General features: G+C 62.6%; 47 protein-coding genes (2 of these 47 only partly in view). 28 read left to right on the top strand and 19 right to left on the bottom strand.

Annotated features, from left to right (window positions below):
* The 3 genes in view from K9B37_RS13075 to K9B37_RS13065 are tightly spaced (at most 13 nt apart) and all read left to right on the top strand, a layout consistent with a single transcriptional unit that may run on beyond the window.
* On the top strand, window positions 1-477 hold the 3' portion of the coding sequence (locus tag K9B37_RS13075) for an SDR family NAD(P)-dependent oxidoreductase (RefSeq protein ID WP_224313513.1). It extends 285 nt beyond the left edge of the window; 477 of the gene's 762 nt are visible here — the last part of the coding sequence; the start codon falls outside the window, past its left edge; it ends in the stop codon at window positions 475-477.
* Window positions 478-485: 8 nt separating this feature from the next.
* Entirely contained in the window at window positions 486-1,904 is a 1,419-nt protein-coding gene (locus tag K9B37_RS13070; RefSeq protein WP_224313512.1) for an FAD-binding oxidoreductase, read from the top strand.
* A 13-nt stretch (window positions 1,905-1,917) separates the two neighbouring features.
* The gene (locus K9B37_RS13065; protein ID WP_224313511.1) at window positions 1,918-2,799 is read left to right on the top strand and encodes an aldose 1-epimerase family protein; all 882 of its coding nucleotides are present in this window, start codon (window positions 1,918-1,920) and stop codon (window positions 2,797-2,799) included.
* Window positions 2,800-2,889: 90 nt separating this feature from the next.
* Here the strand turns inward: K9B37_RS13065 and K9B37_RS13060 are convergent, their stop codons facing one another.
* From K9B37_RS13060 to K9B37_RS13045, 4 genes are all read right to left on the bottom strand, one after another.
* Window positions 2,890-3,846 carry an ATP-grasp domain-containing protein gene (locus tag K9B37_RS13060; RefSeq protein WP_224313510.1) on the bottom strand — a complete coding sequence of 319 codons (957 nt, stop codon included), beginning with the start codon at window positions 3,844-3,846 and terminating at the stop codon, window positions 2,890-2,892.
* A gap of 152 nt (window positions 3,847-3,998) precedes the next feature.
* Window positions 3,999-5,435: an aldehyde dehydrogenase family protein gene (locus tag K9B37_RS13055; RefSeq protein ID WP_224313509.1), complete on the bottom strand. Its 1,437-nt coding sequence runs from the start codon at window positions 5,433-5,435 to the stop codon at window positions 3,999-4,001.
* A gap of 19 nt (window positions 5,436-5,454) precedes the next feature.
* Window positions 5,455-6,798, bottom strand: coding sequence for an omega-aminotransferase AptA (gene aptA / locus K9B37_RS13050; protein WP_224313508.1), 1,344 nt, complete (start codon window positions 6,796-6,798; stop codon window positions 5,455-5,457).
* Window positions 6,799-6,867: 69 nt separating this feature from the next.
* Entirely contained in the window at window positions 6,868-7,755 is an 888-nt protein-coding gene (locus K9B37_RS13045; protein WP_224313507.1) for a GntR family transcriptional regulator, read from the bottom strand.
* Window positions 7,756-7,840: 85 nt separating this feature from the next.
* Here K9B37_RS13045 and K9B37_RS13040 point away from each other — a divergent pair, with 85 nt between their 5' ends.
* Together K9B37_RS13040 and K9B37_RS13035 are read left to right on the top strand one after the other, a co-directional pair.
* Window positions 7,841-9,019 (top strand): C45 family autoproteolytic acyltransferase/hydrolase, encoded by a 1,179-nt coding sequence (locus K9B37_RS13040; RefSeq protein WP_224313506.1) that lies wholly within the window; start codon window positions 7,841-7,843, stop codon window positions 9,017-9,019.
* 62 nt (window positions 9,020-9,081) lie between these two features.
* Window positions 9,082-10,653, top strand: coding sequence for an ABC transporter substrate-binding protein (locus K9B37_RS13035; RefSeq protein ID WP_369414302.1), 1,572 nt, complete (start codon window positions 9,082-9,084; stop codon window positions 10,651-10,653).
* 24 nt (window positions 10,654-10,677) lie between these two features.
* On the opposite strand, the gene K9B37_RS13030 is transcribed toward K9B37_RS13035, so the two are convergent.
* A complete protein-coding gene (locus tag K9B37_RS13030) occupies window positions 10,678-11,343 on the bottom strand; it encodes a GntR family transcriptional regulator (RefSeq protein ID WP_224313505.1) in 666 nt (221 codons plus the stop codon).
* A gap of 205 nt (window positions 11,344-11,548) precedes the next feature.
* On the opposite strand from K9B37_RS13030, the gene K9B37_RS13025 reads away from it, so the two are divergent.
* From K9B37_RS13025 to K9B37_RS13005, 5 genes are read left to right on the top strand one after another with little or no spacing between them, the layout of a single operon-like run.
* A complete protein-coding gene (locus K9B37_RS13025; RefSeq protein ID WP_224313504.1) occupies window positions 11,549-12,418 on the top strand; it encodes an alpha/beta hydrolase family protein in 870 nt (289 codons plus the stop codon).
* Between the two features lie 16 nt (window positions 12,419-12,434).
* On the top strand, window positions 12,435-13,982 hold the full coding sequence (locus K9B37_RS13020; RefSeq protein ID WP_224313503.1) for an ABC transporter substrate-binding protein: 1,548 nt from the start codon (window positions 12,435-12,437) through the stop codon (window positions 13,980-13,982).
* Window positions 13,983-14,006: 24 nt separating this feature from the next.
* Complete coding sequence (locus tag K9B37_RS13015) at window positions 14,007-14,951, top strand: ABC transporter permease (RefSeq protein ID WP_224313502.1); 945 nt, start codon at window positions 14,007-14,009, stop codon at window positions 14,949-14,951.
* On the top strand, window positions 14,948-15,763 hold the full coding sequence (locus tag K9B37_RS13010; protein WP_224313501.1) for an ABC transporter permease: 816 nt from the start codon (window positions 14,948-14,950) through the stop codon (window positions 15,761-15,763). The genes K9B37_RS13015 and K9B37_RS13010 overlap by 4 nt, the downstream gene beginning before the upstream one ends.
* A gap of 1 nt (window position 15,764) precedes the next feature.
* A complete protein-coding gene (locus K9B37_RS13005) occupies window positions 15,765-17,432 on the top strand; it encodes an ABC transporter ATP-binding protein (protein WP_224313500.1) in 1,668 nt (555 codons plus the stop codon).
* Between the two features lie 54 nt (window positions 17,433-17,486).
* Here K9B37_RS13005 and K9B37_RS13000 read toward each other — a convergent pair whose 3' ends face one another.
* The 3 genes from K9B37_RS13000 to K9B37_RS12990 all read right to left on the bottom strand — a co-directional run bounded on the left by K9B37_RS13000 (window position 17,487) and on the right by K9B37_RS12990 (window position 24,162).
* Window positions 17,487-18,812, bottom strand: a complete 1,326-nt coding sequence (locus tag K9B37_RS13000) for a GTP-binding protein (RefSeq protein WP_224313499.1) — start codon at window positions 18,810-18,812, stop codon at window positions 17,487-17,489.
* A 9-nt stretch (window positions 18,813-18,821) separates the two neighbouring features.
* Complete coding sequence (locus K9B37_RS12995; protein WP_255616567.1) at window positions 18,822-23,324, bottom strand: DUF4082 domain-containing protein; 4,503 nt, start codon at window positions 23,322-23,324, stop codon at window positions 18,822-18,824.
* A gap of 406 nt (window positions 23,325-23,730) precedes the next feature.
* A complete protein-coding gene (locus K9B37_RS12990) occupies window positions 23,731-24,162 on the bottom strand; it encodes a VOC family protein (protein WP_224313498.1) in 432 nt (143 codons plus the stop codon).
* A 57-nt stretch (window positions 24,163-24,219) separates the two neighbouring features.
* Here K9B37_RS12990 and K9B37_RS12985 point away from each other — a divergent pair, with 57 nt between their 5' ends.
* From K9B37_RS12985 to K9B37_RS12950, 7 genes are all read left to right on the top strand, one after another.
* Window positions 24,220-24,924 carry a winged helix-turn-helix transcriptional regulator gene (locus K9B37_RS12985; protein WP_224313497.1) on the top strand — a complete coding sequence of 235 codons (705 nt, stop codon included), beginning with the start codon at window positions 24,220-24,222 and terminating at the stop codon, window positions 24,922-24,924.
* Window positions 24,925-24,995: 71 nt separating this feature from the next.
* Window positions 24,996-26,213 (top strand): adenylate/guanylate cyclase domain-containing protein, encoded by a 1,218-nt coding sequence (locus K9B37_RS12980; RefSeq protein ID WP_224313496.1) that lies wholly within the window; start codon window positions 24,996-24,998, stop codon window positions 26,211-26,213.
* Window positions 26,214-26,364: 151 nt separating this feature from the next.
* Window positions 26,365-27,207: a universal stress protein gene (locus tag K9B37_RS12975; protein WP_224313495.1), complete on the top strand. Its 843-nt coding sequence runs from the start codon at window positions 26,365-26,367 to the stop codon at window positions 27,205-27,207.
* Between the two features lie 116 nt (window positions 27,208-27,323).
* Window positions 27,324-28,742 (top strand): NAD-dependent succinate-semialdehyde dehydrogenase, encoded by a 1,419-nt coding sequence (locus K9B37_RS12970; RefSeq protein WP_224313494.1) that lies wholly within the window; start codon window positions 27,324-27,326, stop codon window positions 28,740-28,742.
* Between the two features lie 112 nt (window positions 28,743-28,854).
* Window positions 28,855-29,175, top strand: coding sequence for a hypothetical protein (locus K9B37_RS12965; RefSeq protein WP_224313493.1), 321 nt, complete (start codon window positions 28,855-28,857; stop codon window positions 29,173-29,175).
* Window positions 29,176-29,335: 160 nt separating this feature from the next.
* Window positions 29,336-32,575 (top strand): autotransporter serine protease, encoded by a 3,240-nt coding sequence (locus K9B37_RS24815; RefSeq protein WP_305072159.1) that lies wholly within the window; start codon window positions 29,336-29,338, stop codon window positions 32,573-32,575.
* A 221-nt stretch (window positions 32,576-32,796) separates the two neighbouring features.
* On the top strand, window positions 32,797-34,527 hold the full coding sequence (locus tag K9B37_RS12950; protein WP_305072158.1) for a catalase: 1,731 nt from the start codon (window positions 32,797-32,799) through the stop codon (window positions 34,525-34,527).
* A gap of 80 nt (window positions 34,528-34,607) precedes the next feature.
* Here K9B37_RS12950 and K9B37_RS12945 read toward each other — a convergent pair whose 3' ends face one another.
* Both K9B37_RS12945 and K9B37_RS12940 read right to left on the bottom strand, forming a co-directional pair.
* Complete coding sequence (locus K9B37_RS12945) at window positions 34,608-37,052, bottom strand: putative bifunctional diguanylate cyclase/phosphodiesterase (protein ID WP_224313492.1); 2,445 nt, start codon at window positions 37,050-37,052, stop codon at window positions 34,608-34,610.
* Between the two features lie 21 nt (window positions 37,053-37,073).
* Window positions 37,074-37,598, bottom strand: coding sequence for a putative pterin-binding protein (locus K9B37_RS12940; RefSeq protein ID WP_224313491.1), 525 nt, complete (start codon window positions 37,596-37,598; stop codon window positions 37,074-37,076).
* A gap of 201 nt (window positions 37,599-37,799) precedes the next feature.
* On the opposite strand from K9B37_RS12940, the gene folE reads away from it, so the two are divergent.
* Window positions 37,800-38,474: a GTP cyclohydrolase I gene (gene folE / locus K9B37_RS12935; protein ID WP_224313490.1), complete on the top strand. Its 675-nt coding sequence runs from the start codon at window positions 37,800-37,802 to the stop codon at window positions 38,472-38,474.
* A gap of 32 nt (window positions 38,475-38,506) precedes the next feature.
* On the top strand, window positions 38,507-39,010 hold the full coding sequence (locus tag K9B37_RS12930) for a 6-pyruvoyl trahydropterin synthase family protein (protein WP_224313489.1): 504 nt from the start codon (window positions 38,507-38,509) through the stop codon (window positions 39,008-39,010).
* Between the two features lie 60 nt (window positions 39,011-39,070).
* On the opposite strand, the gene K9B37_RS12925 is transcribed toward K9B37_RS12930, so the two are convergent.
* A complete protein-coding gene (locus tag K9B37_RS12925) occupies window positions 39,071-39,889 on the bottom strand; it encodes a MipA/OmpV family protein (protein ID WP_224313488.1) in 819 nt (272 codons plus the stop codon).
* Between the two features lie 236 nt (window positions 39,890-40,125).
* Between K9B37_RS12925 and K9B37_RS12920 the strand changes: the two genes are divergently transcribed.
* A complete protein-coding gene (locus K9B37_RS12920) occupies window positions 40,126-42,090 on the top strand; it encodes a heavy metal translocating P-type ATPase (protein WP_224313487.1) in 1,965 nt (654 codons plus the stop codon).
* A gap of 29 nt (window positions 42,091-42,119) precedes the next feature.
* Window positions 42,120-43,022, top strand: coding sequence for a Gfo/Idh/MocA family protein (locus K9B37_RS12915; protein WP_224313486.1), 903 nt, complete (start codon window positions 42,120-42,122; stop codon window positions 43,020-43,022).
* 12 nt (window positions 43,023-43,034) lie between these two features.
* On the opposite strand, the gene K9B37_RS12910 is transcribed toward K9B37_RS12915, so the two are convergent.
* The 3 genes from K9B37_RS12910 to K9B37_RS12900 all read right to left on the bottom strand — a co-directional run bounded on the left by K9B37_RS12910 (window position 43,035) and on the right by K9B37_RS12900 (window position 45,959).
* Window positions 43,035-43,388, bottom strand: a complete 354-nt coding sequence (locus tag K9B37_RS12910) for a hypothetical protein (RefSeq protein WP_224313485.1) — start codon at window positions 43,386-43,388, stop codon at window positions 43,035-43,037.
* Complete coding sequence (locus K9B37_RS12905) at window positions 43,385-44,935, bottom strand: serine hydrolase (RefSeq protein ID WP_224313484.1); 1,551 nt, start codon at window positions 44,933-44,935, stop codon at window positions 43,385-43,387. Before K9B37_RS12905 ends, K9B37_RS12910 begins: the two co-directional genes overlap by 4 nt.
* Window positions 44,936-45,038: 103 nt before the next feature.
* Window positions 45,039-45,959, bottom strand: coding sequence for a LysR substrate-binding domain-containing protein (locus K9B37_RS12900; protein WP_224313483.1), 921 nt, complete (start codon window positions 45,957-45,959; stop codon window positions 45,039-45,041).
* A gap of 101 nt (window positions 45,960-46,060) precedes the next feature.
* Between K9B37_RS12900 and K9B37_RS12895 the strand changes: the two genes are divergently transcribed.
* Window positions 46,061-46,954 carry a DMT family transporter gene (locus K9B37_RS12895; RefSeq protein WP_224313482.1) on the top strand — a complete coding sequence of 298 codons (894 nt, stop codon included), beginning with the start codon at window positions 46,061-46,063 and terminating at the stop codon, window positions 46,952-46,954.
* Window positions 46,955-46,987: 33 nt separating this feature from the next.
* Here K9B37_RS12895 and K9B37_RS12890 read toward each other — a convergent pair whose 3' ends face one another.
* The 4 genes from K9B37_RS12890 to K9B37_RS12875 all read right to left on the bottom strand — a co-directional run bounded on the left by K9B37_RS12890 (window position 46,988) and on the right by K9B37_RS12875 (window position 51,161).
* Window positions 46,988-47,929, bottom strand: coding sequence for a ring-cleaving dioxygenase (locus tag K9B37_RS12890; protein ID WP_224313481.1), 942 nt, complete (start codon window positions 47,927-47,929; stop codon window positions 46,988-46,990).
* A 110-nt stretch (window positions 47,930-48,039) separates the two neighbouring features.
* Window positions 48,040-49,044, bottom strand: a complete 1,005-nt coding sequence (locus tag K9B37_RS12885) for a D-cysteine desulfhydrase family protein (protein ID WP_224313480.1) — start codon at window positions 49,042-49,044, stop codon at window positions 48,040-48,042.
* A 47-nt stretch (window positions 49,045-49,091) separates the two neighbouring features.
* A complete protein-coding gene (locus K9B37_RS12880; protein WP_224313479.1) occupies window positions 49,092-50,528 on the bottom strand; it encodes a M20 family metallopeptidase in 1,437 nt (478 codons plus the stop codon).
* Window positions 50,529-50,558: 30 nt separating this feature from the next.
* On the bottom strand, window positions 50,559-51,161 hold the full coding sequence (locus K9B37_RS12875; protein ID WP_224313478.1) for a histidine phosphatase family protein: 603 nt from the start codon (window positions 51,159-51,161) through the stop codon (window positions 50,559-50,561).
* Between the two features lie 118 nt (window positions 51,162-51,279).
* Here K9B37_RS12875 and K9B37_RS12870 point away from each other — a divergent pair, with 118 nt between their 5' ends.
* Complete coding sequence (locus tag K9B37_RS12870) at window positions 51,280-52,410, top strand: anhydro-N-acetylmuramic acid kinase (protein ID WP_224313477.1); 1,131 nt, start codon at window positions 51,280-51,282, stop codon at window positions 52,408-52,410.
* Window positions 52,411-52,415: 5 nt separating this feature from the next.
* Here K9B37_RS12870 and K9B37_RS12865 read toward each other — a convergent pair whose 3' ends face one another.
* A complete protein-coding gene (locus K9B37_RS12865; protein ID WP_224313476.1) occupies window positions 52,416-53,975 on the bottom strand; it encodes a helicase HerA domain-containing protein in 1,560 nt (519 codons plus the stop codon).
* Between the two features lie 197 nt (window positions 53,976-54,172).
* On the opposite strand from K9B37_RS12865, the gene K9B37_RS12860 reads away from it, so the two are divergent.
* The 5 genes from K9B37_RS12860 to K9B37_RS12840 form a co-directional block, all read left to right on the top strand.
* Window positions 54,173-54,418: a hypothetical protein gene (locus K9B37_RS12860; protein ID WP_224313475.1), complete on the top strand. Its 246-nt coding sequence runs from the start codon at window positions 54,173-54,175 to the stop codon at window positions 54,416-54,418.
* Window positions 54,419-54,512: 94 nt separating this feature from the next.
* A complete protein-coding gene (locus K9B37_RS12855; protein ID WP_224313474.1) occupies window positions 54,513-55,157 on the top strand; it encodes a TetR/AcrR family transcriptional regulator in 645 nt (214 codons plus the stop codon).
* Window positions 55,154-56,146: an HlyD family secretion protein gene (locus K9B37_RS12850; RefSeq protein ID WP_224313473.1), complete on the top strand. Its 993-nt coding sequence runs from the start codon at window positions 55,154-55,156 to the stop codon at window positions 56,144-56,146. The genes K9B37_RS12855 and K9B37_RS12850 overlap by 4 nt, the downstream gene beginning before the upstream one ends.
* Entirely contained in the window at window positions 56,143-57,099 is a 957-nt protein-coding gene (locus K9B37_RS12845; protein WP_224313472.1) for an ABC transporter ATP-binding protein, read from the top strand. Before K9B37_RS12850 ends, K9B37_RS12845 begins: the two co-directional genes overlap by 4 nt.
* Window positions 57,096-57,671 carry the start of an ABC transporter permease gene (locus tag K9B37_RS12840; protein WP_224313471.1) on the top strand. 609 nt of this gene lie beyond the right edge of the window, so 576 of the gene's 1,185 nt are visible here — the first part of the coding sequence; its start codon is at window positions 57,096-57,098; its stop codon lies off the right edge, out of view. Before K9B37_RS12845 ends, K9B37_RS12840 begins: the two co-directional genes overlap by 4 nt.

The raw sequence follows: 57,671 nt of genomic DNA, 5'->3' as shown, positions 1-57,671 counted from the left end.
GCAGGTCACGACGAGCGTCATCGCTTCGACGAGGTGAACGAAGCCTATTGGGATGACCGCTTCGCGGTGAATCTGCGGCCGATGATGTTCGTGAGCCAAGCCGTCGTTTCCGGCATGCGATCCTTGGGAGGCGGATCGATCATCAACCTGGGGTCGACTTCCTGGATGCAGGGAGCAGCAGGCCTCATTGCCTATACGACGGCGAAATCGGCCGTCCTCGGCTTCACACGGTCCCTTGCCCGAGAACTCGGACCCGATGGCATCCGCGTGAACTGCGTGACACCCGGTTGGGTGATGACGGAGCGCCAGCGCAAAACATGGCGGACTCCGGAGAAATGGGAGGCAGCCCAGGCGCGGCAGTCGATCAAGGGCGAGATCCTGCCCGAGGACGTAGCCGCGATGGTTCTCTTCCTCTCGTCCGACGCTGCCCGGCGGTGCACAGGTCAGAACTATATCGTCGACGCTGGTGTCGTCTGAGCGCTCTCATGCATCCGCTTGCCACCATCCTGAATAGCTCCAGCGTCGTGACCGACCCTGATGGCATGGCACCCTACCTCTCGGATTGGCGGGGCTTAGCAAAAGGAACAGCACAGGCGGTCGTGAAGCCACAAACGACGGAAGATGTCGCCCGCGTGCTGCAATGGGCTTCACAGACCGGTACTCCGGTCGTTCCACAGGGAGGCAATACCGGACTTTCTGGCGGTGCGACACCAGATCGGTCTGGCCGCGCCATTGTGTTATCGTTGGAACGTCTCAACCGCATCCTGTCTATCGACCCTGTCGGCAATACACTTGTTGCTCAGGCTGGCTGCATTCTTGCAAACGTGCAGCAGGCAGCTGCCGATGTAGGGCGGCTCTTTCCAGTGAGCCTCGGGAGCGAGGGCTCCTGCCAGATCGGCGGTATTCTCGCCACGAATGCGGGCGGGATCAATGTCATCCGATATGGGATGACGCGCGATCTGGTGCTTGGCCTCGAATATGTCACGGCCGCAGGCGAGATCGTTCGCGGACCGCGGAAGCTGCACAAGAACAACACAGGCTACGACCTGCGTCATCTCCTGATCGGATCGGAGGGCAGTCTCGCCGTCATCACGGCCGCTGCGCTGAAGATCGTTCAGCCGCCGCCGGCGCGAATAAGCGCGCTTGCTGCTGTTGGGACACCGGATGCAGCCTTGTCGCTCTTGCGTCTTATCCGAGAAACGGTCGGCGAGAATATCCTTGCTTTCGAATTAATGTGCGGCAACGAGATGAACCTCGTTCGTGCCCGCTTTCCTTCTCAGCGCTATCCGTTTGCAGACAACCATCCCTGGTATGTTTTCGTCGAAATCGGCGGCGAGCGTGATGAGGTTGTCTCCGAACGAACTGAAGCGGCCTTAAGCCATGCGCTGGACAAGAGCATCGTCACGGACGCAGTGCTCGCCACAAGCGAGGCACAAAGCAAGGAAATCTGGCATCTCCGCTTCGCCGTCTCGGAAGCCAATCGCCTTGCAGGACCGACAGTTTCGCATGACGTCAGCGTCGCCACTCAAGACGTCCCAACGTTGATAGCGAACGTATCACGCCGGATTGCGGATTTCCCCGAGGCACTTCCGCTCCTTGTCGGGCATATCGGGGACGGCAACATTCACGTTAACATCCTCCTTCCGCATCAAATCCTTACCGATCAAAAGAATTTCCGGGCGATCTCGCGCCAGGTGAACGATATGATCTATGATATCGTCGGTGAGCTCGATGGAAGCATCTCAGCGGAGCATGGCATCGGCCGCTTCAAGCGGGAGGCCTTCTCTCATAGAGCTGACCCTGTAGAGCTCCGTTTGATGACGGCGATCAAGCATTCCTTCGATCCAGCCGGCATTCTCAATCCCGGCGTGATGTTAAGCGCCAGCCAATCGCTCCGCCCCTAAGGTACCATACCATATGATCACCATCGCGAATGACTCTCTTACCGTCGATGTCTCGCCGCTCGGCGCGGAACTGCAAGCAATCCGGGATGCAGGCGGCCGCTCCTGGCTCTGGCATGGCGATTCAACCTTCTGGGCAGGGCGTGCACCGCTTCTGTTCCCGGTCATCGGAAAGAGTTTTGACGGCAAGGCCATGATCGAGGGCACGCTCCGTCCCATGGCGCCACATGGCTTTGCGCGTACGAGTCGCTTCGAAGCGAAAGAAGTTTCGGAGTCCCATTGCGTGCTGCGCTTGGAAGATAGCGAAGAAACACGCAAGTGTTTCCCCTTCCGCTTCACGCTCGACATCTCTTTCCATCTTGATGGGTCATCGCTGGAAATCGAGACGCGGATCTTCAACCGCGACAAAAGGCCGATGCCGTTCTGCTTCGGCTATCATCCTGCTTTCCCATGGCCCCTCCCAGGGGCCAAGGATGAGGAAAGCCATGAGGTGCACCTCGGAACGCGACGCGCGCCAAAACTTCTAAGGATCGATGCCAACGGCCTTCTGAAAGATCAGCGGCTGCCTTCTCCTTTCGTCAATGGCGTCCTGACGCTGAAACCAGATCTTTTTGTCGAAGACGCAATGATCTTTGATGACCCCGATATCAAAACCGTTTGGTATGGGGCGCCGGGCCACCCTGGCGTGCATGTCGCATTCCCGAACATGCCGCATCTCGGCATCTGGACGAAGCCGGGCGCTTCTTTCCTGTGCATCGAACCTTGGCATGGCCTGCCCGCACCCGTAGGCAAACAGGAGCCGCTCGAAGAACGGGCTGGCGCCATTATCCTTCAACCTGAGGAAGAAGCACGACTTCCGATGGTATTGAGCTTTGGTGTCGAGGACCACGCCAGCTGAAACTCATCCGCGCGAAAGATATGCGCTCTTCAGAGTGTAGCATTGAGCCTCGCACGCTCATCTGAGCAGATGAACGTGCAGAGCGAGACGTCAAGCTGCCTGGGCGGCAAACTCACGGTCGAGAAGTGAGCGGAGATGCCGGGCGATCGTCCGCATCCCGAAGAGCCCCGCGCGCGCTTCTGCATCGGGATTGTAGTTCGTGTTGGTGTTCACATCGTAGGTATAGGTAACACCATTCTGGTCGGTGATGATCTCGATGCCGGCGATTCCAATCCCATTGGCAGCGATGAAGCTTTCATATTTCGGAATTGCCGGGTTCTCATATCCCTTAAGAATTTGGAACTTCTCGGATGGAGCAACCGCAGGGCAGGCTGCCGAACCGATGGCGCTGTTGTCGACTTGGCAGGCATCGGCCGGGCAAAGCTGGAAGCCTTCGCTCGTATCGACCCGCACCGCATAGAGGAATCGTCCACCGATGAACTCAAGGCGCGTGATAAACGGTTCGGGCGCCTGGATATAGCGCTGAACCAGCGTAATCCCGTCCACGGGTTCTTCGAACTCATCCGATTCGAGATGCTGTTCAAGAGCCGCGGCGCTCAGGAAGAGACGCACGCCCAAGCCTTTGCCGCCACGATTGTGCTTCAGGATAAGAGGAAAGCCGAGCGTCGCCGCAGCGGCCGTGATGTTGCTCTTGCCAACGACCGCAAGCGTCTCCGGTGTCCGCAGCCCAAATTTTGTGAGGGCTTCGTACTGAGCCACCTTGCTGATCTCAAGGCGTAGCGCGCGGCTGTCGTTCACAATGGTCCCGCCGTGTCGCTCCAGCCATGCGAGGACGGCACCGGTGTACTCGGCGGCAAAGCGATGATCCCGCGTGTGAGACGAAGCGCTCATCCGGTTGTAGAAAACACCCGCTGGCGGTGGGGAGCGGAGATCGAGCACGCCCTGGTCGAGAAACCACTCTTCGTAGGGCGTGCCATCCTGGGCAAAAGCCGCCCGCAGCGGTTCCACCCAGGCACTGTTCTCATGGATGACGAACACCTTCGACATGACGCTTCCTCGCTCCTGAAGATGTCAGGAGGATTCCGGCGAAACGATCTTTTCGTCAACCGGAATGTTCTTTTAAAAGAACATTCCTTCGGATTGAAATTCTTCTCCGAGTGGAACCTTGGGGAGAAGAAAATTCTTCTTCTGTCCCTGTGTCAGGCCTGGGCTTCCGAATATCCGAATACGGACTTCGTTTCGAGGAACTCCTCGAAGCCGAACCGACCCCATTCGCGACCATTCCCCGACTGCTTGTAGCCGCCAAAAGGCGCCGCATTGTCCCCGCGAGCGCCATTCAGATGGACCATACCGGCTCGGATCCGGCGAGCGACGCCTCTGGCTCGTTCGATATCGCCCGATGTGACGTAGCTGGACAGGCCGTAGACCGTGTCGTTTGCGATCCGAATTGCCTCTTCCTCGTCACGATAGGGCAGAATGCTCACGACAGGCCCGAAGATTTCCTCGCGGGCGATCTTCATGTCGTTGCGCACATTCGCGAACACCGTGGGCTGCACGTAGTAGCCCCGATTGAGGCCCGCAGGACGTCCTAGACCACCGGCCACCAGAGTAGCTCCTTCCTGGATGCCGGCCTCGATCAGGGCCTGAATGCGCTCGAATTGAATTCGGCTGACGACAGGGCCAATGGTCGTCGTGGGCGATGTCGGATCTCCCGCGACTGTCTCCGCTGCAATGTGCCGGGCGATCTCGATCACATCGTTCTGCCTGTCAGCCGGGACAAGCAACCGGGTCGGTGCGTTACAGGATTGTCCGCTGTTGGCAAAGCAAGCCCGCGTCCCATGCGTGATCGCAGCTTCGAAATCGGCATCGTCCAGGATGATGTTGGGCGATTTTCCACCCAGCTCCTGATGCACTCGCTTCACGGTATCCGCGGCGGCTTTCGCCACGAGGATTCCGGCGCGGGTCGAGCCCGTGAAGGAGACCATGTCGATGTCAGGATGGCTCGAAAGGGTTTGTCCGACACCTGGACCGTCACCATTGACCAGATTGAACACGCCTGCCGGAACACCGGCCTCCTCAAGGATCTCCGCAAAGACCAAGGCCGACAGAGGCGCAACCTCGCTGGGCTTGAGGACCATCGTGCAACCCGCCGCCAAGGCTGGACCGACCTTGCAGGCAATCTGATTCAGGGGCCAGTTCCAGGGAGTGATCAGGCCCACGACGCCAATGGGCTCGCGGGCGATGAGCGTCGAGCCGATCCGCTCATCGAAGGAATAGGCCTTCAAGACCTCGATGATCCGCTGGAGATGCCCCAATCCGGCCGGCACATGTCGCTCCCGTGCGAAGGCCAGCGGCGCACCCATCTCGGACGAAACAGCTTCGGCAAGATCCTGGGCACGGCGCTGATAGACCTTCACGATCTCCGTCAACAGAGCAAGGCGCTCATCGCGGCTCGTCTGCGCGAAGGAATCAAAAGCCCGCCGTGCAGCTGCAACAGCCTTGTCAACGTCCGCTGCTTGTCCGATTGCAATCGACGTCACCGGCTCTTCGGTCGCCGGATTGATCACGTCGAGATGGCGCTCTTCAACCGGCGCGATCCACTGCCCGTCGACATAAAATTGATGATGATGCGACACGAATCGATCTCCTAGACGTTCAGTTCATCTGTCTCACGGCGGAGCGGATGCTGTCCACGATCTGTGCGATCTGCTCCTCGTCGATGATCAGCGGCGGCGACAGGACGATGAGATCGCCCGACGCGCGCACGAGCACGCCGTTGTCGTAGCAGCTCTGGGCACAGGAGGCTCCCCTTGCACCCGGCTCGCCCTTTCGAGCCGCGAGTTCGACCACGCCGAGAAGACCAATGTTGCGGATGTCTGCGATATGAGGCTCGTCCCTCAGACTGTGAAGGGCCTCTTGCCAAGTCGTCGCAATGACCGCCGTTCGCTCGAACAGCCGGAGTTCCTCGTAAACATCGAGGGCCGCAAGCCCCGCTGCGCAAGCCAGGGGATGGCCGGAATAAGTGTAACCGTGGAACAGCTCGATCGCCTCCGGCGGGCCCGCCATGAAGGCGTCGAAGATGAAGTCCCGGATGAGGACTCCTCCCATGGGAACGGCGCCGTTGGTCATGCCCTTGGCGCAGGTGATGAGATCCGGTGTGACGCGGAGAGCCTGCGCCGCGAAGGCTGTGCCAAGGCGACCGAAACCGGTGATGACCTCGTCAAAGATCAACAAGATGCCGTGACGGCTGCAGATGGAGCGCAGGCGTTCAAGATATTCCTTCGGCGGCGGATAAACGCCGCCGGAGCCGATCACCGGCTCGACGATGACGGCTGCGACGGTTGCGGGATCATTGATCTGAAGCAGGCTTTCCAGTTCGTCCGCATAATGCGCCCCCGCATCGGGCTGGCCGCGCGAGAAGCCCATCGAGGCTCGGTCGTAGGGCAATGAGAGATGCGCAACATCCGGCAGCAGGGGGCCGAAATCTCGCTTGTGACGGCCAATGCCACCGACCGAGAGGCCACCGAACCCCATGCCGTGATAACCCTTGGCTCGTCCGATGAACTTGGTACGGCCGGCATCGCCGCGCGCGCGATGGTAGCCCCGGGCGATTTTGAGCGCGCTGTCGACAGCTTCGGAGCCTGAATTGGTGAAGAACACACGCCCGAAGCCCTCGGGAGCAATCCCGGCAAGACGCCCAGCGAGCTCGAATGTGGCGGGATGCGTCATCTTGAATGAGGACACGAAATCGAGCCGCCCAGCGGCTTCTCGAATGGCCTCGACGATGCGGGGTTGCCCGTGGCCGGCATTGACGCACCAAAGACCCGCCATGCCGTCGAGGATCCGCCGTCCATCCGCAGATGTGTAGTGCATGCCTTCCGCCGCCAAGAACATCATCGGGTTCGAGCGGAACTGGCGCATGGCCGTGAAGGGAAGCCAATGGGCGTCGCCGATATCGTTGGCCATCGCGCGAGAGGCGAGAGACGGCGCGGCTGTCATGAGGATCTCCTGGTGAAGGCAAGGGAATGGGAATATTTGAACTTTGTTGATAAGAAATACAGTATCAACTTACCCGGGATCCGGATCGGTCCTGGATCTGACCTGGCTCGCGCGCTCCAGATGGCGGCGCATCAGCAGGGAGGCGATCTCACGCTCATCGCGCGCGAGATAATCGAGCATCTCCATATGTTCGCGGCAGTTCACGACCACCCGCTCGAAACCGAACTTCCAGTCATATTGCGAGAAGCGCCTGAGCTGATTCTGGTGCCGGATGGCGGTATGGACGAACCGATTGCCCGATGCCGCCGCAAGACCCTCATGGAAAGCCGCATTCATCTCGAAGAAGGCGACGCTGGACGATTCCTGCCATGGGCGCTCCAAAGTCTCCGCATGGAGGCGCCGCATGTTCTCGATCCATGAGGACTCCAGGCGAAATCCCGGTTCCAGGATCCCCATCGGCTCGATCATGAGGCGGAATCGATAACTCTCGTCGTGGGTCGCCGTGTCACGCGTGCCGGTCAGGAAGCGCCAGCCGTAGCCCGGCTTTCGCTCGACCATCTCAAGATCGGCCAGCCGTGACAGGACGCGCTGTACCGTCGGCCGATTCAGGCCGTAGCGACGCATGATCTCGACTTCCGAGATGTCCTGAGGCAGCCCGGCTGTTCGATGGTCCCGCGCAATGCGGACCAGCCAATCCTCGTCCGCATCAGCGGTCGGAGCGGTGATCGACTCCGCCCGTGGGATCGCGATCAGCTCGACCCCGCGATTCGGGCGGCGGGCGACGATTCCTAAACGTTCGAGATGTTGAAGCGCCCCACGGACAGGCGTGCGCGAGACCTCGAGCCGCCGCGCCAGACTGTTCTCATTGAGCAGGTCTCCGACAGCGAGACCATCCTCATTCACCAGCTGGACGATGCGTTCGGCGAGATCCTGCTGCAATCGGGTCGGTTGCTGCACGCCAAATTTCCTCTTGCTTGTATTCTGTCATGATGAAATACAATGTACTGACGAAAAACACCAGCCCTCCGAGAAAGGCGTCCCGATGACAACACCCTGCCCGCTCATTGAAGTATCCGGCCTGCCCCGCGAGAGAGGCCGGCAATATGGCGAGCAGGCCGCAGATCGGGTCCGCCTTGGTATCGAACACTATTCCGAACAGCTTGGCAGCAACAACCTCACGGCAGAGGGCATCAAAGCGCTCGTGAAGCGCTTCGAGCCAACGATCGACCGCTTCGATCCCACTTATCTCGAGGAAATGCGCGGCATTTCCGAGGGAGCGGGCGTCGCGTTCGAGTCGGTCGTCCTCCTCAATGCCCGCACGGAGATCCTGAAGCTCGCGCAACGCCCGGCCGACGAGCGCAATGTTCCCGACGACGATCCGGACGGCTGCACCGGTGTCGTGGCTCTGCCGGAAGTCACCAAAGACGGACGCCTGATCCATGCCCAGAATTGGGACTGGAAAGTGGAATGCGCCGATACGGCAGTGGTGCTCAAGATTCGCCGGGAAGACGGGCCGGACATCCTGACTTTCACGGAGGCCGGCGCGCTGGCGCGTTCGGGTTTTAATGCTGCGGGAATCGCGATCACTGCGAATTATCTGGAAACAGATCGGGACTATCGCCGTCTCGGTGTTCCGCTGGCGCTCATCCGCCGCAAGGTTCTCGAACAGCGGCAGGTGGCGGCCTCCATGCGGGCTGTTTACGTGACGCCGAAATCCGCCGCCAACAATATGATTGTCAGCCAGGCGAACGGCATCGCGATCGATTTCGAATGCGCTCCCGATGAAACTTTCCAGGTGCATGCGGAGCGAGGACTCATCGTTCACGCCAATCATTTTCAAAGCCCGGTCGCACTGTCGAAGCTCAAGGATACGGGAATCGAGAATACCCCCGACAGCCTCTATCGCGATCTGCGGGTCCGGGCATTGATCGAGCCTCATCTCGGCCATGTCACACGGGACACGGTGAAGAATGCGCTCTTCGATGATTTCGAGACGCCGTGGTCGGTCTGCCGCCCGCCGCGCAAGAACTTGAGCAACAACCTCAGCGCCACGGTCGCGATGATCGTGATGGAGCCGATGCTCGGGCTCATGGAGGTCGCCATGCTGCCTGCCCTCAACCGCAACTTCACGACCTACAAGCTCGACATGGATATCCAAACGCCCACCAACCAGAGCGAAGCTGGATCGCCACAGGTCACATCATTCGTGAAGACCGCCTAAGCAGCGATCAACGGCTGCAGGCAATCATAACAGAGCAGGAATCAAAGGACTTCTGGAGGACCATGATGAAACTGAAGGCGAAACTCCTTCTTGCCGGATGCGCATCGGCCTTATTGGCTGTCTCAGCGTTTCCGGCATTTGCGCAGCAATCTTTGCTGCGCATCGCCCTCAATGCCGACATTCGCGGCACCAATCCCGGCGTCAACCGGGACGACAATACGGACGCGGTGGTTCTGCACGTCGTCGAGGGTCTCGTCGCCTATGGTGAGAACGCCAGCATCCAGCCTCTCCTGGCGGAATCCTACGCGATCTCCGAGGACGGGCGCTCCTACACCTTCAAGCTGCGCAAAGGCGTCAAGTTTCACAATGGCGCCGAGCTGACGGCCGAAGACGTCGTCTGGAACTGGAAGCGTTACACCGACCCGAAGACCGAATGGCGTTGCCTCTCCGAATTCGATGGCCGCGGTCGTTCGCAGGTGGAAGCGGTCGAAACACCGGATCCGCAAACGGTTGTCTTCCGGCTGACGAAGCCCGATGCGCTCTTTCTGGCGACACTTGCCCGCACCGATTGCGCCATGACCGGCATCGTGCACAAAGATTCCGTCAAGGCCGACGGAACCTGGGACAAGCCGATCGGCACCGGGCCCTTCAAGCTGAAGGAATGGCGGCGCGGCGAGTTCGTCAAGCTTTCGAAGTTCGACAGCTATGCGAATCGCAGCGAGAGCAAGCCTGATGGCTATTCGGGGTCAAAGCGCCCGCTCGTCGACGAGGTCCGTTTCCTGGTGATTCCGGACAATGCCGCCGCAAAGGCCGCCCTGCTTCGCGGCGATGTGGACGTCGTGCCGGACATTGCCAATGCGGATGTGAAGGAAATCAAGGGCAATGCCAATCTCGGCCTCTCGATTGCCCAGAACATGGGATTGAGCACGCTTCTGATCCAGACGCGCGATCCGCTCCTGTCGAGCGTCAAATTGCGGCAAGCCATCGCGGCAGCGCTCGATACGCCGCAGATCGCCCAGGCCGTCACCGAAGGTTTAGCAAAGCATAACAACTCCATCGTGCCACTGAGCTCCTCCTATCACACGGCAGCGCACGATCAGGGCTACAAGTACGACCCCGAAGTTGCAAAAAAGCTGCTACAGGAAGCGGGATACAAGGGTGAGCCGGTCACGATCCTGACCAACAAGCGCTATCCGCAGACCTTCGCATCCTCCGTCATCATTCAAGCCATGCTGCAGGCCGTCGGGATCAACGCCAATCTCGAGGTTCTGGAATGGGGAACCCAGCTCGATCGCTACAACAAGGGCAACTATCAGATGATGGCGTTCCCCTACTCCGCGCGGCTCGATCCCTCTCTCAGCTTCGAATCGGTAATGGGTCCGAAGGACAAGCAACCACGCAAGGTCTGGGACAGCCCGGAAGCACAGGCTCTCCTCGAAAAGTCGATGATCGCCTCGAAAACGGATGAGCGTCAGAAGATCTTCGACGAGTTGCATGGCCGGTTCCTGACCGAGGTCCCATTCGTCATGCTCTATAACGGCGTCGAAGCCAGCGCCTTCCGGAAGAACGTTCAGGGATATACCGCATCGGTACTCTCCAAGCCGCGCGCTTGGGAGGTCCGGATCGCGAACTGACTTCGTTCTCCGGTCAAATTAGATTCAGCCGCTCTTCCGCTCGAGCGGCTGAATCACCGAAGCCTCCTCAAGACCGCTCTGCCGGATGTGAGCGGCGAGGACGCGCCTGAGAGCGACGGCATCGCGGGCCGCCAGGGCATCGATCATCATGAAGTGTTCGCGACCTGACTGCTCGATGCGGGCCCGTGTCTTCCATTGGGTCGCGGGTGCCGACGGGCCACGACCGCGCAGTTCCATGACTATGTTCACGAGTTCCTGGTTGGAGCAGAGCTTCAGGAGACGCACGTGAAACGCGATGTTGGCGTCATATTGCTCAAGAATTGTGCCGGTCAGGATCAGCTCGTCGAATCGCGCTGCCAGACGGCGAAGATCGTCCAGGTCGGCGTCGTTGACGTTCCCGACCATGTTCTCGGCAGCGGCCGTCTCGAGGATGATTCGAACGTCGCGGATGTCGTTGGCCTGCCGACCGTCCAGGGCATGGACATGATAGCCGCGATTGGGGACATGCCGAACCAGCCTCTTCAGCGCCAGTTGGTCAAGCGCGCGGCGCACATCCATGCGTGTCGCGCCATAGCGGTTCTCGAGGTCGATCTGCTTGAGCCACGTGCCTGGCGTGAAGACCCCGGCCTGAATATCCCGTGCCATCACGTCGACGAGGCGTTCAGGAGTGGAAGCGGTTTTGACGGTCATGGGCGCAAAGGAACCTTGGTGGCATGGCTCGATGCCTCTCATACGACATCGTGCGCTATGGGCAATCCGTCTTCGGGCGTGGCCCGCGGGCGCAACGATATTTCCCCAAACGCGGCCTTTGGAAATTTCAAAATCCTATATTGCCAACCTTCGTCATAGATGCAAACATTTTGGCGCCAATTATTGAACCAATCGAGCTTGCAGAATGAATCTAGCCGTTGCCCCACCTGAAACGCCGGAAAAGGATCGAGGACGCCAGATCTATGATCTCGGCCATACGACGGTCTTTGCGAGCAAGCAGGATCCACGCTTTTCTTATTGCCTCTACGTTCCTCCGACCCTCGGCCAGGATGATGCGCCGGAACTCGTCGTCGCCATGCACGGCACGGGACGCGCCTTCATGGAATACCGCGATGCTTTTGCGGAGTTCGGTCGCTGGAACAACTGCATCATTCTCTGCCCGCTTTTTCCTGTCGGAGTCTTAGGCGACGGAAACCGGGACGGCTTCAAGTACATGGCGGAAGCGGGGATCCGATATGACGAGGTTCTTCTGTCGATCGTCGGGGAGGTCCGTGAACGCTATGGCCTCCTGGAAGATCGCTTTGCCCTCTTCGGCTTCTCGGGCGGCGGACACTTCACGCATCGCTTCCTCATGCTCCATCCGCAGCGGCTATGGGCGGCCGCCATCGGCGCTCCGGGCTCCGTAACGCTACTCGACCCGACCCGTGACTGGTGGGTGGGCATCCGTGACGTGAAGGAGCGCTTCGGCCGCACAATCGATATCGATGCGATGCGTCGCGTGCCGGTCCAGATGATCGTCGGAGCCGCCGATCTCGAAACCTGGGAAATCACTCACCGCGAGGGCGGCAAGAACTGGATGCCAGGTGCCAACGATGCCGGGCGCACCCGCCCCGAACGCCTCGATAGCCTGCGCCGCTCCTTCGAAGCGGAGGGCATCCAGGTCCGCTTCGACCTCGTCCCCAATGTGCCGCATGACGGCATGCGGGTCGTCGAGCATGTGCAGAACTTCTTCGCCGGCGTTCTGAGGAACCGGCGCCTCAACGAAAAAAACTAAGCCAAGGGATCAAACAATGAAGATATCGACCGCATCCGCTCTTGGAGCCATGCTCATCGCGGCGACGCCAGCCGCAGCCCAAACCGTGACCGTGGCATTGAACGCGGACATTCGCAGCACGAATCCGGGCGTCAATCGCGACGACAACACCGACGCCGTGGTGCTGCACATGGTGGAAGGTCTCGTCGGCTATCGGGAAAACGGGACGGTTGCGCCCCTGCTGGCAGAATCCATCCAGCTCTCTCCCGACGGGAAAACCTACACTTTCCGCCTGCGCAAGGGCGTCAAGTTTCACAACGGCGCGGAGCTGACCTCGGCGGACGTGCTGTGGAGCTGGAACCGCTACATGGATCCCAAGACCGATTGGCGCTGCCGCTCCGACTTCGACGGCCATGCCGGTCTGAAGGTCGAGAAAGTCGAGGCTCCGGACGCCAACACGGTGACGATGACCCTCGATCACCCGAGCGCTCTCTTTCTCGACTCTCTCGCTCGCACTGATTGCGGGGTGACGGCCGTCCTGCACAAGAGCTCGGTCAAGGAGGACGGCAGCTGGGACAAGCCGGTCGGAACCGGTCCATTCAAATTCGGTGATTGGCGACGCGGCGAATATGTCACCCTCACGCGGTTCGAGGATTATCAGTCGCCTCCCGGCGACAAGCCGGACGGTCTTGTCGGCGCCAAGAAGACCGTTCTGCCCGAGGTGAAGTTCCTCGTCGTGCCGGACGCCTCGACTGTGAAGGCCGCCCTCGTCTCCGGCGCCGTCGACGTCGCTCAGGTCCTGGATTCGGATGTTCCGGAACTCTCCAAGGCCAAGAGCGTGGCGGTCGGCCTCTACCCTTCTGCCACCAAGCACACGTTCCTGTTCCAGACGCGTGATCCGCTTCTGAGCAACGTGAAGCTCCGTCAGGCGATCGCGGCCGCCATCGACACACCGCAACTCGTGGCAGCGGTCTCGAACGGCAACGGCAAGCCCAACAATTCGGCCGTCGCGCTGACCTCGGCTTACTACGACGACGTCCAACGGCAGGGATATGCCTACGATCCCGCCAAGGCGCAGAAGCTGCTGAAGGAAGCAGGGTACAAGGGCGAGCCGATCAAGATCATCGCCAACAAGCGCGTCCACGTGCCGAGCTTCAACGCAGCGGTGATTGCGCAAGCCATGATGCAGGCCGTCGGCATCAATGCAGAGATCGAGGTGCTCGAATGGGCGACGCAGCTTGATCGCTACAACAAGGGCAACTACCAGATGATGTCCTTCTCCTATTCGGCACGGCTCGACCCTGCGCTCAGCTATGAGCAGTTTGCCGGTCCGAAGGACAAGCAGCCGCGCAAGGTCTGGGATGAGGCGAAGGCTCAGGAGCTGATCGAGAAGGCCTCGACCATTTCGGACGAAGCCGAACGCCGGAAAATCTTCGACGAGCTCCACAAGCTCCAGATGGAGACCACGCCGCTGATCATCTTCGCCAATGGCCAGGAAGCCTGGGCCCATACGAAGCGCGTCGAAGGCGCCGATCCGTGGGAAGGCAAGCCGCGCGTGTGGGGCGCGCGGGTCGTGACGAACTAACGAACCCACGAGAAAGGGGCGGCCATGCTGCGTTTCGCACTCAGACGGATCCTCATGGCCGTCCCGACTCTGCTGATCATGGCGGTTTCAGTCTTTGTCCTGATCCGCCTTATCCCGGGAGATCCGGCCTCGCTCATGCTCGGCGACCTCGCGGACCCCGCGAGCCTCGCCGATCTGCAAAAGCGACTGGGGCTCGACCAGAGCCTCCCGGTGCAGTTCTTCATCTGGTTCGGGAACGTGCTCCATGGCGACCTCGGGAATTCCATCACGTCGGGCCAACCGGTCCTGCCGCTGGTTTTCGATCGTTTCTGGATCAGCGCACGGATCGTGCTCGTCGCCGTCTTCATCGCAAGCCTCATCGCAGTTCCGGCCGGCGTGATTGCCGCCTGGCGGCAGAACAGCGCCCTCGATCTCGCTCTCGTGGGCTCGGCGACGGTGCTGCTGTCGATTCCGACCTTCTGGCTCGGGCTTCTGCTTCTCCTGTTCTTCGGACTGAAGCTCGAATGGCTTCCGGTCGTCGGCTACGTGTCCTTCAGGGACAATCCAACGGCGGCGCTCCTCTATATCATCATGCCGGTCATGACCCTGTTCCTTCATGAGATGGGTGTCCTGATCCGCATGGCGCGGGCGAGCACGCTCGAAGTGCTGCGGCTCGACTACATCACCCATGCCCGTGCCAAGGGTCTTTCTGAAAGCGCTGTCCTGTGGCGGCACGCCTTCAAGAATGCATTCGGCCCCACATGGACTTTGATCGGCCTGGTTCTGGGCAATCTGCTCGGCGGCATCGCGGTCGTCGAGACCGTGTTCACGATTCCGGGCTTAGGGCGTCTCCTCGTCGATTCGATCTTCGCGCGTGACTATCCGGTCATCCAGGGCTGCCTGCTCTTCGTGGCCTTCGTCTATGTGGTCGTGAACCTCATCGTCGATCTCCTCTATCCCGTCTTCGATCCAAGGGTGACTGCGGAATGAGACTACCGGCTCCCAACGCCATCCTTGGCGGTGCGATCATCGGCATCGTTGTCGTCTGCGCATTATTCGGTGCGGTCTGGACACCCTTCGATCCGCTCAAGATCAATTTCGCGGCACGCCTGCAGCCGCCTGGCCCCATCTACTGGCTCGGCACGGACGAGTTCGGTCGCGACGTGCTGAGCCGCCTGATGGCGGCTGCAGCCACGAGCGTCTGGATCAGTCTTCTGACGGTCACGGCGGCCGTCACCGCCGGGACGGCCATCGGCGTCCTGACAGGCTATCTTCGGGGCTGGACGGACCGGGTCCTCATGGCGTTCAACGACGCGCTCCTGGCATTCCCCGGCATCCTGCTGGCGCTCGGCCTGCTGGCCGTGATCGGCGCGAACAAATACGGCATCATCCTGGCCCTAGGGCTCGCCTACACGCCGTCGGTCGCGCGCGTCGTGCGCGGCACGGTTCTGTCTCTGCGCGAACGGGAATTCGTCGAAGCTTCCCGCGTGATGGGCAATTCCGAGCTCTTCACGATGGCGCGGCACATTCTTCCCAACTGCGTTGCACCGCTCACCGTCCTGGCAACCTCCATGTTCGGTTGGGTGCTTCTCTCCGAGAGTGCCCTGAGCTTCCTCGGGCTCGGCGTTCCCCCACCTGCTCCGACCTGGGGCAATATGCTGGCCAGCAGCCGCGCCTTCATCGCTCAGGCCGTGTGGCTCGGCATTTTCCCCGGCTTGTGCATTTCGCTGACGCTTCTCGGCATCAACCTTTTGGGCGACGCCCTTCGGGACAAGCTCGACCCGCGCATGCGAGGAGTCTGACATGACCGATACGAAACTGCTCAGCGTCGAGGGTTTGCGGCTCGTGGTCGCCCACAGCGGCCTGGAGGTCGTCAAGGGCGTCAGCTTTTCGGTCGCACCCGGCGAGATCGTGGGAATCGTCGGGGAATCCGGCAGCGGCAAGACGCTTGCCGCCAAGGCCATCATGAGCCTTGAGCCGCCTTCGATCCGTAGAACCGCAGGGACCATCCATTTCGAAGGCAGGGACATTGCGCAGCTCTCGCCTGCGGAGCTGAGGGAGCTGAGGGGTGCGCGGATCGGCATGGTGTTCCAAGAGCCGATGACCTCTCTCAACCCGTCGATGCTGATCGGCCGGCAGCTCGACGAGGGATTGGCGCTGCATCGCAATCTCAGCGCCGAAGAGCGCCGCGCGCTCGTTCTCGACATGCTTCGCCGTGTCGGAATCAAGGATCCTGAGGGCGCCCTCACTTCCTATCCACATCAGTTCTCCGGCGGCATGCGCCAACGCATCATGCTGGCATCGGTCATGCTCCTGCAGCCGGCCCTTCTGGTGGCGGACGAGCCCACGACGGCCCTGGATGCGGTCGTGCAGCGCGACGTTCTGGAACTCATGGTCGAGCTGACACGGGCGCGCGGCACCGCCGTGCTCATGATCAGTCACGATCTCTCGATGGTCGCCCGATACACGGACCGGATCATCGTCATGTGCCGGGGCGAGATCGTGGAGGAAGGCGCGACGGAAGAACTTCTGCGCGATCCTCGACACCCCTATACCCGCAAACTCCTCGCCGCGATGCCGCGGCGTCTGCCGACCCGGGACATTCCGCCGGCCACGACACCGATCGTGGAGGTGCGCGACCTGGTGGTCGACTACGGTGGAAAGCAGGGTTTCTTTCGCAAGGAGCCCGGCAAGCGCGCTCTGCACGGCATCAATCTGGCAATCAAGCCGCGCGAGGTCGTCGCGCTCGTCGGAGGATCGGGGTCAGGCAAAACGACATTGGGCCGTGCCATCGCCGGACTTCTGAAGCCGAGCGGCGGAGAGATCCGCTATGCCGGTCGCTCGATCGTGCCAGGCAGCGAGGGATGGAACGACTATCGCTTCAACTGCCAGATGGTCTTCCAGGATCCCTATTCTTCATTGGACCCGCGGATGACCATTGGATCGCTCGTGCTGGAGGCGCTGCGTCAAGTGCCGAACATGAGCGCACGCGACAAGATCGCGCGTGTCCACGAGGTACTTGGCGAGGTGGGTCTCGGCGAGACCTATGCGGATCGCTATCCCCACGAGCTTTCCGGGGGCCAACGCCAGCGCGTGGCCATCGCCCGGGCGATCGTGCGTCGACCCGCCTTTGTCATCGCCGATGAGCCAGTCTCGGCTCTCGACGTGACCGTGCGGGCCCAGGTACTCGACGTCTTTGCCGATCTGCAGGAGCGACACGGCTTTTCCTGCCTCTTCATCAGCCATGATCTCGGAGTAGTGGAGCAGATCGCGGACCGCGTGGTCGTCATGAAGGATGGCCAGATCGTAGAGGAAGGAGACCGCGATGCGATCTTCGACCGACCCCAGCATCCCTATACGCGCCAACTCCTGTCCGCCATTCCGGTCCTGGAAGCCACCGCAGGCGGAGGCCTGCACCTGAAGTGGCGTCTCGATGATGAAGCGAGAATGCCTGACGCCGCATTTGCATAGTGCGGCGACCGACCCGCCTCGTCCGGACCGTTGCCGGGCCGACAAGTGAGGAGTCTAGAGGGCCGAACCCATCACCGCTCGCACAAACGTGGGCTGGGGAGCAGGAGCCGGCATCGCGCTTGGAGGTGCGGGCGCCCGCGTGTGATGACCGGCCAGATCGGGCGCATCGCCGAGGCCGAGATCATCATCTTCGAGGCCTCGATAGGCGGCCTTGTCGAAATGCGTTTCCGACCCGATCAGGCATTGTTCGAGGGCCGCACGGATCTCGGCCTCCTCCATCCCCGTTCCGATGAACACGATCTCCTGCCTGCGGTCACCCCAGACAGGGTTCCAGTGTTGCTGCAGATGCTGGCGGAAGAACGGATTGCTCGGCCATTTATTCTGCGGAACCGCCGACCACCAAAGCCCCTTGAAATTGAGACGCGTCTGAGAACCGGCCACGGAATATTGCACGACGTTATCGGGCCGCGTCGCAAGCCAGAGATGGCCTTTGGCCCGGAGGAGACCCGTCCAGCGCCTGTCGAGAAAGGCCTTGAGCCGTCCCGGGTCGAAAGGTCGGCGAGCGCGGAAGACGAAGCTTGAAATACCGTACTCTTCCGTTTCGGGCGTATGATAAGCCCGTCCATAGAGTTCCTTGAACCAGAGCGGGTGAGTGGCGGCCTTCCCCTCTCGGAACAGGTGGGTATCGAGGACACAGTCTAGAGCCACCTGGCCGAAATCGGTCTCAAGGACGACGGCATCGGCGTTCAAGGCCCGCACGATGCGATGAACTCTTTGCCTTTCGGCTTCGTCGACGGCCGAAATCTTGTTGATGACGATCAGATCGGCGAACTCGATCTGATCAACCAGCAGGTCGGCAAGAGTCCGCTCATCATCCTCGGTCGCGGCCGGCCCGCGTTGCCGTAGCAGATCGACACTGTTGACGTCGTTGGTCAGGCTATAGGCATCGATGACGGTCACGACCGCATCAAGCCGCGCAACATCTGCAATCGAGAACCCCTCCTCGCTCCGAAACGAGAATGTCGCAGCGATCGGCAGCGGTTCGGCGATACCCGTGGCCTCTATCAGCAGGTAGTCGAACCGCTTCTCTCCCGCCAGCCGCGCGATCTCTTTGTGAAGATCGTCCCGAAGGGTGCAGCAGATGCAGCCGTTCGTCAGTTCGACCAATTGCTCGGTGGTGTGTGACAGATCCGCGCCACCACCCCGGATCAGGTCCGCGTCGATATTGATCTCGCTCATATCGTTGACGATGACGGCGACGCGCTTCCCGTCACGGTTGTTGAGAATGTGATTCAGTAGCGTCGTCTTGCCGGCCCCGAGGAAGCCGCACAGGACAGTTACGGGCAGAAGAGCATCTCGTCCGGTCGTCGATACAGGCATTGCGCTTCCTCAAACCGTCTGCGCGTTGAACAGGACATCCACGAAATAGTTCGTGGACCTGTAGCTGTTCGTCGGGAAGAGTGCCGACGAGCCATAGGCGTAGACGCCGTTGCTTCCGGAAGGAGCGCTGATCGGCCCGCTGCTTACCGGTGACGTGAAATAGTTGCTCGTCGACGCGTAGTAGCCGTTGCTGTGATAAGAGACGATATAGGTCTCATTGGCATTGATGCTAATCGGGCTCGTGAAGGACGCCGTCTGCCAGCCACTGGCGGTCTCGTTCTGAAACGTGACGGTGCCGAGCAGCGTTCCGGTCGATGTCCAAAGGTGGCCTTCATGCGCTCCCACGTCGCCGGCACCTTTATAGTAGGTGATGCCGCTGACCGTGCCGGCAGTGGAAGTCTGAAACTTCATGCCGAGCTCGACGGAGTTCCGGTCGTTGTTCGATACGACCTCGGGTGTCGCCGATGTGGAGAACAGCGAGACAGGCAGCTGGCTCTCGTTGATTACGGAAAGGCTGACATTGGCCGATGCGGTTCCACCATTGCCGTCCGAAACCGTATAGGTGAAACCGGCATTGCCGACATATCCGGCTGTCGGTGTGAATGTCACCGTCTTGGCCTGCGCGTCATATGAAACGCTGCCGTGGCTTGCACCGCTGACGCCGGAAATCGTCAGAGTATCGCCATCGGGATCCGTGTCGTTGGCAAGGAGCGTGGCAGCCGAGATCGTCAACGTGCTGTTGCGTACGGTCGTGAAGCCGCTATCGGCATTCGCCACCGGGGATTGGTTCACAGCCGGCGATCCATTGAACAGCACATCCACGAAATAGTTCGTCGAGCCGTAGCTATTCGTCGGGAAAAGACTGGAGGTGCCATAGGCATAGACGCCGTTGGCGCCGCCGGGGGCGCTGAGCGGCCCATTGGTCACCGTCGACGTGAAATAGTTCGAGGTAGAGGCATAATAGCCGTTGCTGTGATAGGAGACGACGTAGGTGGTGCCCGCGCTGATGTTGATCGGGTTGGAGAAGGTGGCCGTCTGCCAACCGCTGGCGGTCTCGTTCTGGAAGGTGACGCTACCGAGCAGGGTGCCGGTCGAGGTCCACAACTGTCCGGTATGCGTCCCCGTATCTCCGGTCCCTTTATAGAACTTGATACCGCTCACCGTGCCCGCGACCGAAGCCTGGAACTTCATGCCTAGCTCGACGGAGTTCCGGTCGTTGGTCGAGAGCACTGCCGGTGTCGCCGATGATGAGAACAGCGAGACGGGAAGTTGGCTCTCGTCGATCACGGAAAGGCTGACATTGGCCGACGATGTCGCGCCATGCTTGTCCGCGATTGTGTAGGTGAAGCTGGCTGCACCGGTATAGCCAGCGGTTGGCGTGAATATTACCGTCCTGGTCTGAGAGTCGTATACGACGCTGCCGTGATTTGCTCCACTCACGCCCGTGATCGTAAGGGTATCGCCGTTGGGATCGGTATCGTTGGCGAGGAGCGTGGCGGCCGTGATCGTCAAGGCGTTGTTGCGCAGCGTCTTGAAGCCGCTGTCGGCATTTGCCACGGGCGGCTGTTGCGGACCACCGTCGAAAATGACGTCCACGAAGTAATTGGTGTTGCCGCCGCTCGAATTCGGGAAGAGGGCGCCATCTCCATAGGCGAAGACAGCTGCGCCGACCGGTGCCGTAAGAGGGCCCGAAGTCTTTGGGGTTGTGAAGTAGTTGCTCGTCGATGGATAGAACCGGGTGTGGTAGGACGCCACATAGGTCACACCAGCCGAGATGGCGATCGGGGCGGAGAACGTCGCGGTCTGCCAGCCGGAATAGGTCATGTCGTCGAAGGTGGCCGTTCCCAGGAGAGTGCCATCCGACGACCAGAGATGAGCCACCCGGTCACCCAGGATCTGCGCCGGCTTATAGAACCGGATGCCCGTGATGTAACCGTCCGTGGAGCTCGAGAACTTCATGCCGAGTTCGACGCTCTTCCCATCTACGTTGAACATGGTCTCGGGCGCGTCGGAGAAATTGAACAGGCTCTCGGTGAACGAGGGCTTGACCGTGATGGCGACGGGTGCGGTCGCAGCACCGATATTGACGCTGTCGTCGACCGCACGGGCCACCACCTGATAAGTCCCGCTATCCTGCGTATACCAGGTATAGGTCCAGTTCTCACGGCCCGTCGCCTTGCGCCATGTCGTGCCACCGTCCGTCGAGACCTCCACGCCCGCGACGATGCCGCCGCCGAGGTCTGCGGCAGTACCGCTGATCGTGATCTTCTGTCCTTCCCGGATTTCGCTGGTTCCATTCGGGAATGTCAGTGTCGTGGTCGGACCTGTATGGTCCGTCGAGGCCGAGGCCATGACGAGGCTGGCCTGCAGGGTCTCAGGCTGCACGCCCATATCCGCGAACAGGTTCACCATCGCTTGCTGGACATTAGGATCGGCGGGACCCGGCTCTATCGAATTGTTGGGGTCAAGTCCCCACGACCAATAGACCGTGCCGGCACCGAACACGAGCGCGCCGCTCGCCGCGCGATAAAGCGTGAGGCTGTGCGTGGCCGTGCCAGGTCCAACCGTCGACCCGTAGTCCTGAAGGAGCGTGTTGACGCTGACCGTCGACAGGGAAAGGTTGATCAGTCCTTCGGGCCGGAAGCCATTCTCGACATCGGAATCCCACTCATAACCGAGGAGATTCTGAACGAGCGAGGCACTCTCCCCGGGCTGCAGATTCGCAATGGAGGTGTTTTTCCAGAACCGCAGCTGCGACATGTCATAGGGGATGGTGATCGTATCTCTGCGATAGGAATCCACCATGAACATGGTGCCGGTGAGAGAATTCTCCGGCTCTTGTCCCGGATCGGCGAAGCGCGGGTCCCGCCACGTGCCGGTGTTGACGTCCGACGGGTCGATATCCGCCTGAGCGAGAGTCTGTTTGTAGGTGACCATGGTACGGTAAGGAGTGCCCGTACCGTCGATGCTGGTTTCCCAACGAATCTTCCAATAGGCCTCGTTCCCGCTCCAGAAAGCGAGATTCACACCGGCATCGCGGGCCGCCTCCACATTCGCACGCTGCTCGCCCGACCAATATTCGTCGTGGCCGACGGACAAGAAGATCTTGCTGTTGAGGAGCTGGGCGCCGTCGCGGGATGAATCGACGCCGGAAATGTAGTTGATGTCGTAGCCGTTCTGCTCGAGCCAGCGAATGGCCGGATACTCGGCGCCGAAAATGAAATCCCACGGTCCGCCGCGAGGACTGCTGGTCGTGATGAACGGCCGATTATAGCTGACCGCATAAGCACGGCCGATCGCAGTGAGACCGCAGCTGCAGTTCGGCGGAATGTAGGAGATCATGTCCTCGGGATTAAGCGGAACATCGCCGACATAAAGGCTTGCCCCGCCCCAGGCGTTGTAAGCCTGCCACGTGGTGTCCGAGGTCTGGAAGGTGATGTCGCTCTTGTCCTCATCGTTGCGGACGATGAAGGGAATGATGTTCTGGCCGGGCGTCCCGTCTTCTCGTACCAGCTTTGCGAAGTACACGCCCGAAACCGCATCCTCCGGAACATCCCAGCTCGCGGACACGGACCAGTTGCCGCAATCGATGAGACCGAGCGAATAGTCGACGATCGGATGCGGCTGGATCTGCGCGGTGGCCAAATCCTTCTCGATCGTCTTGACCTTTCGGGCTCCGGCGCCGTCGTAATAGCCCAGGCGATAGATATCGATTCGGTAGTTGGTGGAGTCGGTTGCGATCTTGAAATCGATCGTGCTGCCGTGATTGACGCTGATATTGGTGGCGAAACCCTGGATGTTGTTGTCGCCCACTCCGTTCGGGAGTCCCCATTCGCTTTCCGGCGAGCCCTGCTGTTGGTTCTCGAGGACGATGGCATTGGGAGAGGTATTCGTGAGGCCTTGCGTCGAGGTCTGACCGGTCGTCGTGGTAGCCGTGCCTGATACAGTTGTTGCCTGCGTCACAGTTTGTCCGGCAGCGGTCTCGCCGAAAACCGGCGCGTCTTCGAGACTGCCGGTTCCCGCTCCGCCGGGAGCCGGAGAAGGAGCTGGAATGGCCGAGGCAGGAGATGCCGGACCGGAGGCGGAGGCCGGGAGAGCAGCCGGTGTCATCATGGACACGACGGCCGGCGCATTCACCACCACCGCCGCTGGAAGCGACGTCCTGGCGCTGAAGGATGCGAACGGCTCGATCCGGGGCAGGCCATGGACATCAGCCGTTGGCGTCTGAAGCGGATCGAGATGGCTGGCCGGCCTCTCGATGGTCAGGTTATGGGGGCCTGCCCCTGCCGCGTCGCCATGCGAGTCGCCGTCCTGATGGGATGATGGGACGCTGTTCGTTCCGGAGAGGAATCCAAGGCTCGCGGAGCCCTTTACGGCCCGCGCACCCAAGTCCGCTGAGGTGGTGGAATCCTTGCTTTGAGTGTCGAGACCTGCATCCTCGTCCGTTCCTGATCGGAGGAAACGAAGGCGCCGCAACATGTTATGGAGCAGCTGGTCGTCCGTGATGAGCATCGCGGTCCCTCATGCAAATCCAAGCAGGCGACCGGCTCCGGCGCTGCCGCTGAACCTCCAGGGTATGCGGGACTCATCAACCTCAGCAGGCGGGCAATGGTAGATCACACCTTACGGGTAGATTCCGCATGCAGGACGGAATTCACCTCCTCTTTTCTCGCCAATCTCACAGCCCTTTGGAAATTCGGGATTGTTTCCAATGCATCCGTGGTCTCAATAGGATTATTGCGCGGGGCGTCGGAAGAAAGCCCGTCAGGTTTATTCTCCGTCAGGTGCGGCGGCACTCCATGCTCGGACGCTCAGGCAGCCACCGAAACATACTGAGCTTCGGTGTGCTTGCCTGCACGATGCCTCGGTCTGAGGGAGCAACCTGTTGAGGTCACTCCTTCTTCATTTGCGTATGGCGTCAGGCCGACGCCATCTCGGCCTGGGCGTTCTGGAAAGCTGCGACGTCCATCCACATCACTTCCCAGATATGCCCATCGAGGTCCTCGAAGCTGCGGCCGTACATGAAGCCGTAGTCCTGCTTCGGGCTGGGATCGATAAGGCCACCCGCGCTCTCGGCCTTGGCTATCGTGGCATCGACCGCATCGCGGCTTTCCGCCGACACACAGATCAACACTTCGCTGGTCCGCTTGGCGTCGGCGATGGCCTTGGGCGTGAATTGACGGAACTTGTCATGGGTCAGGAGCATCACATGGATGGTCTCGGAGAGGACCATGCAAGAGGCGGTGCCGTCGCAGAATTGCTCGTTCTTGGTGACGCCGATGGCCTCATAGAAAGCGGTCGCACGTGCGAGATCGCTGACGGGAAGATTCAGGAAGATCAGCTTGGTCATGGGATTTCCTCTATGTCGGTTTGACACCTATGCCGCAGAGAGTTATAAAAAGCAACTATGAAGTTAGAAAAAATAACTAACAGCCCTAAACCGCCTTCGAAACGCCAGTACGACGACGCCTGCGCTACCGCACATGCGCTCGATCTCGTTGGGGAGCGATGGGCTCTCCTCGTGATCCGCGAACTCATGCTCGGGCCAAGGCGTTTCAGCGATTTGCGGAGCAATCTTCCCGGCATCAGCGCAAATGTCCTGACGCAGCGCCTCAAGGGCCTGGAGGCGGCTGGCATCGTCGTCCGTCGCAAGCTTCCCCCGCCGGCGGCTACCCAGGTCTACGAACTGACGGAATGGGGTTACGAGAGCGAGCCTATCTTCCAGGCTCTCGGCCGCTGGGCTGCCCGTTCGCCGATGCATGATCCGAGCCTTCCCTTCAGCGCCGTGTCATTGATGCTGTCCCTGCGAACGATGCTGGATGCGCAAAAGGCCGGGACACTCGACGCGCGGATCGGCTTTCACATTGGGGAGGAGACCTATCTCGCGCATGTTGTTCAGGGACGCATCGATATTCGCCGCGGCACCATCGACAGCGCCGATCTTGTCCTGACGGGGACGGCCCCGGCAATTGCGCGCGCCATCTATGCAGGCCATTCGATTGTTCAGCTGGAGCAGGAGGGCATCCTGCGCACCGAGGGAAACCGGTCTCTCGCCGACCAGTTCGTCTCCCTATTCCCTCTGCCCTCGAAGGCGGATATGCCGCTCGCCTGAAGCGAGCCGCTTGCCCTCCACCCCGGGCGCCCACCATGATGGAGCCGGTTCGGGCCTGTCAGGAGGTCTCAATGGATGCTGCCCAGGCGACACAGATCGTGGAATGGGTGACCGCGTCAGGACTGAGCGGCATGGCCGAAACGGAGCTTCTGCCGGAGTTCTGCCGCCGCCTGCTGGAAGCGGGTCTACCCATCAAGCGCGCCAATATGGGCATCGACACGCTTCACCCGGTCTATGAGGGCCGTGTCTTTCGCTGGATTCATGAGGCCGAGTTCGTGCCGGTCTCGGAATATGGCCGTCTTAGCGAAGGCACCGAAGCGGAGGCCCTGTGGCGGCGCAGCCCCTACTTCCATCTCTATCAGAAGGGCGAAGAGCTTCTGCGTCGCCGGATCGGCCCCGAGCATCCCGTCGACTTTCCCATTCTCCAGGATCTGCATGGCCACGGCCAGACCGACTATGTCGCCCTGATGCAGCGCTTTGCGGCCCAAGGCGTGATCGGCGAGATGGACTGTATCTTCTCGTCCTGGACGACGGATGTTCCGGGAGGCTTTTCCGACGAGGATCTGGCAGGCCTGCGCCGGCTTGTTCCTGCCCTCGCCCTCGCGATGAAATGCAGTTCCCTGACCCGGATCGCCGAAACCCTGGTCGAGACCTATCTCGGCCGCGATGCCGGCCGACGCGTGCTGAGCGGCAAGATCGCACGGGGCATCACGGATCGGATCTGGGCTGTGCTGTGGTTCAGCGATCTGCACGGCTTCACCCGCATCGCCGAAACCTCCGAGCCGGAGCAGATCATCCCCTTCCTGAACGACTATTCCGAGGCGATCATTTCCTCGATCCACGATTCCGGAGGCGATGTCCTGAAGCTCATCGGCGACGGAACGCTGGCGATTTTCAAGACCGAGGATCAGGAACTCGCCTGCCATCAGGCGCTGGCGGCCGTGGACGCCATGCGCGAGAAGATCAAAATTCTCAACGAGGAGCGGCTGTCGCGCGGGCTTCCCGTCACGGATGCCTATTTGGGCCTTCATATCGGCGAGGTGTTCTACGGCAATATCGGCAGCCGCGAGCGCCTCGACTTCACGGTCGTCGGACCCGCCGTCAACGAGGTCAGCCGGATCGCCGCTCTTTGTCATTCCGTTGAAAGAGACGTCCTCGTATCGTCTGCCTTCGCAGCTGCGGTCCAGGAAAGCGATCGCGCGCAATTCGTCTCGGTCGGCCGCTATGCCCTGCGCGGGGTCAAGCGATCGCAGGAATTGTTCACCCTGGAAAGTTCCCTCTCCGACTGACGCGAACCTGTGTCATGCGCCATGCATAGGAATCAGGTCAGGCTTTGCGCAGGATCAAGGACAGAACGGCCGAGCTGGTGTTGAATAGGAAAGATGAATGCGTCGATCGGCGAGGCGTCGGAGCCTCGCCTGGCGCTCTATGGAGAGCATCATGATCAAGGATATTCTGGTTCACCTGGATGGCAGCACGGACGATGAGCTTCGTCTGGCGCATGCGGAGGCCATCGCATCAGCGAATCAGGCTCATGTGACCGGGCTCTTCACGAACGTTCTCCCGGATATCGCTTCTTTGACTCCCATGGATGGCGCCTCGGTCGCCGGCGTCGTCGCCGAACTCGAAGACGACGCGAGACGCTCCGGCGACCGAATCGAGCAGCGCCTGGCCGAGCGCTTCTCGCGCCTTGCTATGCCCAACAACATCCGCCGCCTCGACGGAACGCCCGGCCAGCTCGTCGGCCAAGTCGTTTCGGAGGCCCGGCGCTCCGATCTCTTTGTGGCGACGCGGCCCTATGACAGCAACGGATCAGCGCAGTGGGACGATCTGTTCGAGGCCGTGCTTTTCGGGGGCGGACGCAGTATCTATGTGGTCCCACCCGGTCGCCAACCGTCCGATTCCGTTCGCCGCATCCTGGTCGCCTGGCGCGACAGCCGCGAAACGGCGCGAGCGATCGGCGAAGCGGCACCCCTGATCGAGAAAGCGGTCCGGACACGCGTACTGGTTGTCGATCCGCCGATGGCGTCCGATGGAACGCCCGCTCTGGATATCGAAATCGCACAGCATCTCGACCGCTATGGCACCAAGGTCGAGGTCGATCTCGTTGCCAGCGAGGGGCGCGCAGTCTCCGATGTCATCCTCGATCAGGCCCGCCGCATGTCTGCTGATCTCATCGTCATGGGTGGCTACGGACATTCGCGAGCCCGGCAGTGGATCCTCGGCGGAACGAGCCGGGACATGCTGGAGCATGGCGACTGTCCGGTTTTGATGGCTCATTGACGAGCGCAACCTGGTCGGTTCCTTTGGAGGAACCGACGACCGGCCGCAGGCTTATGGAGACACCGAAGCGGCCCGGTCCGAACAGACCGGGCCGTCTCTTCCGAAAGGAGGCCGCCATGGCCGAGAGTTCCCTGTCCGATCGTCGCTCCTCTGCCAGTGCAAGGCCCCGCTTCGAGACGATAGATCCTTCGACCGGCAAGCCGGGGCGTCAATACGAAGGCCATACCGTCGCGGAGGCGGTGGAGATTGCAAGGCAAGCGCGCAAAGCCTTCGAGAGCTGGCGCAGCATGTCCTTTGCAGACCGCGCCGGCCTTATGCACGAGGCCGCTCGCGTGCTGCGCCGGCGGAAGGAAGAATTCGCCGAGATCATGACCGCGGAGATGGGCAAACTCATTGCCGACGGACGCGCGGAGATCGAGAAATGTGCCTTCAATTGCGACTATTTCGCCGACAATGCGGAGACATTTCTCAGTCGCCGGCCCGTCGACTTTGAAGGACACAAGGCCTTCGTGACATTCAATCCGATCGGCACGGTGCTCGCCATCATGCCGTGGAATTTTCCATTCTGGCAGGTCTTCCGGTTCGCCGCCCCCACGCTGATGGCAGGCAACACCGCCGTTCTGAAACACGCCAGCAACGTCCCGGGCTCGGCGCTCGCCATCGAAAGCGTCTTCCGCGACGCCGGCTTTCCAGAGCACGTATTCCGGACGCTTTTGATTCCGAGTGCGAGCGTCCAGACTCTGATCGAAGACCCTGCCATCGCGGCCGTGACGCTGACGGGCAGCGTCGAGGCCGGTCGTCGCGTTGCCAGTGCTGCGGGTGCAGCGCTCAAGAAGAGCGTGCTCGAACTCGGAGGTTCCGACGCCTATCTGGTGTTGGAAGATGCCGATGTCGCGGCGGCAGCGAAAGTCTGCGCAACTGCGCGAATGGTGAATGGTGGGCAGAGCTGCATCGCTGGTAAGCGCTTCATCGTTGTACGTTCGGTGCGAGAAGCCCTCGAGCGCTCCCTGACGAGCGAAATGGAGCGCTACGCGATGGGAGATCCGCGCAGCACCGATACGAAGCTCGGTCCGATGGAGAGCGTCAAGGCCCGCGATCAGATTCATGATCAGGTTCGCCGCAGCCTCGACAAGGGTGCACGTCTCCTGACTGGCGGCCAGATTCCGGATCGCCCCGGCGCCTGGTATCCACCGACGATCCTCACCAACGTGCAGCCTGGCATGCCTGCTTATGACGATGAGGTATTCGGTCCCGTCGCTGCAATCATCGAAGCAGAGGATGAGGATGATGCGATCCGGATCGCGAACGGCTCGGCCTTCGGTCTCGGATCGGGTGTTCTCACGCGTGATCTTGCCCGTGGCGAGCGAATCGCTGCAGATGCGCTGGAAGCCGGCATGAGTTTCGTGAATGGAAATGTGCGCTCCGATCCGCGCATGCCCTTCGGCGGCGTCAAGCACAGTGGCTATGGTCGCGAGTGCTCGGATTTGGGGATCCACGAATTCGTCAATATCAAGAGCGTCGTTGTTTTTCCTTAGACTCTTGACTTGACGACGCTCGTGCGCCTCATGAATCGTCGATTCGGATACATGCTCGGAACCCGATCCTTTCTATGAGCGTTCCCGCCGGGACATTCATGAAGGATTTTCGATGCGCCGCTTGCTTCTCGCTTTCGTGCCGCTGACGGCACTCGCCCTGTCGCCCACGCTTGCCATGGCTCAGGCCGCCACCGCCGCGGGTGCGGGCACGGGCGCTCTGGCTGGTGCTGTCGTTGGAGGCCCGGTTGGTGCGGCAGTCGGCGGCGTGATCGGAGGTGTCGTTGGCGCTTCAGCGGAACGTCCGCGTTATCGTGTGTCGCATGCACCGCGCCGGACGGTTGTCAGGCGTTACACCGTCGCTCCACGCAATGTTCACCGCACGCAAGCTTCTCCAATGCGCAAGGAAAGCCGCGCGTTTCGGCCTCTTGGATAAGGTATTACGCGTCACAGCATTCGCAGTTGCCGTAAGGTAACACACGGTCGAAAGCATGCATCTTCGTCTGCAAAGCGCTGGACGTCGAGACCTTAATTCTTAGTCTGCCTCCCCAATCACGACGTCTGAAAAAGACACGTTCGATTGACTGGGGGCTTTCATGACAATCTTTTCGTTCCGGCGCCGTGCGCCTGTCGGCGCGCGCCGGTCTACACGGACCCGCATGCTTGTCGCCGGCCTGTTGGCCGGTACCGCATCCGTGGGTCTGTTCGCCGGACTTTCGCAAGCCGTAGCCGCTGACGGCATCGGCCTGCACATTCCGGCCTTCGTCGAAGAGCAATTCGGCGTCGGGGCCTATGCTGCTGCATCGAAGAATGCGTCCCCGTCGGGTCTCGGAGGCCTTGCCGCATTTGCTGTCGGTCCTTTCGCGACAGGAACGTCCGGTGCAACAGTCGCCTCGTTCCAGACGGACGAATACAATCGCTCCTGGTTTCTCGGGAAGATCAACGCCGCGGACGCCTATGCCATGGGCTTCACGGGCAAGGGTGTCGTCGTCGGCGTGATCGATACCGGACTCGATGTCGATCATCCGGAATTCGCCGGGCGCGTCTCGCCCCTGCTGCGCTCCTTCGCGGCCAATGAGCCTCCCGGCTTCATGACCGATCTCGAAGAGAACGGACAGATTGCGGGGCATGGGACGCACGTGGCCGGCATCATCGGCGCCGCGCGCAACGGCGTTGGGACGCAAGGCGTCGCGTACAATGCAACGATCCTTCCCCTGCGCGCCGTCGAAGTCGCAACGAACAGAGCGGATGAGGATCCGACGCTCGCCGCGCTCTACTATGCTGCTGCAAACGGCGCGCAGGTCGTCAACGGAAGCTATGGCCCGAATCCTCTTCCTCCACTCATGCTCCAGGATGCATCCGGCAATTACTATCGGAATCCCAACCATGTGGTGATGGCCGACAAGGTGATCGTCGGCCCGATCCTGCAACCTGAATACGATGCTGTGAAAGCCGCAGCGAATGCGGATATCGTGCTCGTCTTCTCGGCCGGAAATGCCTATGGCGATCAGCCCATCGCGGCGTCCAGCCCGGACGGAATCGCTTTCTTCCCCTATATCCGCCCCGAAAACACGCAGGCCGGTGCCTATAAGTTTCTCGTAGATGGCAATCCCACGGATCCTTCCACCTACGTCTATGCGGATCCCAATGATCCCGCCTACGCAAATCTCGATTTCTCCGATCTCCAGGGAGCTCTGATCGCCGTCGTCGCGACCGACCGCAATAATCAGATTTCAAGCTACAGCAACCGTTGCGGCGTGACGTTCCTCTGGTGCCTGGCTGCACCAGGCGGCGATCACGACCAGACCGGCCTGAACAAGGAATATTACGAGATCCTCTCGACCTATCCGTTCAGCACCTATCAGACGATGGTCGGTACATCGATGGCTGCTCCCGTGGTGGCTGGCGCTGCGGCCGTTCTGCGGGAAGCCTTCCCGTACATGACGGCGCGCCAGATCATCGAGGTGATGCTGACCACGACCGACAATATCGGCCCGAAGGAGATTTACGGTCGCGGCCTTCTCAACCTCGGCCGGGCTGCGAGGGGACCCAAGGAATTCGGCGCGGAAGGCTTCGCCCCGGTTTTCGACGTGAATACGAAAGGCTACGACTCAGTCTGGTCCAACGACATCGTCGGCACCGGCGGTCTCATCAAGCGGGGAGACGGCAACCTCGTTCTGACCGGCGCAAACACCTATGAAGGCGGCACCAACGTTCTCGGCGGCATTCTCACCCTCAACGGCTCGGTTGCATCCGCCATGGAGATCGGGTCATCGGCGACCTTACGGGGAACCGGCGTCATCCAGGCGCCACTGACCCTCGCCGGCACGCTCGAGCCGGGTGCTGCGGCAGGCGGCTCCTTCGGAACGCTGACGGTGACCGGCAACGCCACGCTGCTACCAACCTCGACCTATCGGGTCGACGCGAATGCACAGGGACAGCATGACCGTCTCGTTGTCGGCGGAACGACGACCCTTTCCGGCGGCGCCCTGGAGGTGGTGCTGGTGAACGGCCGAGCTCCCGTGGACACCGCGATGGAAATCATCTCCTCGGAGGGTGGCGCAACGGGGCTGTTCGGCACGGTGCGCTCCAACAGCGTATCGGCCTTCCTCGATCCTCGGCTGCACTATTCAGGCAACAGCGTGACCGTGAGCTTCGAGCGTAATGACACGTCTTTCGCCAGCACAGAGTCGAACCCGGATGCGAAGGACGTGGCCGCGTCCATCGAAGCGCTCGGTCCGCACAACCGTCTGGTCGAGGCAATTTTGGCACTCGATGCAGCGTCAGCGGATCAGGCCATCGACCTCCTGTCCGGTGAAGCCCACGCATCTGCGGTCGCTGCCGCCTATGGCGACAGCCGCCTGGTTCAGGACGCCCTGCTCAACCGCCTGAGAGCCCCGCTCGTCTCCCGCCCGACGACACAAGTCCCGGCGGCCTACGCAGCGGACAAGCCGGGACGTCCGGCGCCGGTCGCCAGCGTGCCCTATCCTTCACTCGATCAGCGCCGCTTCGCGCTATGGGGCGAAGGCTTCGGCTCCTGGGGCCGGATCGGCTCGACGGCAAGCACGGCAGGGCTGGAATCGTCCACGGGCGGTTTCATTCTCGGCGCCGACGCTCGCCTGACGGACGGCATCCGCCTCGGCCTCGCCGGCGGCTACACCCGCACCTCGTTCGATGTCGATTCACTCCTGTCCTCGGGGTCCAACGAGAGCGTTTTCGGTGCCCTCTACGGATCAGCAACTTGGGGCGCGTTCACGTTGCGCCTCGGCGCATCCTATGCGGGGCATGACATCGATACCCAGCGTACAATCACGTTCCCCGGCTTCGCCGACGCGACGAGCGCGTCCTATAACGGCTCAACTTTGCAGGCCTTCGGCGAGGCGGGCTATCGCTTTGCCTTCGCCGGAGCCGAGATCGAGCCGTTCCTGGGCGCCTCGGTTCTGCGGCTGCACACCGACAATTTCGTCGAGAGCGGCGGCGCTGCGGCCTTGGTCGGTTACGCACGAACCTATAACCTCGGTACTACGACCCTCGGCGTGCGGGCCGAGGCGCGGCTGAGCGAAGAGGTCCCGCTGATCTTCAAGGGACTGATCGGCTGGCGTCATGCCTTCGGAGACGTGGAGCCGGAAGCGCTTCTGGCCTTCCGTGACGGGGCGTCCGCCTTCACCGTTTCGGGCACGCCGTTGGACAAGAATGCCCTGATCGCGGAGGCAGGGCTGGAATGGCAGCCGTCCGAAGCGATCACGCTCGGCGTCTCCTATAGCGGCCAGATCGGCCACCGGGCCCAGGAACATACGGTCAAGGGCAACTTCGTCTGGAAGTTCGAGACGCGCTGACGACCTCGTCCCTGGGGCCGGCGACGTCCTTCGGCTGCTTATCGATCGAGCCCATCGGCGATGCCCCTGCATTGCCGATGGGTTTTTTGTTTATGCAGGATGCAATCGCCGCGTCCGATCCATGCGCTCATGGTCCCTCCATCACATTTTGGCCGCCAAGAGAACCATCATGGCTTTCCAGGGTTGGCTCGACGTCAACACGCCCAAGGGAGGAGAGCACCATGGCCAAGAAATCGGCAGGTTCCGGACACGACCAAGGATCGTCGGCGGACGATCGGTCCCTGACAAATCGACAGGGCCATCCGATCACCAACAACCAGTCCCAGAGGACCGTCGGCAGTCGCGGCCCGGCGACTCTGGAAAACTATCAGTTCCTGGAGAAGATTACCCATTTCGACCGCGAACGCATTCCGGAACGGGTCGTCCATGCCCGCGGCTTCGTCTGCTATGGGGAGCTGGAAGCGACCGGAAAGATCGGCGATGAGCCGGCCTCCAAATATACACGCGCCAAACTGTTCCAGCAGGCTGGGAAGAAGACGCCCCTGGCGATCCGCTTCTCGACCGTAATCGGCGGGCGGGACTCCTCTGAAGTCGCCCGGGACCCCCGCGGCTTCGCGGTGAAGTTCTACACCGAGGACGGCAATTGGGACCTCGTCGGCAATAATCTGGCCGTGTTCTTCATTCGGGATGCCATCAAGTTTCCGGACGTGATCCACTCCCTCAAGCCCGATCCCGTGACCTTCCGCCAGGAGCCGAACCGGATCTTCGACTTCATGAGTCAGACACCGGAATCCATGCACATGCTGACCCATCTGTTCAGCCCGCGCGGCATTCCGGCGAACTACCGGCACATGGAGGGATTTGGGGTCAACACCTACAAGATGGTCAACGCCAAGGGCGAGACGGTTCTCGTCAAGTATCACTTCCATCCCCGTTGCGGCGTCGCCAGCCTGACCGCAGACGAGGCTGCGAAGGTCCAGGGCCAGGATCTCGGATCCGCATCGAAGGATCTCTTCGAGGCCATCGAGCGCGGCGAATATCCGCAATGGGATATTTACGTTCAGATCATGGAGGATCACGACCATCCTGAGCTCGACTGGGACCCGCTCGATGACACGAAAGTCTGGCCCGAAAAGGATTTTCCCCTTCGGCATATCGGCGTCATGACTCTCAATCGAAACGTCGATGACCACTTCAACGAGAACGAGCAGATCGCCATGGGAACCGGCGTTCTCGTGGACGGCCTGGACTTCTCGGACGACAAGATGCTGGTCGGCCGGACCTTCTCCTATTCCGATACGCAGCGCTATCGCGTGGGCACGAACTACCTGCAGCTGCCCGTCAATCAGGCCAAGAACGCCAAAGTGGCGACCAATCTGAACGGCGGTCAGATGGCGTATCGCCGGGACCTGGCGCCGGGGCAGAACCCGCATGTGAACTATGAGCCGTCCATCCACGACGGTCTTCACGAGGCTCCGCACGAGCAACCGAACAATCCTCCGGAGGTTCGTGGGCGGCTGACACGCAGCGTCATCGATCGCCGCAACGACTATCTTCATGCGCGCGGCCGCTACTGCACCATGATGGATTGGGAGCGCGACGACCTCGTTCACAACATGGGAACCTTGCTCGGTCAGTGCGAGCGCGACGTCCAGGAGCGCATGGTCTGGCACCTGCTGATGGTCCATGACGATTACGGCACGCGGGTCGGCCAGATGCTTGGTCTCAAGGCGGACGACGTGCGTCACCTGAAGCCATTGCCCAAGCAGGTTCTGACGAAGGACGAAGAGCATCGCCTGCAGAATCTCGGCCGCAACGGAGACAAGATCGATCCGGCTGCGTGGGGACAATGGACGAGTTCGGTCAAGAACCACAGGGCGACGGTCGACGAGGTCCTCAGCGGCATGAAGGACGCCTCAGAGACACGTTCGATCGAAGAGGCCGCCGAATAGCATCCGGCGTTCTCGCAACCTGGGGCGGCCGGGATCTGCCGCCCCATTACTCCGTCGACGCTACTTCTGCGGAAAAGAACTCAGCCCACAGCCCGTGTCGGCTCGAACATGTCGAGCGTATGGACCAATTCGCGGGCGGGTTTGGGACGCCCGAAATAATAGCCCTGTACCTCAGTGCAGCCGGCCGCACGCAGCTGAATGAGCTGGTCTTCGGTCTCCACGCCTTCGGCCACGGTGCTCATGCCGAGATTGGCGCCCAATCCCGCAATCGACTGGACGATCGCCAAGCAATCTGCCCGCGACGACAGTCCCTGAACGAAGGACTGATCGATCTTGATCTTGTCGAAGGGGAAGCTCCGGAGATAACTCAGCGAGGAATAGCCGGTGCCGAAATCATCCATGGCGATGCGAACCCCGAGCTTGCGCAGCTGATGCAGAGTGGCAAGCGTCGCATCGTTGTCTTGCAACAGCACCGACTCGGTAATCTCGACCTCGAGCCTGCTCGGACAGAGATTTGATGCGGTGAGAGCGTTCTTCACGCATTGCACGAGGTTCTTGTTGCGGAACTGCACAGGCGACAGGTTGACGGCGACTTTCATGGACGCTGGCCATTTGGCTGCTTCCTGGCAGGCCTCCTGGATGACCCATTCGCCCAGCGGAGAGATCAACCCGATATCCTCCGCAATGGGTATGAATTCACCCGGGGACACGATGCCACGCTCGGGATGACGCCAGCGCAGCAGAGCCTCGTAACCCGTGATCACCTTCTTTCGAATATCGACCTGCGGTTGATAGAAGAGCTCGAACTCTCCGTTCACCAAAGCCTTGCGCAGATCGACTTCGAGCACGCGCCGGGCCTGAAGTTGCTCGTCCATCTCCGGCTCGAAGAACCGGAAGGTGCCGCGCCCTCCGGATTTGGCGCGATAGAGAGCCAGGTCCGCATGCTTGAGAAGCTGATCCGGTGTCGGACTCCCTTCCGCCGCAAACGCGATTCCGATGCTGGTGCCGATGACGATTTCCTGGCCTTCGATGTCATAGGGCGCGCCGAGAGACTCGACGATCCGCATGGCCAATACGGCGGCGTCGTGCGGCTCCTGGATCGACAGCTGCAACACCGCGAATTCGTCGCCGCCGAGGCGGGCGACGACGTCCTCCTCGCCCACGCAAGCCAGAAGGCGTTGCGCGACGAGCTTGAGCAGGGCGTCCCCGGTCTCGTGGCCGAGCGTATCGTTGACGTCCTTGAACCGATCTAGATCAAGGCAGAGAACCGCGACGCGCGAATCATGCCGATGCGCGTGGACGAGCGAGCGCTCCATCTGCTCGCGGAACAGAACCCTGTTGGCGAGATCCGTCAGTGCATCATGGTGGGCCATGTAGGCGATCTGCGTCTCGGCCTGGCGGCGCTCGGTGATGTCCTCGTAGGTCGCGACCCAACCGCCGTCGCTCATCGGCTGATGGGAGACTGCGATGGTCTTGCCGCCGGGTTGGCCTTGGATGAAGGTGGCGCTGCGCCGGTTCTGGATCAGCTCCTGCTGCTCCGCACAGATCTGACGCAGGGCAGCCGCCCCTTCCCGACCACGGGCGTCCGCATATGCAATCAGCTCGCCGAGAGTAGCTCCCGGCTGCACTGAACTCTCCAGCTCGAAGAGTTCCGCGAAGCGGGCGTTGAACACGATGATATGGCCGGTGCTGTCCACCATGCACAGGCCGTGAGACATGTTGTTGAGCGCTGCATTGAAGCGCTCGTTTTGCGTCCGGAGCTCGATCTCCTGGATCTGCAGGACGCCGTTTTGATGCTGAAGCTCTGCATAGGCATTGCCGAGGGCTTTGTTGGCCTTCTTCAGCTCCTCGGAGGTCTTTTGCAGATTGTCGGCCAGGAAGCGCAGATCGTGATGCGCCCGTGTCAGCAGGCGATTATGCCAGCCGAGAAGGCCGAGCAGGATGAAGCCGCAGACGATGAGACCGGCAGCGAGGCTTGAGAACAGCCAGTGCAGGCGAATGAGTTCGTGCTGATCTTCCGTGACCCGCTGCGCCCCATAATGGTTCGCCGCGGAGGCCAAGGCCGTGACTTTCGTCTCGAGAGGCCGGAGAAGCACTAGCACCTTGCGGGCATTCCCAGGCTGGTCGAGGTTCTGGATCAATGGCTGGGCAGCCGCCAGTGCATCGCCGAGCTGCTCGACGGTGGTCTGGCGCTCGGGATCCCTGGAAATGAAGTCCTGAAACTCGCCATCGTGGAGCAGCTTCGCTCGGCTGACCAGGATATCGAAGCGCAGCTCTACCTCGCTCCTGTCGACGCCGCCGTCAGGCGCACTGAAGGCGCTCAACCTTTGCTCAAGGCGCGTGAACTCGGAAACCGCCTGGCTTGCGAGCCAGGACGTATTGTAGCGGGAGACTTGCTTGAGCGCTTCCTGTCGCTCTACCACCAGGCTCGAAATATAGGCGGCTGAGAGAAGGAAGCAGCCGATGACGATGGCGAGTATCGCCTTGAGAATTCGTAACGACAGCGACGGTCCGTCGAAATTCATCGGATGCGTCCGTCTCCGTACTTACTTGACGATGATTTTTGCAACCTGCCAGACGGCACGGCCGTAGTAGGTCTGGCTCTTAAGTTCGGGCATGCTGTCGAACGGATAGATGATAAAGAGCGGACCCTTATCCTTGACAGGCATGTATTCGCCGTTGCGCTTGAGGGCGAGGATGACGTTGTACTTCGCAAAATCCGAGATCGGGATCTCACTGCTGTAATCGTTGAGTGCGACGACCGCTGCGCGCTCTCCCGAGGCACCGACCAGCTTCATCAGCTTGTCGAGGGAAACGCCCTCGAACTTGACCGGCCCGGTGTACCAGGGCGTGCTCGTCTCGACGGTGACGAGGCCAAGCGCCTCGAGCATCGGACGGTCGAACTGGGCTTCGCCGTCCTTGTTAGTGACCTCGATCTTTCCGGAGATTGTCAGGATCGGCTTTTCGGTCGGAGCCGCGAGCGGGCCGGCGACGGCAAGGCTTGCAAAAGCCAGGACCAAAAGGCCCGCCAGGAATCCGATGATATTTTGTTTCATTGTTATGGCAGGCATTTATTCCCCCATTTCTGGTCTTTGACCAGATATGCAACTCTTTAAATCGGCATAAATCTGCAATAAAGCTTCGATACCAATTTTGATAGCAACAAAAAGAGGTTATAGCTAGCTCCGAGTGCCGCATATCACTTACGTATTATTTCATGCTACGTTAGGAGATTAGCCCGCTGCTTACAAATCTGGACTTATAGGCAAATCATGAACTTTCACTCCCGCGAGTTGAAGCCGCCGCGCCTTTGCAACGAAGCATTGGAGCAGCCTCTGGACGAGGCAGAGCGGACCGCCATGATTACCGCAGCGGCTCAGAAGCTGGAGGAGCTTTTCGACATCCTCCGGATCGATCATCAGAACGATCACAATACCCGCGAGACACCGATGCGCGTCGCCAAGATGTTCGTCGAGGAAATCCTTGAGGGCCGCTTTACGGCTCCGCCGCGGATCACCGAATTCGATAACGTGCAAGCCTACGATCAGCTGATCGTCACGGGACCGATCGAGGTCCGGTCCATGTGCGCACATCACCTCATGCCGATCTACGGCCACGCCTATATCGGGATTCTCCCGGCCTCCGACGGCAAGATCATCGGCCTGTCGAAGTATGACCGGATCGTGGAGCACTTCACGGCGCGTCTGCAGATCCAGGAAGAAATGGTCAAGCAGATCGGCCAGTACATCCTCGATATGACCCGGCCCCGCGGCCTCGCCGTGCGCATCAGCGCCGTCCATATGTGCAAGACCCAGCGCGGCGTGAAGGCCACCCGCCGCAGCCGCATGATCAATACTTATTATTGGGGCGAACTCTCGACCAATGCCGAGTTGAAGCGCGAGTTCATCGACGAGTGCACCGCCCTCGACCGGGGTTGCGTGGACTAGGCCCATCGACAGTGAAATAGAGACCAGCCCGCATGAACGTTCCCGTTGCGATGACCACCCTTGAGCCCGGTCCGAAGGCCGCGACCCGGGAGATCTACCGCTCGACGAAGACCTACGATCACAACGAAGGTCTGTCCTGCTGCTTCCGGCAGTGGCGGGCCAGCCATTCGCATTGCCGCCTGATCCATGGCTACGCCCTGGCGTTCCGGCTGGTCTTCGCAACCCACGAACTCGACGAGCGCAACTGGTGCTTCGACTTCGGCGGCCTGAAGCCCATCAAGGCATGGCTGAAGCACATGTTCGATCACACGATGCTCGTGGCCGAGGACGATCCGGAACTGCCGCGGTTCGAAGCCATGCATCGCGACGATCTCATCGACCTGCGCGTCCTTCCCTCGGTTGGCTGCGAAGCAACCGCGAAATATGTCTTCGATTATGTCGCAGCCTATGCGCACCGGGAAACCGATGGCCGCGTCTGGCTCGAAAGCGTCGAGGTGAAGGAGCACAGCGGGAACTCGGCGATCTATTCCCGCTGACGAAGCGCAAAGCTTATGGGGCCGGGATCGCCGTGTCTGCGGTGATTTCCGGCCTTTCCTTTAGCGTCCCGTGGCGAAGGAGTAGGACGCGGTCAGACCGAAGCCCAGCTGGTTCTCTGACCCGAAGCGCTTGACGATCGGGCTGTCGGCCGCATCGCTCACGAGACGCTTGTAGGTGACGAAGGCGGTCGTCGACCATTGATCGGACCAGGAATAGGTCACGCCGGCCGTGGCGCCGACCGAGGTCAGGCCGCCGGACGGCCGATAGGGAGTGACTTGGCCGTTGAGAGCGGCCTCGAGCGGCGTCACACCGAAATAGGTCTGCGTGAAACTACTGTCGCCCAGTCCAAGACGCGGGCCGACCGAGAAGGTCAGCGCACCGAAGGTCTGCACGAGATCGAGGCCCAGATCCGCCACGAAGCCGTGATGCCCGTTCACGCCATGCCGAAGCTCGGCGCGGGCACGCAGGAAGGCGAGCGGCCAATATTCCACGAAAACGCCCGGCTCAACCGCCCAGTTGATCTTGTCGAGGCCGAACAGGCGGCGATCGTCGCTGAGATAACGCCCGCCCTGGAAACGCCCCACGACACCGACGCGGATCGCCGAATCCTCGAGGAACGAGAAGCTCAGGCCATCATCGGGCGCGCTGAAGCGCTCCGGCGTCCCGGCCCGGCGGAAGCTCAAGGACGGATAGCCGATCACACTGTACTTGTCCGCACCCGGATAGGTCGGCCCCACCCTGAGGTTACCCTTCAGCGTCACGATCCAGCCCTCAGGCACGAAAGGCACCGGCGAGAACAGATCGGCCGCCTTGGCCGGCACGGCAGCGAAGCCTGCGACAAGGGCGGAGGCGACGACAAGGGAATTCACAAAACGCATGAGGCTTCCTAGGACTTCAAGGAACGACCCTCCTGGCTGCGCTTTCGGCGAAGGTCAAGCTGGTCTGGCAAAGAGCGTTACCATAGGGAAAATGGATAAGCGACCGAGCCTCGGCGGGAAATCACCAGCTTCGGGCACTTCCCGCGCCCGTGTGCTCATGCGGAAACAGGTCTACACTGTTGCCTTCGCCGGCGCTTTCGGAGGCGATCGCACTTGTCCGGCATTGGAAAGTCGCCATGGACGACCGATCGGCACCGCTCGACGCATCTGCCTCACAGCCTTTGCCCGTGAGCGGCCTATCCTCGCTGCAGACCCTGCAGCAATGGTCCCGGCCCTTCCTGGTGGCGGCGCCCGCCCTGGGCCTCCTTCTGGGCGGGATCCTTTACGGAGCGGGCTTGTCCCGCTGGGCGGGCTGGACCTGGGCCATCGCGACTGTTCCGGTCCTGGCGGCTCTCCTCGTCGAAATCTCTCTCAGTCTGCGTCGAGGCGATGTCGGACTCGATATCGTGGCGGCGCTGTCCATGGCGGGCGCGCTCGCGCTTGGCGAATATCTCGCAGGCGCGGTGGTCGCGCTCATGTATGCGGGCGGTCAATATCTCGAGAACTTTGCCGAACGGCGTGCCACCCGCGACATGACGGCCCTGCTGTCCCGCGTGCCGCAAACGGCCCTGCGCGACCGGGAGGGCCGCCTTGAAGAGATCCCGCTGGCGGCGGTTGAGCCCGGAGACAGGCTTCTGGTGCGCCGGGGAGAAATCGTTCCCGTCGATGGCACAACCGCAGACGGAATTGCGGTCCTCGACCAAGCCGCGCTGACGGGAGAATCGATTCCTGTACAGGTGACACAGGGAGAGGCCGTCCTGAGCGGCTCGATGAATGCAGGCGACGCCTTCACCATGGTGGCGACCCGCATGGCCGCCGAAAGCACTTATGCAGGCATCGTGCGCCTCGTCGCACAGGCGCAGCAGTCGAAAGCGCCGATGGCCCGGATGGCCGACCGGTTCGCGATCGTGTTCCTCGCCGCGACCGTTGCGATGGCTGGCGGCGCCTGGCTCTGGACGGGCGACCCCGTCCGCGCTCTCGCTGTCCTGGTCGTGGCAACGCCCTGCCCTCTCATCCTGGCCGTGCCGGTCGCCATCGTCGCAGGCGTCTCCCGTGCCGCAAAGGCCGGCATCCTCGTCAAGGGCGGCAAGGCGCTTGAAGCCATGGCGCGGGTGCGTAGCCTCGTCCTCGACAAGACCGGGACCCTGACTCATGGCGAGGCGCGGGTGACGGAGATCCGTCCGGTCGGGACGCTGTCGCCGGAACGCCTCCTCGCCCTCGCCGCCTCCCTCGACCAGGCCTCGAACCATGTGATCGCCAAAGCTCTCGTCCGAGAGGCGCGAGAGCGCGGCCTGGAACTGGTTGCCCCCACAGCCGTCACAGAGAGTCCAGGCGAAGGCTTGACCGGCACCGTCGAGGGACATGCTCTGGTCGTCGGCGGCCCCCGCTTCGTGGTGCAACGTGTTCTCGGCGCGGAGGCAGCACTGCATCGGGGTCCGCGGGAACCGGGTTCGGTGCGGGTGGCCGTCGCGATGGATGGTCAGTTCGCCGGAACGCTCACCTTGGCCGATGGCCTGCGGGCCGGCACGGCGCGACTTCTCGATGAGCTGAGGACATCGGGAATCGGTCGCATCGTTCTGGCGACGGGAGACCGACGGGATGTCGCAGAGGCGGTCACCGCCGGCCTGCCCATCGACGCAACCCATGCGGAACTGACGCCCGGCGAGAAAATCGCCGTGGTTCAGGCGGAGAGGCCTTTCGGACCGGTGATGATGATCGGCGACGGGATCAACGACGCACCGGCTCTCGCGGCGGCCGATCTCGGGGTCGCCATGGGGGCGAAGGGGGCGGCGGCCTCTGCGGACGCCGCCGACGTCGTTCTACTCGTCGACAGGCTCGACCGCATCGCCACCGGCCTGCGCATCGCGCAACGGTCCCGGGCCATCGCACTCCAGAGCGTCTATGCGGGAATCGGCCTGTCCTTCCTCGGGATGATTGCTGCCGCGTTCGGCTATCTGGCTCCCGTCGAGGGAGCCGTGGTCCAGGAGGCGATCGACGTGGCGGTCATCCTGAATGCCCTGCGCGCCCTGCATGGAAGGGCGGAGTCCTCGTCCTCCGTTGCTTCGCAGGCTCCTGGCCCTGTGGAGGAGAAGCCGCTATAGCCACGCCGTCAGCATGAGGGGGCAACGGCATGAACTACGGCATCGGCGTGATGGGGCTTGGCATCATGGGACGCCGCCTGATCGCGAGTTTCGAGACGAATCCCGATTTCAGGATCGTCGCCGGATATGATCCCGCCCCTGTCGAGAGTGCCGTTCCCCGTGCGGCGAGCGTCCAGGAACTCGTCGACAACCCTGCCATCGATGCCGTCTACATCGCATCGCCGCCGGCGACGCACGAAGCGCTCGTCGCAGCGGTGGCACATGCCGGAAAGGCCCTGTTGTGCGAAAAGCCCCTGGCGGCATCGCCGGAGGCGGCCCGTGCCTGTGTTTCCGCCGTGCGTCGCTCAGGCATCCGCGCCGCGGTGAACTTTCCGTTCGCGAGCGCTCCCGCCACGATCCGGTTGCAGGAGATCGTCGCTAGCGGTGCGCTGGGCGAGGAACTGTCCGCCCATCTGACGGTCCGCTTCAAGACCTGGCCGCGCGGCTGGCAGCATGGCGCGGCCGGCTGGCTCGCGGGGCCTGAGCAGGGTGGGTTCACCCGCGAGGTCATCTCGCACGTGGTCTTCCTGGCGCTGCGCCTGTTCGGCCCGGGACGGGTCGTTGCGCGCGAGGTGGAACGGGGCCCGGCGGGCACCGAGACCCGTCTTCATGCGGTTTTGCAATTCGCCGCCTGCCGGATGACCATCGACGGCGCCGTGGAAGGCGAGATCGACGATTTCAATCGTTTCGAAATCTCCGGTTCGAAGAACAAGGCCGTGCTCAGCGACTGGTATCGCCTGCAATATGACGGCGAGGAAATTCCGCCGGCCCGGGCGGACGCCTATCAGATCGCGGAATTCGGCAAGCTCGTTCGCGGTCAGCCGAACCGGCTCGCAACCTTCGAGGAGGCCGCGGCCGTCGTCGACATCATCGAGGGGATCCTGGCGGAATGATCCGGCGTCGGCTCACCAGCCGCGCTGGCGCTTGACCATTTCCTTCTGCATCTGCTTCTGCGCCTTCCAGTAATCCTTCTCGGCGTCCCGCTGCATCCGGTAATAATCCCGGATGCGCTCCTTCCGGCTGGTGGAGTTGCGATACTGCTCCCAATCATAGTGACGATTGTGGACGTATTCGTCGTCATCCGCGAAGAGTTCGAGGAAGCCCATTTGGATGGGCTGCACGAGAGAGGTTTGCGGCTCCAGAGATGTGAGCGGCATAGCTGCTGCATCATTGCCGATCACCGGCATCATGAAACCGGCTACGAGTGCAATGGCAAGAAAGGCGCGTCCCGTCATCGTCTTGTCCTTTCTCGCCATCATTGCTTCTCCAGGATTTGGGACAGCTCGGGCGAGAGCCAGCGCATTCGCCTAACCTTACCGCTGTCGTCCCGCTCGAACCGGACCGGCGTCAGGGATTCATCGCCGGCCATGGCCAGAACCGTCGCATATTCGCCTGTTGGAGCCAGATGCGCCTCGAAGAGATCTTTTTCGCGCGGATTAAGTGTCAGCGTCGCGTCCGTCTCCTCGAGCCTGAGCTGCAACTTGTCGCCCACGACGCTCACCGTGACATCGCCGAGGATCGGCGAGTTGTAAGTTCCGGCGAACGTGGCGAGATCCTGCGGCACAGCGACAGCCTTGGCGCCGCTCTTCTTCGCCTGTTCCTCCGTCTCCCGCTTGCGGTTCGTCTCGAAGGCAAGCGCAATGTTGTCGACGGTCGCGTTTCCGAGGATCCGATCGTAGAGCCATTGCGCCGCCGCATCGGGGAAGCCGGTATTCTGCAGGTTGGTGAGAATGACGATCCCGACGCCGCGATCGGGCAGGAAACCCGCATGGGCGCCGAAGCCCATCGTGCCGCCGTTGTGCCATATGATACGCCCGTTCGGTGTCGCGCTCACGACCCATCCCACCGCGTAGGAGGAGCGCTCGCTGAGCGGCACCCGCGGCGTCCAGGTCACGTCGAGGTTCTTCTCGGAGACGATGATGCGGTCCTCGAACTGACCGCGACCAAGCTGCAGACGCAGCCATTGCGCCATGTCGGGAATGTTGGAGTTGAGATTGCCCGCCGGGCCGACCGAATAGGGAAAGGACGGGTGGAACGGCACGGCGACCGGATCGGGCTTGTCCGCCCGGTGTCCCGTCGCATGGTCAGGCGCCTGCGTAATGGCCTCTGCGGTGGCCGTGGTCGACGTCATGTGCAGGGGATCGAGAACGCCGGCCTTCACCACATCGAACCAGGAGGACGCGCCCGCCTTGCGCGCCAGGATTTCCCCGGCGGCCAGATGCGTGATGTTGGTGTAGCTGAAGTCGGACCGGAAGGAGGCCGTGATCGGCGCCTCCCGCAGGGAGCGGATGAGCGTCGCCTTGTCGTAGCCCAACATGGCGAGGGCGTCGTTCGCATAAGGCGTCAGACCGCTGCGCTGGGCCGTCAGATCGAGCACGCGGAACTCGCGTCCGATCCATGGATCGCTGAGCTGAAATTCCGGCATTACGTCGGAGACCCGATCGGTCCAGGCCAGCCTTCCCGCATCCACGGCCTGCGCCAAGGTGGTGCTCAGGAAGGCTTTCGTGGTCGAGCCGATCTGGAAGATCGTCTCGGGCCGCACCGGATCGGGCTTGCCCCGCTCCCTGACGCCGAACCCCTTGCTATAGATCAGCTTGTCGTCGACGACGATGCCGATGGCCGCGCCCGGAACCTGAAAACTTTTCATGCCGGTCTGAAACGAGGTCTCGAACTCCGGAAGCAGCGCTTCGATGCGCTTGCGCAGAGCCTCGGCATCGGGCTGCGGATCTGCGGCCCGTGCGAGCCCACCCTGCAGCATCAGCGTCGCCGCCACGGCGACAGCACCCATCGATCGATGAATCGACATCACAGACTCCGTCATCTCGAAGCTTGGCAATATGGCGCGCGATGGTGACAGACTTGAGAACGGCATTCAATCCTATGCCAGCCACGCTCTTATTCTTAACCGATCACATCTTGAGGAAAGCCTGGGCGGTCGCCTCGTCGAGATGCGCGGCGGCCATGATGCGACGGGCCAGCTCCGCCGCCATCGGGCGCAGGCGGCCCTGCGGACGGTCGAGCCAATAGGCGACCGGATTGAGCACCGTTCGCGCATCGACGGGCACGAGGCGGCCCGTGCCCAGCGCCTCTCCGGCCAGTGGCGGCCGCGCGAGGGCAAGGCCGAGGCCATGAGCCGCCGCGTCGAGCACGAGATTGTAGTCCTCGAACCGGCGATCCTGCGGCCGTGGACGATAATCGATCCCTTGCGCCGCGAACCAGGCGCGCCAGCCGGAAGTGTCGGAATCGTGCACGAGGGGATGGGCCAGGAGCCGCTCAGGCGGCCCATCGACGATTCCCGTCGCGAGAAGGGGCGAAGCGACCGGATAGCAATATTCCTCGAACAGCCGCACCGAGTGGCGGCCGGGGAGTGCGCCGCGGCCGCAGCGGATCGCGAGATCGATGCCTTCCGCCTCCAGATCGCTGTTGCGATGCTCGATGACGAACTCGATCCGCAGGGGCGGATTCGCCTCCTCGAAAGCCTTGAGGCGCGGCATCAGCCAGAGGCTGCTCACCGAGGGAATCGATGTCAGGCGCACGATGGCGGCTCCGCGCCGTTCCAGCCAGCGATCGGAACTGTCGGCGATCAGCGCAAAGGCTTCGCTCGTGCGCTGATGGAGCCGCTGCCCGTGCGGAGTCAGCGCAACCCCACGAGCCTGCCGGTCGAACAGCTTTTCACCCAGCCAATGCTCGAGCTTGGCGACCTGACGGCTGACAGCGCCATGGGTGATGTTGAGCGATCCGGCCGCCGCCGAGAAGCTTCCCAGGCGCGCCGCGGCCTCGAAGGCGCGCAGGGCATCCAGGGGCGGCAGGGGCGGCGAGCTGTGATCCATATGCACAGCTCACTCTCGAATTGTTCGCTTGTCAACGGGCTGGCCATCGCGGATTTTCCTGCCGGCCACATTCCCGAAGAACCTACTGCCGAGAACACGCCATGACCACCGCTGCCGTCTGTGAGCCTACGAGACGATCCCTGGATGGGGTGACCGCCTCCGCCGTCATCGTGACGATCCTGGCCTGGGCTTCGGCGTTTCCGGCAATCCGGGCGGGCCTGCAGGCTTTTGGCCCGGTTGAACTTGGAGCCCTGCGCTTCGCCATCGCAGGCCTGCCCGCCGCGATCTTTCTTGTCGTTACCCGACCGGCCTGGCCGACATTGTCCGATTTCCTCCGCCTCGCCACGGGCGGCGTCCTGTTCGTCGGGCTCTATACGGCCCTTCTCAACATGGGCGAGATGACGGTTTCGGCGGGGGCCGCGAGCTTCATCATCAACGTCAACCCGATCATCACCGCCGGCCTCGCCATGATGGTGCTGGGCGAGCGCTTCGGCCTGCGCGCCTGGGCTGGAACGGCTCTGTCGTTCCTCGGCATCGGCTTGATCGCCCTCGGCGAAGGCCAGGGTCTGCGCCTCGACACGGGAGCCTTGCTCATCCTGGGCGCGGCCTTCTGCACGTCGATCTCCACGGTCGTGCAGAAACCGCTCTTTTCCCGTCACCGGCCGCTGACCGTCTCCGCCTGGAACATGGTGCTCGGCGCCCTGGTCCTGGCGCCGTGGCTGCCCCAAGGCGTGACCGAGTGGTCTCAGGCCTCGCCCACGGGCACATTCGCCGTCGTCTATCTCGGCCTCGTTCCGAGCCTCATCGCCTACGGCACCTGGGCCATCGCCCTGTCCCGGCTCCCGGCGAGCCGCGCCTCGAACTTCATGTATTGCGTGCCGCCGGTCGCCACGCTCCTCGGCTTCCTGTGGCTCAGCGAGGTGCCGACCGCGCTCGGCGCGGTCGGCGGGGCCATGGCCCTCCTTGGCGTCGCCGTCGTCAATTGGCGGCGATAGGACCGGCTTCCGGGGCAGGAGTTTGAAGGCGCCTTAAAGCGGCTTCAGACCCGCCTCGATCTGCGCCCGGCGCGGCTCCAGGAACGGCGGCAGCGCGAGACGCTCGCCGAGGGTTTCCATCGGCTCGTCCGTGGCGAAGCCCGGCCCGTCGGTCGCGATCTCGAACAGAATCCCGTTCGGCTCGCGGAAGTAGAGGCTGCGGAAATAGTACCGATCCACCGGCCCGCTGGACGGTGCGCGCATGGCCTGGAGACGCTGCGCAGCATCCTGATAGGTCTCGTCGTTCGGCGTCCTGAAAGCGACATGGTGCACGCCGCCCGCGCCTGGCTGGGCCGGAGGCAGATGCGGCTCGACCGCCACGTGAAGCTCCGCGGCAGGACCGCCCTCGCCCATCTCGAAGACATGGACCGGGTTATCGCCGCGGCGGTAATCCCGCGCCGCACGCATGTCCATGCCGGCGGTCAGGACCAGCGCCGTCCGCTCGATCGCCGGGACGCTGATGGTGATCGGACCGAGCCCGCGGATCTGATGTTCCGCCGGCACCGGACCGCGCGTCCACGGATGCGATACGTCTCCCTTGCCGCCATCGTCGACGAGGCCGAGGCGCTGACCTTCCGGATCCTCGAAATCGATCCACAGACGGCCGTCCCGCTCGATGATCCCGCTATGGGCGATGCGGTGTGCGTCGAAACGGTCCTTCCACCAGGCAAGGGTCTTCTCGCCCGTGACGCGCAGGGCCGTATGGACGATGCTGTGGGTGCCGCGACGCTCGCGCTCCACGGGCCAGTCGAAGAAGGTGATGTCCGAGCCGGGCGAGGCCTGGCCGTCGCCATAGAACAGGTGATAGGCGCTGACGTCGTCCTGGTTGACGGTCTTCTTCACGAGCCGCATACCCAGTGCCTGGGTGTAAAAGTCGTGGTTGCCCTTGGCATCCGCCGTGACGGCGGTGAGGTGATGAATTCCGGTGAGTTTCATGGGGACTCTCCAATGATTGGCTGCCCCTAAGATAGGATTGCTTTTGCGCAAACACGACGCCCATGATGACAAATCGTGTTTGCGTTTATGCAGATTTCTGCGCCGGAGGTTCAGGCTTCCTTCTTGAAGACGTCATCATAGGCAAAGAGCCCGATGCTCCCGCCGGTATGCCAGAAAAGGATCCTGTCCTTAGGGCCGAACCGCCCCTCCCTGACGAGGGCGATCAGGCCGGCCATGGCTTTTCCCGTATAGACCGGATCGAGGAGGAGGCCCTCCGCGCGAGCCGTCAGCCGGACCGCCTCCGCCATGGCATCGGTAGGCTGACCATATCCCGGGCCGACGAAACGGTCGTCGATGAGGATCTCTGGCAAGCGGCCGCCGCCCCACAGCTCGGCGGACTTTTCGACGAGATCCTGGACCCGTTGCAGGGCGGCTTCGCGTGCACGGCTTACGCTGATCCCGACGATTCGCAGATCAGGTTCGCGGGCTGCAAAGCCGAGGGCCAGGCCGGCATGGGTACCACCGCTTCCCGTCGCCAACACCACATGACTGAACGAGACACCGAGCGCCGCCGCCTGCTCGTGCGCCTCGGCGGCGGCGTCTATGTAGGCTCTCGCGCCAATCGCGTTCGAGCCCCCGACGGGAATGACATAGGGACGCCGTCCCTCGGCGGTGCAGCCTGCGGCGATGTCCGCCATGACCGTGTCCGGATCGGCATTTCCGTCGAAGAACCGGATATCGGCGCCGAACAGGCGGTCGAGGAGCAGATTGGCGCTGCCGTGATAGGTGCTGCTCCGCCCAGGTACGGAATCGGTCAGAACGAGGATGCAGCGCAGACCGAGCCGTGCCGCCGCCGCTGCACTCTGGCGCGCGTGGTTGGACTGGATGCCTCCGGCCGTGATGATGGTGTCGGCACCGGTTTCAAGGGCATCAGCCATCAGATATTCGAGCTTGCGGGCCTTGTTGCCGCCGCCCGCAAGCCCGGTGCAATCGTCGCGCTTCACCCAGATTTCCGGACCGCCGAGGGCGCGCGTCAGAGCCGGGAGAGGTTCGAGGGGGGTCGGAAGGCTCGCGAGCGACAGCTTGTGCGGCTCGGAGGGGGAGAAATCGCTCATGGCCAAGTCCTTCGCCTTTGGTTCTTTGCCTTTCAACACACCTTCGGTCACGCCGCCTTGGCGCGCAGATCCTCCGGCGTGACGCTATCGGGAATCGGGCAGACATAGGCCCGCCCGCCCGTCCGGTCGCGCAGCTCCGCCTTGGCGCGGGCGATGAGGTCCGGGTTGCGCAGGCAATCGGCGGCGGTGGCCGCCATGGCCTTGGCGGCCAGCACCATGCCCTTGTGCGCAGCAGGCAGGTTGCCCTGCGCCACGAGCTGCCAGGTATGGAACGGCGTGCCGATGGCGAAGCACGCGGCATGACACTGGACGGTCGGCACGATCCAGCTCACGTCGCCCACATCGGTCGTGCCCATCATGACCTCCTCCCGGGCCGGCATGGCGAGCACCCCGTCGTGAAGGATCTTGGTCCGCAGCGACAGATCGTGCGGCTTCACGCTCGCCAGGATGTCCTCCTCCGTGAGCGCCGCCTTGCGCAGTTTTTCTGCGAAAGCGTGGTCGGCGTCGTCGAAGGCCGGCGGGCCGAGACGGCGCATGTTCTCGTACATGGCTTCCTGCAAGGCCTTGTTGGGCACGACGTTCGAGGTCGCATCGGTGATCTGCACGCTGAACGTGGTCTCCGTCATCAGCGCGGCGCCCTCGGCGATCTTCTTCACGCGCTCGAACAGGCGCTCCGCGTCCGGAAGATGTGGCGAACGCACGAGATAGAGCGACTCGGCATAGGCCTGCACCACGTTCGGCGCGTTGCCGCCGGTATTGGTGGTGGCATAATGAACGCGCGCATCGGACGGCATATGCTCACGCATATAGTTCACGCCCACATTCATCAGTTCCACCGCATCGAGGGCGCTGCGGCCCACATGGGGCGCCGCCGCGGCATGTGCGGCGCGGCCCCTGAAGCGGAAATAGGCCTGGATGCACGCGAGCGAAGATGTGGTCTGCACTTCGTTGACGACGCTCGGATGCCAGCAGAAGGCGGCATCGAGATCATCGAACAGACCCGAACGTGCCATGAAGGTCTTGCCTGAGCCGCTCTCCTCGGCCGGGCAGCCGTAATAGCGCACCGTGCCGGCGATTCCCTCACCCTCCAGTGCATCCTTCAGGGCGACGGCCGCGAGCGCCGAGCCCGAGCCCAGGAGGTTGTGGCCGCAGCCGTGGCCGGGCTGTCCGGCCTGTGTCGGCTTGTGGGCGGTGACAGCGGATTCCTGCGCGAGATCCGGCAGGGCGTCGAACTCGCCGAGTATGCCGACGACAGGACCGCCCTGTCCCCATTCGGCGATGAAGGCCGTCGCGATGCCGCCAACCGCCCGGTGAATCTGAAAACCCTCGGCCTCCAGCATGGCGATCTGCTCCGCGACCGAACGATGTTCCTCGAAGGCGAGCTCCGGCATCGCCCAGATGCGATCGCTCGAATCGCAGAAGGCTTGCGCCTTGGCATCGACCAAACGGGCGATCTCTTCGAGGCTCAGGCGGTCATTTTGCATGGCGTTTATCCTTAAGGCGTTGTTGTTCGTTCAGGCGGCGAGGTCGTCGCCGGTGAGACGGTCGATCTTGCCGCCGTGCAGGCGAAACACGATGTCCTGCGGCTCGGATTGATGGAGAGCAGCCTCCAGGTCGAGACCGGCATAGGTGCCGCGCAGGATCTTGCCGAGAAGACCATGGGCGACGGCGATGGTCGGCTGTGTCACGGTTTGAAGCCATGCGCTGGCGCGCCGCCTGATATCCTCCGCGCTCTCGCCATCGGGCGAGCGGAAATTCCAGTCGCGATCCGTCGCGCCGACGAGACAGGCGGGCCAGCCCGCCTCGATCTCGGCGCGGGTCATGCCATCCCACGAGCCCATGGTGAGCTCGGCTAGCCGCGGATCGGTCTCGATGGGCAGGTCCAGCGCCTCGCTGACGAAACCCGCCGTCTGGCGCGCCCGCCCGAGCGGGCTCGAAACGAGACGGAAGGCGGGCCGAGGTCCAAGTTCACGGAGCAGAATCGAGGCCATCAGGGCAGCCTGTTTCCGTCCCTTCTCGGTCAGGGGCGAGTCGCGGTGGCCCTGGAGCCTTCCGACCCGGTTCCACTCGGTTTCGCCATGACGGAGGAAATACAAAGGGGGCATGATGGGAGGCATGATGCGTCCTTCTAGAACAGGACACCGTATGGTGAAAACCGCTATCGGCATTTGCGGCGGCGGAGCGTGACGATATGATCGCCGCATCGAATGTCGATTTGCGAACGGAGAGATGATTGTGACGGCAGTGTGGGCCATCGGATTGATGACGGGAACCGTCCTCGACGGCAATATCGACATCGCCTTGATCAAGACGGATGGACAAACCGTCCAGGAATTCGGTCCCTGGACGCTCGCGCCTTATCCGGCCGAGCTGCCGCCTCTGCTGCGGGACGCCATGGAGCAAGCGAGGAGCTGGAACTTCCAGGGTCCCGAGCCGGCGATCTTCGCCGAGGCCGAGGATGCGTTGACGCGTGCGCAATCGGCGGCGGTTAAAACCTTTCTTGCGAAGGAAGGTATTGCGCCCTCCGAGATCGCGGTCATCGGCTTTCACGGCCAGACCATGCTGCACCGCGCGCCTGACGGAGCGCGCCACGGCCAGACCCGCCAGCTCGGCAACGGCGCGCTGATGGCGAAGCTCGTCGGCACCAGCGTCGCGTTCGATTTCCGTACTGCCGACATGGCGGCGGGTGGCCAGGGCGCGCCGCTGGCGGCGAGCTATCACGTCGCCCTGCTGCGCAGCATCGACGCCAAGCCGAATTCCGCGGTGCTCAATCTCGGCGGCGTGAGCAACGTCACCTGGTGGGGCGGCGGCGACACCATGATCGCCTTCGACACCGGCCCAGCCAATGCCCCCCTCAACGACTGGATTCGCCAGCACGGCCTCGGCGACATGGACCGCGACGGCCTGATCGGCGCCCGCGGCGTGGTGGACGAGGCGCGTCTCGCCAGGCTTCTCGAACATCCTTATCTCACCGCGCCCTATCCCAAATCCCTCGATAGGAACGACTTTACCGCTGCGATGGCGGAAGGTCTGAGCCTCGAGGACGGCGCCGCAACGCTGACCGCTTTCACGGCTGGCGCCGTGGGCAAGGCCCTCGATCTCCTGCCGCAGCGCCCGCCCCGTCTCATCCTCAGCGGCGGCGGGCGGCGCAACCCGACGCTCGTCAAGGAAATCACCAAGCGTGCGAAGGTCGAGCCCGTGATGTCCGAAGCGGTCGGCTGGCGTGGCGATGCGGTGGAAGCGGAATGCTTCGCCTTCCTCGCCGTGCGGGCGTTGCGTGGCATGCCGATCAGCTTCCCGCTCACCACCGGCGTGAAGCAACCGATCACCGGCGGGCGGCTCGCGGTCTACGACGAAGCGGCCTGAGCGTATTAAGAGCCCAGCGCGAAAAGGTCCTGGCCGCCCAATGCCTGCGGCTCCTCGAAGGCATTCGGATCGCCCGGGCCTGTCTCCCAGCCGAGATCGGGCAGGGCGATGATGCGCAGGCCGCGCGGATCGTTGCGGGTCACCACGATATTGCGGCTTTCCATATAGGCTACGAGGCGCCGGGCGCGGCCGGGCGAGCGGCTGCCGCAGGCCCGCGCGATCTCTCCGTCCGGCGGACAGGGCGCGCCTTCCATCGCCGCGCGGGCGAGGAGCAGGTAGACGCCCTGGATGTCCTCCTCCAGGTCGGCGGCAAAGGCCACCGCGCGGTCCCAGTCCGAGCCCACGGCGGTCTGCGTGTTCACCCCGGCCCTGGCGACGGCAAGGCGGCGACGGAAGACGGGAAGGCTCAAGGGCTCGCCGCCGACGCGGCGGATACGGCAGCGCACGAGAAAATCCTGATACAGCACGGCCACCGTCCGGAAGGCCGCCTCCGGATCCTCCAGGATCTCGCGCAGGATCGCATCGAGAGCGGCATCGCGCTCCGCCTTGGTCTCCGCCGTCGATTCCGCCTCCGGCTCGGGAGCGGCGGCCGGACGGGCGCGGACGAGCTGCGCCAGGAGATCGTTCGTCGCCGGGGGCGGAGGCGGAGGCACGCGGCGGGCCACGGGGGGGCGGGCCGCGATCTCGTCCTGGCCGGCCTTGAAGATCAGCTCGCGCGCATCTTCCGTCGGCTTTTCGGGGAGGGGCAGGAGCTTGAAATTGCCGCTGCGCGCCGCGGTCTCCACCGTTCCGATCCGGATCGGAACGGGGCGGCGCGACAGGGCCGGCCCAAGGGCCACGAAATGGCCGCGCTCGAGATCGCGGAACATCTCCGCCTGCCGCCGCTCCATGCCGAGCAGATCGGCGGCGCGGGCCATGTCGATGTCGAGGAAGGTACGGCCCATGAGGAAGTTCGACGCTTCGGCCGCCACGTTCTTGGCAAGCTTGGCGAGGCGCTGGGTCGCGATGATGCCTGCGAGCCCGCGCTTGCGGCCGCGGCACATGAGGTTGGTCATGGCGCCGAGGGAGACCTTTCGGGCCTCGTCGGAGACCTCGCCGGCGGCGGCCGGGGCGAAGAGCTGCGCCTCGTCGACCACCACGAGCATCGGATACCAATAGTCGCGATCGGCATCGAAGAGCCCGCCGAGAAAGGCCGCCGCGCAGCGCATCTGCGCCTCGGCGTCGAGTCCTTCCAGGCTCAGGACGACCGAGACCCGGTGCTGGCGCACCCGCGCGGCGATGCGCTGGATGTCCCCCTCGCTGCGGGACGCATCGACCACCACGTGGCCGAACTTGTCGGCGAGCGTGACGAAGTCGCCTTCCGGATCGATGACGGCCTGCTGCACCAGGGAGGCGCTCTGCTCCAGGAGACGGCGTAGGAGATAGGACTTGCCGGAGCCGGAATTGCCCTGGACCAGAAGGCGCGTCGCCAGGAGCTCTTCAAGGTCGAGCATGGCGGTATTGCCGGGCGCTCCGCCCGCAACCTGCCCCCCGGACACCTGCCCCATATCGATCCCGACCTTCATGCGCCTCCTCGTGTCCAACGAAAAATCCGACGCCCTCCTAACACGGCAAAGCCTGCGGAAGTGCCAGGAATCCGGGAATGCTCCACAGGCTTGAGGCCCTATCCCCAGCCACGAAGCCGCAGGGATCCCAAATCCGCCGCGATAGCGGGTTATGTCGAGACCGTCGACCGCCCCTGAAACCGGCTTCGGAGGGAGCGATGCCATCGACCATTTCCTTCGACCTCGATCTCGGCCTTTGCGACGCTTTTCCTCCCCGGCAGGGAACTTGCCATGTCGCGCTTCGGGCCGCCGGCAGCCGCACGGTTCTCGAGGAGGGCCCCGAAGCAAACTCACCCCCCGCCGGAACAGCCCGCATGCAGACGGCCTTCGAGTGGATGGGGTTCGCCCTCATGGCCCTTATCATGGGAACGGCTGTGTGGATTCTCATCCGAGGCCGTCTCTAGGCGAATGCAGCTACCCTCACAAACACGTCGACAAGGCATTGCCATGTGATATAATGACTGACCAGTCAGTCATATATTGATGAGGCTGCCCGCGATGACCAAGCAGCGCATGCCCCGGAGCGCTCCCGCCCGCAAGGAGGAGGACCGCCAGGCCAAGCTCCAGTCCATTCTCGATGCAGCGCTCGATATCTTTCTGGAAAAGGGCTTCACCGATGCGCGGCTCGACGAGGTGGCGGCGCGGGCAGGCGTCGCCAAAGGAACGATCTATCTCTACGTGCCGTCGAAACAGGCGCTGCTGGAGACCCTGATCCGCTCCGAGATCGGCGGGCCCATCGGGGTCATCGAGCAGCATATCCTGGCTCTCGAGGCCTCGGCCGAGGACAAGCTCAGGGGTCTCTTCTCCTTCCTGCGCAAGGAGATCCTCGGCACCCGCCGCGTGGACATCGTCCGGCTGATCCTCGCCGAAGCGGGGCGTTTCCCAAAGCTCGCCGAGATCTATCACCGAGAGGTGATCAGCAGGGGCATGCACCTCCTGCGCGGCATTGCTGAGCAAGGCGTCGCATCGGGAGAGTTCCACTCCGACGCGATCGTGCGCTTTCCCCAGCTCGCCATCGCTCCGGGCCTGCTGGCGCTTCTGTGGACCGCCTTTTTCCAGACCATCGATCCCATCGATGTGGAAGCGATGCTGGAGACGCATCTCGCACTGATGATGAAGGCCCTGAAGGGTCCCTTGTCATGACCAGGACCCGTGTCGTCGTGCTCGTAGCGGTCCTGGTTCTGGCAGTCGCCGGTGCAGCCTTCTGGCTCTACGGCCGGGAACGCCACGATCCCGACCGCTTCCAGGGCTATGTGGAAGGCTACCTCATGTTCATGGCGCCGGAGGATGGCGGGCGGATCGACCGGCTGACGGTAGAAACGGGCGACCAGGTCAAAGTTGGCCAGCTCCTCTTCGCGCTCGATGCATCCATGCAGATCGCGCAACGCAACGAAGCCGACGCGCGGCTCCAGCAGGCGAAGGCGCAGCTGGCCAATCTGGAGGCTGCTCTCCAGCGTCCGGAGGAGATTGCCGTGCTGCGGGCGCAGGAAGAGCGGGCGAAGGCTCAGCTCGACCTCTCCCAGGCCGAACTCGACCGTCAGCAGACCCTCTTCAACCGCGGCATCGCCGCCAAGGCGCAGTTCGACCAGGCCAAGTCGGCCTTCGAGCGCGACAGGGCGGCGCTTCAGGAGGTTCAGAGACAGATCCAGGCCGGCCAGATCGCGGGACGCGCCGCCGAGATCCGTGCTGCAGAGGCGGCCGTCGAGGCGGCGGGAGCGACCCTCCATCAGGCCGAAACCCGCCTGGCCAAGCGTCAAGTGAATGCATCGGTCGACGGGCAGGTCCAGGATGTTTATTTCCGCACCGGGGAGACCGTGAATGCCAGTCAGCCGGTCCTGGCGCTCCTGCCGCCGGAGAACCGTCGCATCCGCTTCTATGTGCCCGAGCCGCGGCTGAACGCTTTCGCCCTCGGACGGATCGTCGCTGTGACCTGCGACGGCTGTCAGGCACCCCTGAAGGCCAAGATCGTCTTCATGTCGGGGCAGGCGGAATACACGCCGCCGGTCATCTTCAGCGAGCAGGAGCGCGGCAAGCTCGTGTTTCGCATCGAGGCGCAGCCTTTAGGTGGCGCAACCCTCCCGATCGGCCTGCCGGTGAGCGTCTCCCTGCCGGAGCCGGAGCTGTCGTCATGACCGGGGCCATCGCGACGCGCGCTGCGGAGGTTCCCGACATCGTCATCGATGTGCAGGGCCTCACCAAGTCCTTCGGCGGGCGTCCGGTGGTGAAGAACCTGTCGATGCAGGTGCATCGCGGCCTGATCTACGGCTTTCTTGGGCCGAACGGCAGCGGCAAGACCACGACCCTGCGCATGCTCTGCGGCCTTCTCACCCCCGGCAGCGGCCATGGAACCTGTCTGGGTTACGACATCCTCACCCAATCGGCCGAGATCAAGCGTCACGTGGGCTACATGACCCAGCGCTTTTCGCTCTATGCGGACCTGTCGGTCCGCGAGAACCTGGAATTCGTCGCGCGGGTCTACAACCTCGACGATCCGCACGCTGCGGCAGACAGCGCCATCCGCCGCCTCGGGCTGGAGAACCGCGCGAGCCAGCTCGCGGGCGAGTTGTCGGGCGGTTGGAAGCAGCGTCTGGCGCTCGGCGCCTGCATCCTGCCCGGCCCGGAACTCCTGCTGCTCGACGAGCCGACCGCCGGCGTCGATCCGAAGGCGCGGCGAGACTTCTGGGACGAGATCCACACCCTCGCCCACCAGGGCATGACCGTGCTCGTCTCGACCCATTACATGGACGAAGCGGAGCGCTGCCACGAAATCGCGTACATCGCCTATGGCGAGCTGCTGGCGCAGGGCACGGTGGACGAGGTGATCGCCCATGCACATCTGGCGACCTACATCGTGACGGGTCCCGACCTCGCCGAACTCGCGGAGCGGCTCAAGGCTATGGACGGCGTCGACATGGTGGCTCCTTTCGGCACTGCGCTCCACGTCAGCGGCCGCGACCGCGCGAGGCTCGATGCGGCGACGAAAGATCTGCGGGAACAAGGCCCACAGGTCTGGTCTCCGGGCGAGGCGACCCTCGAGGACGTGTTCATCGATCTGATGAGCCGCACGAAGGACAATTTCGCATGAGCGCCGGCGCGGGAACCGACCGATCGGCCGTCGACCGGCGGACCCGGGGTTTTCGCGCCGCGCTGACCCGCATCTACGCTGCGTTCATCAAGGAATTGCTGCAACTGCGACGGGACAGGATCACCTTCGCGACAATGATCTTCATCCCCCTCACGCAGCTCCTCCTGTTCGGCTACGCCATCAACACCGACCCCAAACATCTGCCGACCGCCGTCCTGATCCAGGACGAGAGCAGCTTTTCGCGCTCCTTCGTCGCGGCGATGCAAGTCAGTGAGTATTTCGACATCCGCACGCGCGCCACGAGCGAGGAGGATCTCGATCACCTGATCCTATCGGGGCGCGTCCAGTTCGGCGTGCAGATCCCGGCGCATTTCGGCCGCGACCTGATCCGCGGCGAGCGCCCCGCCATCCTCGTCGTCGCCGACGCGAGCGATCCCGTTGCCGCCGGTGGCGCAGTTGCAGCCCTGCAGGGCCTGACCACGATCGTCTTTTCCCGCGACCTGATCGGCCCGGTCGCATCGCGCGCGCCGCAGGAGCTTCCCTTCGAGCTGCGGATCCACCGTCGCTACAAT

It is taken from the genome of Microvirga puerhi, assembly GCF_020089865.1.
Lineage (GTDB): Bacteria > Pseudomonadota > Alphaproteobacteria > Rhizobiales > Beijerinckiaceae > Microvirga > Microvirga puerhi.
The sequence above is the reverse complement of the archived record's forward strand: the minus strand, read 5'-3'. Positions and strand labels throughout refer to the sequence as shown.

What these genes read in the sequence shown, in the direction of transcription:
- K9B37_RS13070 (WP_224313512.1), top strand. Translation starts at nt 486, where the DNA reads ATGCATCCGCTTGCCACCATCCTGAATAGCTCCAGCGTCGTGACCGAC.
- K9B37_RS13065 (WP_224313511.1), top strand. Translation starts at nt 1,918, where the DNA reads ATGATCACCATCGCGAATGACTCTCTTACCGTCGATGTCTCGCCGCTC.
- K9B37_RS13060 (WP_224313510.1), bottom strand. Translation starts at nt 3,846, where the DNA reads ATGTCGAAGGTGTTCGTCATCCATGAGAACAGTGCCTGGGTGGAACCG.
- aptA (WP_224313508.1), bottom strand. Translation starts at nt 6,798, where the DNA reads ATGACAGCCGCGCCGTCTCTCGCCTCTCGCGCGATGGCCAACGATATC.
- K9B37_RS13040 (WP_224313506.1), top strand. Translation starts at nt 7,841, where the DNA reads ATGACAACACCCTGCCCGCTCATTGAAGTATCCGGCCTGCCCCGCGAG.
- K9B37_RS13035 (WP_369414302.1), top strand. Translation starts at nt 9,082, where the DNA reads ATGATGAAACTGAAGGCGAAACTCCTTCTTGCCGGATGCGCATCGGCC.
- K9B37_RS13030 (WP_224313505.1), bottom strand. Translation starts at nt 11,343, where the DNA reads ATGACCGTCAAAACCGCTTCCACTCCTGAACGCCTCGTCGACGTGATG.
- K9B37_RS13025 (WP_224313504.1), top strand. Translation starts at nt 11,549, where the DNA reads ATGAATCTAGCCGTTGCCCCACCTGAAACGCCGGAAAAGGATCGAGGA.
- K9B37_RS13020 (WP_224313503.1), top strand. Translation starts at nt 12,435, where the DNA reads ATGAAGATATCGACCGCATCCGCTCTTGGAGCCATGCTCATCGCGGCG.
- K9B37_RS13015 (WP_224313502.1), top strand. Translation starts at nt 14,007, where the DNA reads ATGCTGCGTTTCGCACTCAGACGGATCCTCATGGCCGTCCCGACTCTG.
- K9B37_RS13010 (WP_224313501.1), top strand. Translation starts at nt 14,948, where the DNA reads ATGAGACTACCGGCTCCCAACGCCATCCTTGGCGGTGCGATCATCGGC.
- K9B37_RS13005 (WP_224313500.1), top strand. Translation starts at nt 15,765, where the DNA reads ATGACCGATACGAAACTGCTCAGCGTCGAGGGTTTGCGGCTCGTGGTC.
- K9B37_RS13000 (WP_224313499.1), bottom strand. Translation starts at nt 18,812, where the DNA reads ATGCCTGTATCGACGACCGGACGAGATGCTCTTCTGCCCGTAACTGTC.
- K9B37_RS12995 (WP_255616567.1), bottom strand. Translation starts at nt 23,324, where the DNA reads ATGCTCATCACGGACGACCAGCTGCTCCATAACATGTTGCGGCGCCTT.
- K9B37_RS12990 (WP_224313498.1), bottom strand. Translation starts at nt 24,162, where the DNA reads ATGACCAAGCTGATCTTCCTGAATCTTCCCGTCAGCGATCTCGCACGT.
- K9B37_RS12985 (WP_224313497.1), top strand. Translation starts at nt 24,220, where the DNA reads ATGAAGTTAGAAAAAATAACTAACAGCCCTAAACCGCCTTCGAAACGC.
- K9B37_RS12980 (WP_224313496.1), top strand. Translation starts at nt 24,996, where the DNA reads ATGGATGCTGCCCAGGCGACACAGATCGTGGAATGGGTGACCGCGTCA.
- K9B37_RS12975 (WP_224313495.1), top strand. Translation starts at nt 26,365, where the DNA reads ATGATCAAGGATATTCTGGTTCACCTGGATGGCAGCACGGACGATGAG.
- K9B37_RS12970 (WP_224313494.1), top strand. Translation starts at nt 27,324, where the DNA reads ATGGCCGAGAGTTCCCTGTCCGATCGTCGCTCCTCTGCCAGTGCAAGG.
- K9B37_RS12965 (WP_224313493.1), top strand. Translation starts at nt 28,855, where the DNA reads ATGCGCCGCTTGCTTCTCGCTTTCGTGCCGCTGACGGCACTCGCCCTG.
- K9B37_RS24815 (WP_305072159.1), top strand. Translation starts at nt 29,336, where the DNA reads ATGACAATCTTTTCGTTCCGGCGCCGTGCGCCTGTCGGCGCGCGCCGG.
- K9B37_RS12950 (WP_305072158.1), top strand. Translation starts at nt 32,797, where the DNA reads ATGGCCAAGAAATCGGCAGGTTCCGGACACGACCAAGGATCGTCGGCG.
- K9B37_RS12945 (WP_224313492.1), bottom strand. Translation starts at nt 37,052, where the DNA reads ATGAATTTCGACGGACCGTCGCTGTCGTTACGAATTCTCAAGGCGATA.
- K9B37_RS12940 (WP_224313491.1), bottom strand. Translation starts at nt 37,598, where the DNA reads ATGCCTGCCATAACAATGAAACAAAATATCATCGGATTCCTGGCGGGC.
- folE (WP_224313490.1), top strand. Translation starts at nt 37,800, where the DNA reads ATGAACTTTCACTCCCGCGAGTTGAAGCCGCCGCGCCTTTGCAACGAA.
- K9B37_RS12930 (WP_224313489.1), top strand. Translation starts at nt 38,507, where the DNA reads ATGAACGTTCCCGTTGCGATGACCACCCTTGAGCCCGGTCCGAAGGCC.
- K9B37_RS12925 (WP_224313488.1), bottom strand. Translation starts at nt 39,889, where the DNA reads ATGCGTTTTGTGAATTCCCTTGTCGTCGCCTCCGCCCTTGTCGCAGGC.
- K9B37_RS12920 (WP_224313487.1), top strand. Translation starts at nt 40,126, where the DNA reads ATGGACGACCGATCGGCACCGCTCGACGCATCTGCCTCACAGCCTTTG.
- K9B37_RS12915 (WP_224313486.1), top strand. Translation starts at nt 42,120, where the DNA reads ATGAACTACGGCATCGGCGTGATGGGGCTTGGCATCATGGGACGCCGC.
- K9B37_RS12910 (WP_224313485.1), bottom strand. Translation starts at nt 43,388, where the DNA reads ATGATGGCGAGAAAGGACAAGACGATGACGGGACGCGCCTTTCTTGCC.
- K9B37_RS12905 (WP_224313484.1), bottom strand. Translation starts at nt 44,935, where the DNA reads ATGTCGATTCATCGATCGATGGGTGCTGTCGCCGTGGCGGCGACGCTG.
- K9B37_RS12900 (WP_224313483.1), bottom strand. Translation starts at nt 45,959, where the DNA reads ATGGATCACAGCTCGCCGCCCCTGCCGCCCCTGGATGCCCTGCGCGCC.
- K9B37_RS12895 (WP_224313482.1), top strand. Translation starts at nt 46,061, where the DNA reads ATGACCACCGCTGCCGTCTGTGAGCCTACGAGACGATCCCTGGATGGG.
- K9B37_RS12890 (WP_224313481.1), bottom strand. Translation starts at nt 47,929, where the DNA reads ATGAAACTCACCGGAATTCATCACCTCACCGCCGTCACGGCGGATGCC.
- K9B37_RS12885 (WP_224313480.1), bottom strand. Translation starts at nt 49,044, where the DNA reads ATGAGCGATTTCTCCCCCTCCGAGCCGCACAAGCTGTCGCTCGCGAGC.
- K9B37_RS12880 (WP_224313479.1), bottom strand. Translation starts at nt 50,528, where the DNA reads ATGCAAAATGACCGCCTGAGCCTCGAAGAGATCGCCCGTTTGGTCGAT.
- K9B37_RS12875 (WP_224313478.1), bottom strand. Translation starts at nt 51,161, where the DNA reads ATGCCTCCCATCATGCCCCCTTTGTATTTCCTCCGTCATGGCGAAACC.
- K9B37_RS12865 (WP_224313476.1), bottom strand. Translation starts at nt 53,975, where the DNA reads ATGAAGGTCGGGATCGATATGGGGCAGGTGTCCGGGGGGCAGGTTGCG.
- K9B37_RS12860 (WP_224313475.1), top strand. Translation starts at nt 54,173, where the DNA reads ATGCCATCGACCATTTCCTTCGACCTCGATCTCGGCCTTTGCGACGCT.
- K9B37_RS12855 (WP_224313474.1), top strand. Translation starts at nt 54,513, where the DNA reads ATGACCAAGCAGCGCATGCCCCGGAGCGCTCCCGCCCGCAAGGAGGAG.
- K9B37_RS12850 (WP_224313473.1), top strand. Translation starts at nt 55,154, where the DNA reads ATGACCAGGACCCGTGTCGTCGTGCTCGTAGCGGTCCTGGTTCTGGCA.
- K9B37_RS12845 (WP_224313472.1), top strand. Translation starts at nt 56,143, where the DNA reads ATGACCGGGGCCATCGCGACGCGCGCTGCGGAGGTTCCCGACATCGTC.